The organism is Gardnerella sp. KA00771, assembly GCF_049244045.1.
Lineage (GTDB): Bacteria > Actinomycetota > Actinomycetes > Actinomycetales > Bifidobacteriaceae > Bifidobacterium > Bifidobacterium swidsinskii.
Genome location: NZ_CP058368.1, coordinates 403,699 through 461,369, shown reverse-complemented (window position 1 = coordinate 461,369; position 57,671 = coordinate 403,699). Strand labels below are relative to the sequence as shown.

The 57,671-nt window shown below is 43.4% G+C and carries 34 protein-coding genes, 6 tRNA genes and 2 pseudogenes (2 of these 42 only partly in view); 10 read left to right on the top strand and 32 right to left on the bottom strand.

The genetic code is table 11. The annotated features are described in order from the left end of the window. Both HXT57_RS02065 and HXT57_RS02060 read left to right on the top strand, forming a co-directional pair. Positions 1 to 432: the end of an aminopeptidase P family protein gene (locus HXT57_RS02065; RefSeq protein WP_076002692.1), read on the top strand. The gene continues 1,164 nt to the left of window position 1, outside the view; the window shows 432 of its 1,596 coding nt (coding positions 1,165-1,596); the start codon falls outside the window, past its left edge; its stop codon occupies positions 430 to 432. Positions 433 to 717: 285 nt separating this feature from the next. Then, entirely contained in the window at positions 718 to 1,620 is a 903-nt protein-coding gene (locus HXT57_RS02060) for a carbohydrate kinase family protein (protein ID WP_004110445.1), read from the top strand. A gap of 80 nt (positions 1,621 to 1,700) precedes the next feature. Here HXT57_RS02060 and HXT57_RS02055 read toward each other — a convergent pair. The 8 genes from HXT57_RS02055 to HXT57_RS02020 form a co-directional block, all read right to left on the bottom strand. Further along, positions 1,701 to 1,774: transfer RNA gene (locus tag HXT57_RS02055), tRNA-Ile, on the bottom strand. Between the two features lie 113 nt (positions 1,775 to 1,887). After that, the gene (locus HXT57_RS02050) at positions 1,888 to 2,568 is read right to left on the bottom strand and encodes an ECF transporter S component (RefSeq protein ID WP_041160559.1); all 681 of its coding nucleotides are present in this window, start codon (positions 2,566 to 2,568) and stop codon (positions 1,888 to 1,890) included. Positions 2,569 to 2,865: 297 nt separating this feature from the next. Further along, positions 2,866 to 2,937: transfer RNA gene (locus tag HXT57_RS02045), tRNA-Glu, on the bottom strand. A 107-nt stretch (positions 2,938 to 3,044) separates the two neighbouring features. Then, entirely contained in the window at positions 3,045 to 3,863 is an 819-nt protein-coding gene (gene trmB / locus HXT57_RS02040) for a tRNA (guanosine(46)-N7)-methyltransferase TrmB (protein WP_116994861.1), read from the bottom strand. Positions 3,864 to 4,022: 159 nt separating this feature from the next. Then, a complete protein-coding gene (locus HXT57_RS02035; protein WP_116431859.1) occupies positions 4,023 to 4,481 on the bottom strand; it encodes a cell division protein SepF in 459 nt (152 codons plus the stop codon). 24 nt (positions 4,482 to 4,505) lie between these two features. Beyond that, complete coding sequence (gene ftsZ, locus HXT57_RS02030) at positions 4,506 to 5,717, bottom strand: cell division protein FtsZ (RefSeq protein WP_116440542.1); 1,212 nt, start codon at positions 5,715 to 5,717, stop codon at positions 4,506 to 4,508. 202 nt (positions 5,718 to 5,919) lie between these two features. Further along, positions 5,920 to 7,074, bottom strand: coding sequence for a tRNA dihydrouridine synthase DusB (gene dusB, locus HXT57_RS02025; RefSeq protein ID WP_064621738.1), 1,155 nt, complete (start codon positions 7,072 to 7,074; stop codon positions 5,920 to 5,922). A gap of 69 nt (positions 7,075 to 7,143) precedes the next feature. Continuing rightward, positions 7,144 to 8,664: a glycine--tRNA ligase gene (locus tag HXT57_RS02020; protein ID WP_102703413.1), complete on the bottom strand. Its 1,521-nt coding sequence runs from the start codon at positions 8,662 to 8,664 to the stop codon at positions 7,144 to 7,146. 179 nt (positions 8,665 to 8,843) lie between these two features. Between HXT57_RS02020 and HXT57_RS02015 the strand changes: the two genes are divergently transcribed. After that, positions 8,844 to 9,209, top strand: coding sequence for an MTH1187 family thiamine-binding protein (locus tag HXT57_RS02015; RefSeq protein WP_033888601.1), 366 nt, complete (start codon positions 8,844 to 8,846; stop codon positions 9,207 to 9,209). A 64-nt stretch (positions 9,210 to 9,273) separates the two neighbouring features. Beyond that, complete coding sequence (locus tag HXT57_RS02010) at positions 9,274 to 10,506, top strand: M20 family metallopeptidase (RefSeq protein WP_033888600.1); 1,233 nt, start codon at positions 9,274 to 9,276, stop codon at positions 10,504 to 10,506. A gap of 17 nt (positions 10,507 to 10,523) precedes the next feature. Here the strand turns inward: HXT57_RS02010 and HXT57_RS02005 are convergent, their stop codons facing one another. The 3 genes from HXT57_RS02005 to HXT57_RS01995 are packed head-to-tail and all read right to left on the bottom strand — an operon-like array spanning position 10,524 to position 13,609. Then, positions 10,524 to 11,318 carry an isoprenyl transferase gene (locus tag HXT57_RS02005; RefSeq protein ID WP_004110536.1) on the bottom strand — a complete coding sequence of 265 codons (795 nt, stop codon included), beginning with the start codon at positions 11,316 to 11,318 and terminating at the stop codon, positions 10,524 to 10,526. 2 nt (positions 11,319 to 11,320) lie between these two features. After that, the gene (recO, locus tag HXT57_RS02000) at positions 11,321 to 12,067 is read right to left on the bottom strand and encodes a DNA repair protein RecO (RefSeq protein ID WP_004110538.1); all 747 of its coding nucleotides are present in this window, start codon (positions 12,065 to 12,067) and stop codon (positions 11,321 to 11,323) included. A 30-nt stretch (positions 12,068 to 12,097) separates the two neighbouring features. Beyond that, positions 12,098 to 13,609 (bottom strand): DivIVA domain-containing protein, encoded by a 1,512-nt coding sequence (locus HXT57_RS01995; protein WP_415705334.1) that lies wholly within the window; start codon positions 13,607 to 13,609, stop codon positions 12,098 to 12,100. A 118-nt stretch (positions 13,610 to 13,727) separates the two neighbouring features. Between HXT57_RS01995 and HXT57_RS01990 the strand changes: the two genes are divergently transcribed. Next, positions 13,728 to 13,801: transfer RNA gene (locus tag HXT57_RS01990), tRNA-Val, on the top strand. A 44-nt stretch (positions 13,802 to 13,845) separates the two neighbouring features. Here HXT57_RS01990 and HXT57_RS01985 read toward each other — a convergent pair. Then, a complete protein-coding gene (locus tag HXT57_RS01985; RefSeq protein WP_004110543.1) occupies positions 13,846 to 14,733 on the bottom strand; it encodes a YlbL family protein in 888 nt (295 codons plus the stop codon). 260 nt (positions 14,734 to 14,993) lie between these two features. Here HXT57_RS01985 and HXT57_RS01980 point away from each other — a divergent pair, with 260 nt between their 5' ends. After that, a complete protein-coding gene (locus tag HXT57_RS01980; RefSeq protein WP_102703410.1) occupies positions 14,994 to 16,733 on the top strand; it encodes a zinc-dependent metalloprotease in 1,740 nt (579 codons plus the stop codon). Positions 16,734 to 16,887: 154 nt separating this feature from the next. On the opposite strand, the gene HXT57_RS01975 is transcribed toward HXT57_RS01980, so the two are convergent. Continuing rightward, positions 16,888 to 18,435 carry an ATP-dependent helicase gene (locus HXT57_RS01975; RefSeq protein WP_004110548.1) on the bottom strand — a complete coding sequence of 516 codons (1,548 nt, stop codon included), beginning with the start codon at positions 18,433 to 18,435 and terminating at the stop codon, positions 16,888 to 16,890. 155 nt (positions 18,436 to 18,590) lie between these two features. Here HXT57_RS01975 and HXT57_RS01970 point away from each other — a divergent pair, with 155 nt between their 5' ends. Beyond that, positions 18,591 to 20,336 (top strand): phosphotransferase, encoded by a 1,746-nt coding sequence (locus tag HXT57_RS01970; protein ID WP_415705340.1) that lies wholly within the window; start codon positions 18,591 to 18,593, stop codon positions 20,334 to 20,336. 63 nt (positions 20,337 to 20,399) lie between these two features. After that, complete coding sequence (locus HXT57_RS01965) at positions 20,400 to 20,618, top strand: DUF3107 domain-containing protein (RefSeq protein ID WP_004105154.1); 219 nt, start codon at positions 20,400 to 20,402, stop codon at positions 20,616 to 20,618. A 478-nt stretch (positions 20,619 to 21,096) separates the two neighbouring features. On the opposite strand, the gene HXT57_RS01960 is transcribed toward HXT57_RS01965, so the two are convergent. Further along, positions 21,097 to 21,954: a PHP domain-containing protein gene (locus HXT57_RS01960; protein ID WP_102703408.1), complete on the bottom strand. Its 858-nt coding sequence runs from the start codon at positions 21,952 to 21,954 to the stop codon at positions 21,097 to 21,099. 175 nt (positions 21,955 to 22,129) lie between these two features. On the opposite strand from HXT57_RS01960, the gene HXT57_RS01955 reads away from it, so the two are divergent. Then, entirely contained in the window at positions 22,130 to 22,780 is a 651-nt protein-coding gene (locus HXT57_RS01955; RefSeq protein ID WP_119504664.1) for a vitamin K epoxide reductase family protein, read from the top strand. 40 nt (positions 22,781 to 22,820) lie between these two features. Here HXT57_RS01955 and murI read toward each other — a convergent pair whose 3' ends face one another. The 5 genes from murI to HXT57_RS01930 all read right to left on the bottom strand — a co-directional run bounded on the left by murI (position 22,821) and on the right by HXT57_RS01930 (position 29,327). Then, positions 22,821 to 23,591, bottom strand: coding sequence for a glutamate racemase (gene murI, locus HXT57_RS01950; RefSeq protein WP_119504663.1), 771 nt, complete (start codon positions 23,589 to 23,591; stop codon positions 22,821 to 22,823). Positions 23,592 to 23,653: 62 nt separating this feature from the next. After that, positions 23,654 to 25,315 carry a nickel ABC transporter ATP-binding protein NikE gene (nikE, locus tag HXT57_RS01945; protein ID WP_004110562.1) on the bottom strand — a complete coding sequence of 554 codons (1,662 nt, stop codon included), beginning with the start codon at positions 25,313 to 25,315 and terminating at the stop codon, positions 23,654 to 23,656. A gap of 6 nt (positions 25,316 to 25,321) precedes the next feature. Continuing rightward, complete coding sequence (locus HXT57_RS01940) at positions 25,322 to 27,031, bottom strand: ABC transporter substrate-binding protein (RefSeq protein ID WP_116773794.1); 1,710 nt, start codon at positions 27,029 to 27,031, stop codon at positions 25,322 to 25,324. A 173-nt stretch (positions 27,032 to 27,204) separates the two neighbouring features. Further along, entirely contained in the window at positions 27,205 to 28,401 is a 1,197-nt protein-coding gene (locus HXT57_RS01935) for an ABC transporter permease (protein ID WP_421783652.1), read from the bottom strand. Next, positions 28,398 to 29,327, bottom strand: a complete 930-nt coding sequence (locus HXT57_RS01930; protein WP_064622007.1) for an ABC transporter permease — start codon at positions 29,325 to 29,327, stop codon at positions 28,398 to 28,400. Before HXT57_RS01930 ends, HXT57_RS01935 begins: the two co-directional genes overlap by 4 nt. 509 nt (positions 29,328 to 29,836) lie before the next feature. Between HXT57_RS01930 and HXT57_RS01925 the strand changes: the two genes are divergently transcribed. Next, positions 29,837 to 30,112 (top strand): BrnT family toxin, encoded by a 276-nt coding sequence (locus tag HXT57_RS01925; protein ID WP_288231277.1) that lies wholly within the window; start codon positions 29,837 to 29,839, stop codon positions 30,110 to 30,112. Positions 30,113 to 30,383: 271 nt separating this feature from the next. On the opposite strand, the gene ileS is transcribed toward HXT57_RS01925, so the two are convergent. The 13 genes and pseudogenes from ileS to HXT57_RS01860 form a co-directional block, all read right to left on the bottom strand. Continuing rightward, the gene (gene ileS, locus HXT57_RS01920) at positions 30,384 to 33,794 is read right to left on the bottom strand and encodes a mupirocin-resistant isoleucine--tRNA ligase (RefSeq protein WP_421783650.1); all 3,411 of its coding nucleotides are present in this window, start codon (positions 33,792 to 33,794) and stop codon (positions 30,384 to 30,386) included. A gap of 346 nt (positions 33,795 to 34,140) precedes the next feature. Beyond that, positions 34,141 to 35,121: pseudogene (locus HXT57_RS01915) on the bottom strand (Abi family protein). Positions 35,122 to 35,413: 292 nt separating this feature from the next. Next, positions 35,414 to 35,486, bottom strand: a tRNA-Arg gene (locus tag HXT57_RS01910). 171 nt (positions 35,487 to 35,657) lie between these two features. Further along, positions 35,658 to 35,978 carry an exodeoxyribonuclease VII small subunit gene (locus HXT57_RS01905; RefSeq protein WP_004110585.1) on the bottom strand — a complete coding sequence of 107 codons (321 nt, stop codon included), beginning with the start codon at positions 35,976 to 35,978 and terminating at the stop codon, positions 35,658 to 35,660. Between the two features lie 48 nt (positions 35,979 to 36,026). Next, on the bottom strand, positions 36,027 to 37,442 hold the full coding sequence (xseA, locus tag HXT57_RS01900) for an exodeoxyribonuclease VII large subunit (RefSeq protein ID WP_415697964.1): 1,416 nt from the start codon (positions 37,440 to 37,442) through the stop codon (positions 36,027 to 36,029). A 120-nt stretch (positions 37,443 to 37,562) separates the two neighbouring features. Next, positions 37,563 to 37,636, bottom strand: a tRNA-Lys gene (locus HXT57_RS01895). A 336-nt stretch (positions 37,637 to 37,972) separates the two neighbouring features. Next, positions 37,973 to 39,076 (bottom strand): annotated as a pseudogene (locus tag HXT57_RS01890) (class C sortase). Positions 39,077 to 39,198: 122 nt separating this feature from the next. Next, positions 39,199 to 45,294: a S8 family serine peptidase gene (locus HXT57_RS01885; RefSeq protein WP_415697953.1), complete on the bottom strand. Its 6,096-nt coding sequence runs from the start codon at positions 45,292 to 45,294 to the stop codon at positions 39,199 to 39,201. 1,075 nt (positions 45,295 to 46,369) lie between these two features. Next, positions 46,370 to 47,530 carry a class C sortase gene (locus tag HXT57_RS01880; protein ID WP_415697952.1) on the bottom strand — a complete coding sequence of 387 codons (1,161 nt, stop codon included), beginning with the start codon at positions 47,528 to 47,530 and terminating at the stop codon, positions 46,370 to 46,372. Between the two features lie 208 nt (positions 47,531 to 47,738). Further along, on the bottom strand, positions 47,739 to 49,397 hold the full coding sequence (locus HXT57_RS01875) for a SpaH/EbpB family LPXTG-anchored major pilin (RefSeq protein WP_421783648.1): 1,659 nt from the start codon (positions 49,395 to 49,397) through the stop codon (positions 47,739 to 47,741). Between the two features lie 259 nt (positions 49,398 to 49,656). Next, positions 49,657 to 55,713 (bottom strand): Rib/alpha-like domain-containing protein, encoded by a 6,057-nt coding sequence (locus tag HXT57_RS01870; protein ID WP_421783646.1) that lies wholly within the window; start codon positions 55,711 to 55,713, stop codon positions 49,657 to 49,659. A gap of 736 nt (positions 55,714 to 56,449) precedes the next feature. Beyond that, positions 56,450 to 57,463 (bottom strand): Abi family protein, encoded by a 1,014-nt coding sequence (locus HXT57_RS01865; RefSeq protein ID WP_102703396.1) that lies wholly within the window; start codon positions 57,461 to 57,463, stop codon positions 56,450 to 56,452. Between the two features lie 173 nt (positions 57,464 to 57,636). Continuing rightward, positions 57,637 to 57,671: transfer RNA gene (locus HXT57_RS01860), tRNA-Arg, on the bottom strand (it continues 38 nt past the right edge of the window).

Here is a 57,671-nt window from a genome sequence, read left to right as displayed (position 1 = left end):
ACCTACTCCGATATTCACCATGCTTGCATGCGCGTTCTAGCTGAACACTTGCACGAATGGGGAATTTTGAAAGTAAGCGTTGAAGAATCACTTTCGCCAGAAGGTCAACAACATCGTCGTTGGCACGCTTGCGGCGTTGCTCATCATCTTGGTTTGGATGTGCACGATTGCGCACAAGCACGCTACGAGTCTTATCAGGGCGCAAAAATTACTCCAGGAATGATATTCACTATTGAGCCAGGATTATACTTTGCAGCTAACGATTTGATGCTACCGGAAGAAATGCGCGGAATTGGAATTCGTATTGAAGATGATGTACTAATGACTGAAAACGGTCCAGAGTGGCTTTCTATTGACATTCCAAAGCAAATCGATGATGTAGAAGCATGGATGGCTGAACAAGCTCACAAAAGTGATATTTTTCAGCATTAAGCAATAAATCAAAATAATAGAAAAATATAATAAAAAAGAATAATAATAATATAGTACGCCAGCATAAGCTAAGTTAAACGTACACAATATAGCACTTATGGTGCGCTCTATAGAAACGTAACACGCATTGCGCATATTACTTATCGAAAGGGCGCACCATAATTGTTTGTATAGCATTTTTACAAGCAAAATTTGCATCAAAATGCTTTTGAAGAAGCGAGAAGATATTTAGTAAAAAGTATAGCTCTACAAACTTGCTGCACTGACGCGTGCGAAAGGAATATTATGACTAAGCCAATTGTTCTTTCACTCGGCGAACTTTTATGGGATTTGCTTCCACACGGAAAACGTGTTGGCGGAGCACCAGCAAATTTTGCATATCATGCACAGTGTCACGGAGCGCAAAGTTGCATGATTAGCGCTGTTGGTCAAGACCAACTCGGCGATGAGCTGATTGACAAAGTGAACAAAGCTGGCATCGCTTCAATTATTCAACGCAACGCTTGGCCAACAAGCACTGTAGAAGTAACACTAAAAAATGGAATACCAGAGTACACTATTCTGCGAAATATAGCATGGGATCATATTCTTTACACTCGAGAACTCATTGATTTAGTAGAACGAGCAGATGCAGTATGCTTTGGCACTCTAAGCTTACGTTCTCAAGAAACTCACGACACAATTTTGCAATTGTTAAAGCATACTAAGCCTGGAGCAATGAAGTTCTTCGATATTAACATTAGAAGCGATCACTACTCTAAGGATCTTATTGACACATTACTTCAAGAAGCAACAGTATTTAAGCTTAACGATTCGGAACTATTCTTATTACGCGATATGTTCAATATTCGCGACACTTCAGACGAGGAAGCTTGCAAGTGGTTCCAAGCTCGTTACGGACTAGATTATGTGATTCTTACAGGCGGCTCTACTTTTAGCACGATTACTACTAGCACTGGAGAAAGCTCAACTATCCCAACTCCACACGTTGAAGTTCTTGACACAGTTGGTGCTGGAGACTCGTTCTCAGGAACATTTGCAGCGCATATTCTTAAGGGAGAAAGCTTGCAAGAGGCGCATCGCGCAGCTGTTAATACTGCAGCATTTGTGTGCACTCAAGAAGGAGCATGGCCTAAGTATCCAAAACAAATACCAGATTACTTGTCAATGGCAGAAAATAACAAATAAAACAAAAAATAAAATTTAAATTATAAGATGCAAAAATGCCACTTCATAAATCATAATGAAGTGGCATTATTAATATCTTGTGGGGCCTCAGGGGCTTGAACCCTGGACCGACGGATTATGAGTCCGCTGCTCTAACCGACTGAGCTAAAGCCCCACGCTAACAAAGTTAGCAACGACTAGATTAGCACATACCCATAAACGTCGCCAACTCAGTGAGTCGAATTTTTGACCTTGCTTAGGATTACTGAGCTTGAAATCCCGATGATTTCAAGCTCGGTCAGAGCGTCCAGATGCGAAGTTATCAAGAGCACCAGTTTTACGCAAAGCCAAATACACAAACCACACAAGCACTCCAGAAAGCAACAATCCACTAATAAGCTCTGTAATCATATGAATCGTAATATAAGTAGAAGCTTTGGCCTGATACTTAGTGAAGCTTAAGAACACACCATACTCAAAAGCCACAAGCAAACCAGAAAGAGCACTCAAAGTCAAATTAAACTTTCGCAAACGGAAAATTAAGAACGGAATCTCCGCAAACACACCCTGTAAAAGTGCGGAAATAAGCGTATCTCGCATATTAAACGGAGTTCCAAGTAGCACCTGTACAAATGCTGCAACAACATTTACATACACTGCAGAACCTGGCTTACGAATAAGCAAAACTGCAAGAGTTCCAGACAAATACCAAACACCATGCGTGATGCTTGCAAAACCAGGAAGAACAGCTGCATTCAAAGTACGAATCAAAGGAATAAACACCAAGCCATAGCCATACAAGATAACGCCAAAAACAGCAGCAAGAGCAGCACCTAATGCGATATCTGCAACACGCCAACGCATGCTCACAACCCTATTAATACTAGAAGCAGCATTACTATCCACTTGATCCGTTACACAATTAGATGATTCTAACCCATTATTATTTGTATTGAAAATATCGCTCATAGGAAATCCTTTTTTAAGCTGCTGCGCATTGTAAATTACTGAATTGAATACTTCCTGACCTACGCAGCCCGGGCAGAAGTACCAATGAGAAAGTGTATCACCTCTAAAAAGCACAACATACCTTTTGTGATATTTAATACATTGTCAGATCTTATATCGATTTATAGAAAAAATATATGAAAAACTAATTGCTGCGCAAAATACGAAAAATAGGGTAAGCAGCAAAAATAGAAATACGAATATCAGAAATACAAAAAACGAAAAACGCCGCTGAAAACCCAGCGGCGTTGTAATTTGTACCCCCTAAGAGAGTCGAACTCTTGTTGTCAGATTGAAAGTCTGGTGTCCTAACCGTTAGACGAAGGGGGCTTCGAACCAAACCATATGATATTAACACTCAAAAAAGCAGTACGCAACTCACGGCGTGTTGAGGCTAAGTACAACTGCAAAGCTACGAGAACAGCGGCGGCAGAGCATTATTGTGCTATGTAGGTGAAGTCGTGAATCGTGCGACCAGCCTCCAAGCCTTTGCGTTCAAAATTCGTAAGAACTCGACCAGCAAAACGCTCAGATTCGCTAAAATCTGCGTGTGGAAGAGTTGCAGCGGTGCCAGCTGTACCTTTTCCTACGTGCTCAACTGGAAGACTTACGCTTAATTCGCCAATATTTGCAAAATCTTCGCGAGAATCCATAATCTCATGCACATGCAAAGCATAGTCCTCAATATCTGTAGCAATGCGCCAAACGCCCTCTTTACGCAACGCCTGATGGATTGTAGAGGCAAGCTCTGGTTGCACAATACGACGCTTATGGTGACGCATTTTAGGCCATGGATCCGGGAAGAAAGTCCAAACTTCTTCTAAAACTCCACAGTCGCACGCAGCGAAGAAATCAGGAGCGTTAATTTGCGCAATACGAAGATTAGTCAAACCTTGCTTTCCAGCAAGAAGCATTGTGTGAGCAACGCCTGGATCATAAACTTCAAGCGCTAAAAAGTTAGTTTCCGGCAAACGTTCAGCTGCGGCAACAATGTTTTCGCCTTGCCCGGAACCAATTTCAACAATAAGCGGATTATCATTCCCCCACTTATCGCTAATCCAATCATGCGTAATGTTCAAATTTCCGCGCAATCTAAATGAGCCAGGTGCTTCAGTAACGTCTAGCAGGTACTGACTTGCATAACGCTCCTGAGCGTGCTGTAAACGCGCATCTAAGCGCCCAGAACGACGCACAAACGACAATACAGTGCGTTGCTTGGCTTGCATAGTGTTTTCGTTTTCATTTTCAGTGCTCATGAGATTACTTTCGTTATTTGGGTTACATGCCTTTAGTTTAAATTCGCATGATTTTAGTCATGCTCGTACGCATCGCTTTTATGCTACCAAAAAGTATAAAAAAGCAGCGAAAGTTGTTAAACAAACGCTGCTTAATTAATTCTTTAGCAAATACAATTTTTAGGAGAACAAGTCACGCGCAGTATTGTCGTTCGGAGCATCCTCTACTTTGATATTCACTTGTGCTGGGCTTAGCAAAAATACCCTAGGAGTCACACGCTCAATAGAGCCACGAACACCAAACACAACTCCAGCAGAAAAATCAACAATACGATACGCAACTGATTCAGTTACACCAGTAAGGTTTAAAACCACTGGAACACCGTCACGCAAAGCACGACCTACCATTTGCGCATCATCGTAAGACTTAGGATGAATTGTAGTAATACGACTCATACGACTAGCATTCGCACGGGCAGAACTGCCACGCAAATCATTACCATGTTGCGACACAGCAGGAGTTACCGAGCGATCATTATCGAATGACGTTTCTTGAACATCAGATTCAGCATAATCATCATCCTCAGGCACATCTGCCATACCAACGTATGACATCACGTTCTTCATAAAGCCAGCCATGAAGCAACCCTCCTCTCGTTACGCTTAACGCAGAAAATCAGGAATATCTAATTCGTCAGGTTCAGCAGTCTGCTGTACAGGAGCTGCAGAAGGAGAATATTGCTGATTCATTGCAGGCTCAAACATAGAAGGCATAGAAGCAGGTTGTTCTACTTGTGGAGCAGCTTGAGCTTCCTCTTTGAAAGATGACGTAGACTGTGCAGGAGCTACAGGCTTAACATCTGCTTGCATATCAACAAACTGACCAGCTTTAGCTGAGGACTCCTCCGCCTTAGGATGGGCATCAAATCCAGCAGCAATAACCGTAACTCGAACCTCATCGCCGTAAGAATCATCCAAAGAAAGACCCCAAATAATTTGAGCTTCTGGATGAATAGCTTTACGAACAAGTTCAGTTGCAGCAGAAGCTTCCTGAAGCTTCAAATCACTTGGACCTGCGATATTAATCAAAGCACCGTGAGCACCCTCAATGCTTTCTTCCAGCAATGGGGAGCTAATAGCGATTTCAGCTGCCTGAGTTGCACGATCCTCGCCCTTTGCAGCACCAATACCGAACAATGCGGTACCTGCTCCGCGAAGAACAGCTGTAACATCAGAGAAATCAACATGAATGTAAGAATTCATGGTAATTAAATCAGTAATGCCTTGCACACCTGCGAGCAATGCAGTATCTGCAGTCTTAAATGCTTCAATAATTCCAATAGTACGATCAGAAATCTCCAAAAGACGATCATTTGGAATAACAATCAACGCGTCAACTTCTTTGCGAAGATTTTCGATACCAAGTTTTGCAGATGCAGCACGTTGCGGTCCTTCAAAACCGAATGGACGTGTAACAACAGCAATAGTCAAAGCACCTTGCTGATGAGCTGCACGAGCTACAATCGGGCTTGCACCAGTACCCGTACCACCGCCTTCACCGCAGGTAACAAACACCATGTCAGCACCCTTAAGTGCCTCTTCAATGTCTGATTGATGATCCTGCGCAGCCTTAGCACCCTTTTCAGGGTCAGCACCAGCGCCCAAGCCTCGGCTCGAAGCATCAGATAATGAAATCTTTACATCAGCATCAGAACGCAGTAAATCTTTAGCGTCAGTATTAATGGCCACAAACTCTACATTCTGTAGACCCTCGCTGATCATCCGATTGACGGCGTTACCGCCGGCACCACCGACGCCGACTACCTTGATGATGGTTTTGTCGTTGAAATTGTCAGTCTGGGCAATCTCGCTCACCGTTATCTCCTGTCACTCACGCACGTTTACACAATATTTTAGCGCAAAACGCTCGATACTGACGACGTTTTCACAATAAACTGAAAAAATGTCACTGTTTTGATAATACACCGTGCTATATGCAAATATGAGCACAAGGTGATTTTAATAGAACATTATCGAAATAATCAGTGCAAAAAAATGACGAAAGCCCTAGAAAACACTAGTAACTTGCATCCATTGGATCATCACCAAATAACGCCTCTCGCTCTTCGTGACTAGTTGTACGAGAATCTAACCACCCATACGGCAAATGAACTTTTTTAGCAAATCTAACTCGCCCACGCGGCGTGTCTAACACTTTTTCTGGCAAACGAAGAGAACCGTCAAGCATATCGAGATTACGTTGAACATCCTCAATCGACTCGCACTCCATAAACGCTTTACGAGTGCCACCACCAACAGGAAAGCCCTTTAAATACCAAGCGACATGCTTACGCAAGTCGTGAACAGCCATACGCTCGTCACCATCATAAAACTCAACTAAAAGCTTCAAGTGACGCAAAATAACGGAACCAACTTCTGTCAAAGTAGGATTCACACGATTATCGCTACCTTCGCAAGCATTGCGAATATCAGCAAACAACCATGGGCGACCTTGACATCCTCGACCGATAGCAACGCCAGCGCAGCCAGTTTCCTTAAACATTGCGAGCGCATCTTCCGCACCCCAAATATCACCATTGCCAAAAACTGGAATATCGAGTGCTTCTACAAGCTCGCCAATACGCGTCCAGTCTGAATGACCACCATAATATTCTGCAGTTGTACGAGCATGCAAAGTTACAGCAGCGCATCCTTCTTCTTGCGCAATATGACCAGCTTGAATAAAAGTTTCATGATTCTCGTCAATTCCAACGCGGAATTTAGCCGTAACAGGGATTCCTGCTGGTTCGCAAACAGAAACAACGCGATGCAAAATTTCTTGCAACAAATCAGTTTTCCAAGGAAGAGCAGAACCACCGCCGCGTCGCGTCACTTTTGGAACTGGGCAGCCGAAGTTTAAGTCAACGTGATCAGCCATGTTTTCGTCGACAACAATTCGAGCTGCTTGCTCTACAATAGAAGGATTTACACCATAAAGTTGCAGCGAGCGCACTTTTTCGCTAGGCGCAAAACGGCATAAACGCAATGCTTTTGGATTTCGTGCAACTAAAGCTCGAGCTGTAATCATTTCTGCTACGTAAAGCCCGTCCGGACCAAATTCGCGGCAGATTACGCGAAATGGCCAGTTAGTGATCCCCGCCATTGGAGATAAAACAACAGGAGTTGCAATATGAACTTTCCCTAAATCCACTGGTTTTATAGAAAAATTCATATTGCTTTAACTCCGTTCACTATAATAATAATTTTGCTTATTAATGCTTAAGCACTACTCAAACGCGTATTAGTATAATCCGCCAGCAGTAGCGATTTGTACAGGCTTAGACTCGTCTTCGCCAGCTTCTTTAGCAATATCCGTAGTACCGTCGGCTGCACGAGTACCAACGATTTCAACAGGGCCTTGCGGATACTTAACACGTTTTTCGTTAATTCGGCTAGCGACGTAATCTGCAACCTTGTCCAAGGAAACACGCTCTTGTTGCATAGTGTCGCGCTCGCGAATTGTAACAGCATGATCTTCTAAAGTATCGAAGTCAACTGTTACGCACAAAGGAGTACCAATTTCGTCCTCACGACGGTAGCGGCGACCAATAGCACCAGCTTCGTCGTAATCGATAACCCAATCATGCTGACGCAAATCTGCAGCCAAATCTTGAGCAACAGCTTGTAATTCTGGCTTCTTACTCAAAGGCAAAACTGCAGCTTTAACAGGAGCCAAACGAGGATCAAGTCGAAGAACAGTGCGCTTGTCAACTCCGCCCTTAGTGTTTGGAGCTTCGTCCACGTCATAAGCATCAACCAAAAATGCCATAAGCGAGCGCGTAAGACCAGCAGCAGGCTCAATAACGTAAGGCACATACTTTTCGCCAGTAGCCTGGTTGAAGTAGCTCAAATCCTCGCCGGAATGCTTAGCATGAGCAGACAAATCGTAGTCAGTACGGTTTGCAATACCCTCAAGCTCTCCCCAATCCGAACCTTGGAAGCCAAATTTGTATTCAATATCGACAGTGCGCTTGGAATAGTGGCTGAGCTTCTCCTTAGGATGCTCATACATGCGCAAGTTTTCTGGCTTAACACCCAAATCCACATACCAACGCACACGAGTGTCAATCCAATACTGGTGCCAAGCTTCGTCGGTTCCAGGCTCTACGAAAAATTCCATTTCCATCTGCTCAAACTCGCGAGTGCGGAAGATGAAGTTTCCAGGCGTAATTTCGTTGCGGAAAGACTTACCAATATTCGCAATGCCAAAAGGCGGCTTTTGACGAGCAGAAGTCATGACGTTCTTAAAATCAACGAAAATGCCCTGAGCTGTTTCTGGACGCAAATAATGCAAGCTATTTTCGTCTTCAACCGGTCCTAAATGAGTGCGAAGCATCATGTTGAAGTCACGTGGCTCAGTCCAGTTTCCGCGAGTACCACAATCTGGGCAAGCAATGTCTTTTAATCCATTTTCTGGCATCTTGTCGCCATGCTTTTCAGCATAAGACTCTTCCAACTTATCTGCACGATGACGCTTATGGCAATTCAAGCACTCAATCAAAGGATCGTTAAACACGGAAACGTGACCGGAAGCAACCCACACCTGTGAAGGCAGAATAACGGAAGTATCCACTCCAACAACATCTCCACGCGTGGTCACCATGTAGCGCCACCATTCGCGCTTGATATTATCTTTTAACGCAACACCGAGCGGGCCGTAATCCCACGCAGAACGCGTGCCACCGTAAATTTCGCCGGCTGGGAACACAAATCCTCGACGCTTAGCCAAGGAGACGACTTCATCAAGCTTTGAAACAGCCACAATACACCTTTTCGTAAAACTAGAAAATTCGGGTGAAAACGTTGCTATTATAGAAAAACCCTGTGACGCTTGTAAAATTGTTAAAGTAATGCAAATTTATAAGTTTGTTGACGCATTATTTGGCGTTGTCTTGTTTTGCTAGATTTGCATAAGATTACGATTTTAAAGGGATTGTTACTATGAGTGAAAATAATAACGAGAATACAAACGACCACGCGAACGAGCACAGAACTAACACGGTCGCGGCGTTGTGCATTGCTCCAAGCGGAGTCGGAGACGAGTTGAGCGAGTACGTGGCGGATGCTGTACAAGTAATTCGCGATTCTGGATTAAAGAACGAAACTAACGCAATGTTCACGAATATTGAGGGCGAATTTGATGACGTTATGCGCGTTGTGAAAGATGCTACGATGACTTTAGTTAGTAAAGGATACCGTACTGGAGTAATACTAAAATTAGATATTCGCCCTGGTTTTAGCAATCAAATTGACGCAAAAAGTGCGCTTGTAGATAAGATTCTCGACAAACGAAATAAAGAAGAATAAAACTAAAATCAAATAATCTCAAAACTCAAAAAAGTTATAATAAAACAAAAGAAAGCAGGAATTTATGCTGCAACTTACGGCAGTTCAGAAAATATTATCCGATTTAGATGAAACCCAAAGAGAACGAGAAAAACAATACAAATACTTTCATCAACATCCTGAACTGTCAATGAAAGAAGATCATACAGCTCAAACAATTATTGATATTCTTAGCGAAGCTGGGATTGAAACAAAGCGAGTTGGAAAAATAGGCGTTGTGGCAGAGATTAAAAACGGCGAAGGTCCTGTTGTTGCTATGAGAGCGGATATCGATGCGCTTCCAATTAAAGAAAATTCAGGAAAAGATTACACTTCAACAGTTAGTGCGCAAGACGAAAATGGCAAAACGGTTGGAGTTTCACACGCTTGCGGTCACGATTTTCATATTTCCAGCCTACTTGGTGCCTTGAAGGCTTTTAATGAGCATAAAGATGCTTGGAAAGGAACGTATATTGGCGTTTTTCAGCCTGGAGAAGAAACAGCTCAAGGCGCAAAAGACTTGGTGAAAAATGGCATTATGAGCATGATTGCAAAGCCTGACGTTTACCTTGGTCAGCATGTGTTGGGCACTATTCCTGCAGGAACAGTCGGTATTCGTTCGGGCGCGTTCTTAACTACTGCAGCTTCGATTCGCGTGCACATTTTTGGTAAAGGTTCGCATGGTTCTATGCCTGAGTTGAGCGTTGACCCGGTGGTTGTTGCTTCGTCAATTGTGCTTAAATTGCAGACGATTGTTTCTCGCGAACTTGCAGCTAAAGATTACGCAATTGTTACAGTTGGCGCGCTTAATGCAGGAAGTAAGTCGAATATTATTCCTGATGATGCCGAGCTTTTAATTAACACAAGAACTTATAGCGAAGATACTCAAAAATTTGTGCACAATGCTATTGAACGAATTGTGCGTGGAGAGTGCGAGCTTGCAAGATGTCCTAAAGAACCAGAGTTTACGTATTATGATTGCTATCCGCTTACAAATAATGATCAGAATGCATCTTTGCGCGTGCGTAAAGCTTTTGATGAATACTTTGGAGAAGATTCTGTAGATATTTCGCGCGCTTCTGCTTCGGAAGATTTTTCTATAGTCGCGAACGCTTTTAAAACTCCTTACGCTTACTGGGGCTTAGGTGGTTTTGCGGATATGCAGAATGCTCCTGGAAATCACAATCCGGCATTCGCCCCAGATTTGCAGCCCACTCTTAATCGCGGATTAGAAGCTGCAGTTGTGGCAGCTTGCGCTTGGCTCACTAGCGAAAAGTAACAAATCTTAGTGAGATACTAGGCGTTTTTTACGCCACCAAACCTGCGGTCGCGATGCGCATAGCGGTCAATCGACCTCCACAGCACTTCGCGGCCGTAATCCGGGAATAGTTCCGGCACAAAATCAAGTTCCGCGTAGGATGCTTGCCAAGGCAAAAAGTTGCTAGTGCGCTGCTCGCCGGAAGTGCGAATCACCAAATCGCAATCTGGAATATCCGGATTATACAAGTGCTCAGCAATCATTTTTTCACTTACACGATCGCCTTTAATTTTGCCATTTTGAATTTCTTTCGCGATTTGCGCGCAAGCATCCGCAATTTCTGCACGACCGCCGTAATTTATGCAAAAAACAACGTCAATAGTTTTATTATTTTTGGTGATTTCTTGCGCTTTTTCCAACTCGTCAATAACAGACTTCCACAATCTAGGGCGCCTTCCTGCCCAACGAACGCGCACTCCCCACTCGTTCATTTGCGCAACTCTGCGGTGAATAATATCCCTAGAAAATCCCATTAAAAAGCGCACTTCTTGTGGAGATCGCTTCCAATTTTCGGTAGAAAAAGTGTACAAGCTTAAGTAACGAACTCCTGCTTCTATAGCTCCTGCAATAACGTCAAAAACTACCGGTTCTGCAGCTTTGTGACCTTCGGTTCGAATCATTCCGCGCTCTTTTGCCCAGCGTCCGTTTCCGTCCATAATCACACCGACATGACGAGGCACTTTGCCCTTAGGAAAATCTGGTATGTGAGAAGGGTCACTAAAAGGAGCCGCTGGAATATCGAGCGACTTATAATCCACGTTTTCAAAAGCCATACTTACGAATGTAACAACCCCATCGAACGAATAGGTCGCTCAAGATAATATTCAGCCCATTGCTGAACGCATCGCATAGTAGAAGAATCAACCGACACTCCGTCAAGAACAGACCAGTTTCCTTGCGCAAGAGCACACAATTGCAAACGCGTCGAATTAGCACAAACTATTGAATCCGGAGTGTGATCACTTGCACACATCATTCCACCTGCGCAAGGCGAAAAATAGCATAAATCTTCATTTTTCCCACATACAACACAAGCTTGTAGTCGCGGAGACCACCCAGCTAATGACAATGCTCGCAATATATACGACACGCCAATAGCATCAGGAGAATGCTTATGCTTGGACAATGAAAGTAAAGCCGCAGTAAGTAGACGATACTGCCCTAGCGTATCTTGATATTCACGCCTGTATTCATCTGTATATTCGTTAGAAACAAGCAAATCCACAACTTCAAGCATGACGTTTGCATACTCATAGGACGTATAATCTGCACAAATTTCACCAGCATAAGCAGCAATAGAAACAGCCTGCGAGACTACATCCAAAGATTTACCTTGTGCAAGAAGCAAATCAACACGCATAAGCGGCTCAAGACGACCACCAAAACGTGATTTAAGCCTACGAACTCCCTTTGCAACAGCACGAACTTTGCCATGCCGCTTAGTAAGAAGCACAACAATCCTATCCGCTTCACCTAAAGGAAAAGTACGAAGCACAACAGCTTCATCGCGATACAATGGCATAAATCAAACTATATCTTTTTAATAGTTAGATTAATTACGATCGTTATTTTCCGAATCATCGTCGCCTTGAGAAGAGCTACCGAAATTAGTAGATTCATCAATATGACCAATAATTGGGAATGACAAATCTGGAATATCTAAACTCAATGGCTTACTCGGCTGCAAATTAGAAACATGCAACTCCGGAATATTAAGCGAAGAATGCTGCGAGGAATGCTGTGCAGAATCTTGAGGAGCAAATGATGGAATTGATTCATCAGGAGCAGGAGCCGCAACAGGCTTAGGCGCAGATGAATTATTGCGATTACGAGCTGCAGGAGTGAAAGAAGGAGGTAGCACAGAAGATTCAGAAGAGTTTCGCATTACTGTAGCGCTTTGCAAAAGCTCGTCATTGCTATCAGTATCGTTAAGAACATTAGAAGGCTTACTTGCAGCAGCATGAGGTGTAAATATTGCGCGCTCAGACTTATTTAACGCTTCAAACGAATCATTAGAATCTTGATTAGCATAATCTACAGGAGCAAAAATGCTTTGTTTATCATGATTTGGCACGCTAGGTATTGAGCGAGGTGCAATCTTAGACAATCTATCCGCAGTGTCTTCATCATCCACAGCATCCTCAACAGGTTTGAATATTGAAGAAGCAGAAGGTGCAGTGGCAGAAGCGGAAGAAGCTGCAGAAGCAGCACTGAAATCAGATGCAGGCTTTATTGAAAGAGCAAATGATGGAACAGGCTCTTCAGAATGGTTATAAGATTCCGTAGATTCTGAAGATTTAGCAGGCTCTTCAGCTTTAGTTACAGGAATAACAGAAGGAGGAACAGAAGCAGGAACAGAAGCAGGAGCAGAATAAGATTCAGATGCTGCTCGAGAGTATGAGGAACTACTATTATCCGCATCAACATACTGTTCTACACGCTCAAAAGATTCCAAGCTGCTAAGCAAACGCACACAAGCGTTTAAATAATAATCAACTTGACGCTCATCATAACCGTGCTTACCGTTTTTTTGCGTAAAAATCACATTAGAAACATAAGCAGAATCAATATCTTGTAATGTTTCTTTGTCCGTTTCCCACTCAAGCTCATGACCAAGCATAAGAGCAATCTTATCTAATGCTTGATCGACCATAATATCCACTTGTTTACGCGCATAAGACGGGTGATGCGAAGAACCACGATCAAAACGATCGCGATAATCTCTTTGAGCATGTTGCAAAAGTTTACGATAAAGCGCTTCTACACGAGCTTTCCATGCAACTCGTCCGCATTGCGCCAATTCTTGCTCAGTGCACTTATCTACTACCGCACGTTCCAAACGCGATAACGCAGCATCAACTTGACCAATAATGTAACCATTACGCTCCAAGTCAAAAGAAACCTCTTGAATATCTTTCTGCGTAAGTCGAGCTTCATCGCTTTCGTACAAAGTGTGAGCACGCTCTAGAAAAGCATTCACCTGTGCGACGTTATATCCTAACTTACGCTTACCCACACGCTCCATTGCTGAAGCATTACGAGCGGTATCAGGTTTCTGAGCCATCGAATATCGACCTCCTGAGCACATGTTCTTATTCAGTATACTGTACGCGATTGTTACGACGCGCGCCACACGTTGCATTCGTACACACCATCATGTATGTTTTTAATTTGTTGCAAACGGGCGATTAGCTCAGCTGGCTAGAGCGCCACCTTTACACGGTGGATGTCGGGGGTTCGAGTCCCTCATCGCCCACTTTCTGCTCTTTATTTGGTTTCTGCTTTATTTGGTTTATTGTTTTATTTCACATTGCAGCTTGGCAATTTATTTGCACCACGACCAGAACCAATAGCTTTTAACGCTTTGTAAGCATCATCCAATGTTTTTACACTTACAACGCGCAAACCTTGTGGCACATGCCCAACAACTTCATTGCAATTATCGTAAGGCGCTAAGAACCAAGTAGCCCCATCTCTTTTAGCTGCAATCATCTTTAACCGAATACCACCAATTGCACCAATTTTTTGCGATTTTTCAATAGTTCCAGTTCCGGCTATCGTCTTACCACCAGTTTCTTGTTCAGGAGTAAGCTTGTCAAGAATTCCTAGAGTGTACATCATTCCGGCAGACGGTCCACCAATATCTTCAATATGTAAACGAACTTTTACATCTTCTTTTTTAATTCCAAGATGCTTAGACGCGTACTGTAACGCAACATTTTGAGCAAGGCTTTGCGAATCATTCATCTCGTTTGTGGATTCCTTCTCATACTCGTCAGCACTCTGCCCTACTGGCACAATAGCTTCACGAGGCAACAAACTTTTATGAGGATCCATCCACGAAATCAATGAATAAAATGTTGAAACCTCATATCCAGGAACACCAGAAACATTGACAGTAATCAACAATAATTTACCAGTATCATGATTTTCTTTTACTCGAGAACCAGACATATCAATCACAGGAGTATTTGATAGGGATCCTAAAACATCCTGCGTTGGACCAGGCTCTTCTACGACGTATGCACTTGGAAGCGACAACGCAAAAATCGCAACAATTACTGTAAAGAATCCTGCAAAATATCGCAAAGAATGCGAAGTAATGTACAAAACTAAAGCATGAGACAGCGAGCGCAAGGATCTAAAACACGCACGGAATACACTAGCACCTGTAGAAAAGCGAAACATGCTTGTATCATGACACAAGCCCTATATAGTTTTGCTTTAAAATATATTTGCACGCAAGTTATAGCACATAAAACCATATTATCGAGTAGAATATTTGTATTAAAAAATATTTTTATTAAGAAGATGCGCTAAACTCGCATATAAAGACGTGTAAAATACGTATAAATACTTATAAAATACGTACAAATACGTGCAGATACGAAACGTATAAAAATAAAAACTGTAAATTATGCAACACGTGGCACGAGAAGGATACGCTCATGAATGACGATGCAATTCACCAATGGCTCATTGAATGCTTTGGGCCAATACAGGGAGAAGAAGCATGGAAACAACTTGATCAGCTTCCGTTTGAGCTACGCGAACAACTCTTAAATCAGAATCCTGATAAGCTTCCTAAACCAGACGAAGTTCGCGGAATGATGCAAGCTTTTAGTGCAGGCGGTCTTAATAATCCATACGAAATGGAAGCAACACTTGAAGAAGGGCCAATTAATCGCAAGTTAGCGCAATCTATTGCTTTACAGCACGCTAATGGCGATCAAGGAAATGTAAATGCAGACGTAGCAGATGCCACACGAAGAGCTTTAAGCCAAGCGAACTTGTGGCTAGATATAACGTGCAATTTCAATCCTGCTCCTGGAACGCCAGAAGTATTGTCTAGAGCTGATTGGGTAGAAAAAACGCTTGAAGCTTGGGTTAAATTCGCTAATCCTGTTGCAAAATCAGTAAATGAAGCACTCACTTCTGTTATTGAAGAGCGATTCCGAGATGTGGATGATGCTGAAGTAAAAGGATTATTTGCAGGAGTTGTGCCGATTCCGTTGCCTGAAGGAATGAATAATCCAGCGCAACTCATGAAACTGCTTGGAAACACTTCGTTTGCTATGCAACTGGGTCAAGCAGCTGGAGCACTTTCACACGAAGTACACGGCAGTTTTGATCAAGGTCTTGCGCTGTTGCAAAATCCTGCAGGCGGATTAATTCCATACAACTGCATTGAGTATGCAAAAGTGTGGGAGTTGGATATTACAGAAGTCATGAATTATTTGGCTTTGCGAGAAGCTGCACACGCAAGATTATTTGCATCCGTGCCATGGCTTATGCCACGATTTGAAGCACTGATTATTAAGTACGCAAACGGAATAAGTATTGATTTAGAGGCTATGGAAGAACAGCTTCGCGACGTGGAAACAATGAATCCGGAAGCAATTTCAGGAGCTGTTAATTTGCAAAATATTGGCAGCAATGATTCTGAGGAGCAGCGTCAAGCTTTGCACAGTTTGGAAACTTTGCTTGCACTTGTTGAAGGTTGGGTTGATTGCGTTACATGGCAGTCTGGAATGGCTCATATTGTGCACATTGAGCAGTTGCGAGAGATGATGCGTCGCGAGCGAGCTGCAGGAGGACCTGCAGAAGTGACGTTTGAATCGTTACTTGGTTTGCATTTGCGCCCTCGCCGTATGCGCGAGGCATCGCAATTGTGGGAAAAGTTGACTCGCGAGCGCGGTATTGAAGAGCGAGATAGCTTGTGGAGTCATCCAGATTTGTTGCCAACTTTGCCGGAAGCTAGCGAAGTTACGAAAGACGCTAGTAATGAAGGTAAAGCTGGTAACGCAGGTGACGAAGTTACGAAAGAAATCGATGCGGAGGATGCAACGAAAACTGCTGCAAAAAATGCAATAGAAACTCAGTCTAATCAAACTAATGAAGCAACTGAAAAAACTAGCGAAAGTCACGAAAGTGCAGACAGTTACGAAAGTAACAAAAATACTGATAACGCTATCGAAAATGCGCCTATCGAAAAATCTTTTGAAAAATTAACAGAAGACGATTTAGGCACAAATGATTGGGATGCTGAACTTAGCAAGCTTTTGGAAGAGGATGCACGCCAAAAGAAGCAAAACAGCGAAACCGGTAACGAAACTGACGACGAATCCGGTAACGAAGCTGGCAACGAATCCGGCAATTCCGACGAAACTGATGCTGACGGCGAATAAAACTCTTGTAAAACTCCTGATTCAATAACAATCCAGCTGAATAATCGACATCAACGCTCAAAACGGCATAAACTGTGCAACTGTGTAAAGAAAAGGTCGGTCTCAACCAAAAACGACCAAAACTTTACACGAGCGTAAAATTTATGCCGCGAGATTAAGCCAGAAAGCGGCTAGGCACGCGATTCATGCCAGTTCCACTGTCTTTTCTAGAAGCGTAAGAAAGATGCAAAGTCTTTTCTGCGCGAGTTATTGCAACGTACATAAGTCTGCGCTCTTCTTCCAAAGCACTGTCATCAGTCGTAGAGCCAAAAGGAATAAGCCCTTCAGAGCAGCCAATTACGTAAACATGCGCAAACTCTAAACCTTTAACAGCATGAATAGTTGAAACAGTAACAGTTGAAATATTAGAAGATGCAAAAATGTCAGAAATACCTTGAGAACCGTAGCTTTGCGCATCCTCTAAAACATTTCGCTGCCACCCCACGTCTTTTCTCACGCGATACGGAAGTTTTGCTGCTTTTAACGCTTTACAAACTACTTGCTGTTGAGCATTGGTTCTCGTTAGTATTGCGCACTCCCCAAGATGCGCAACGCCGCTTTTTACAAGTTTTGCAATTTGCTCAACTACACCCAAAGCTTCTTCAACATCGGTTGCAAAAACTTGCTGGCTAACACGAACGCCGCCTTTTGTTGCCGCCTTAACTTTTACGTAATCCTTTTTATGCGCAGAAGCCGCAAGCACTCTATTAGCAAGACCTACTATGCGTTCTGTGGAGCGGTAGTCGGTATTCAAACTAATATCTGCTCCAAGAGGAGCAAATTCTTGCGGAAATGAAAGCAAATAGTAACTATTCGCACCTGCAAACGAGTAGATTGTTTGCGCAGGATCGCCCACTACGCAAATATCGCGGTTCTGCCCCATCCATAATCGCAACAATTCGTGCTGTAAAGGAGACACATCCTGATATTCGTCAACTGTGATCCATCCGATTGATTGCTTAATACGGTTTGCAGCTTCCGGAAAATTTCGTAAAATATGGCAGCAAAGTAGAAGAATATCGTTAAAATCGATGCAATTATGCGCATTTTTTTCGGTTTCGTAAGCTTCATATATATCGACAAATTGCTGCGGCTCTAAACCTGCAGGAGGCAAACGGTGCGTAGAAGCGCACACACGCAAGTAATCGTCAGGCGCAATAAGCGAAACTTTCGCCCAATTAATTTCTGCCAAAATATCGCGAGTTTGCAACAAAGTCATATCCGCAAAATCCGGATAACGCTTAAGCGCAGAAGCTATGATTTGCTGAGAATCATTCATAATTGATGGAAATTGTGCTGAACAGACGTCGTTCCACACGCTGCGAATGTGTTGCAAAGCCGCAGAATGAAATGTTGAGACGCATCCAACATTACTTACACCAAGAGCCTCAATACGCGATCTCATTTCCGCAGCTGCTTTTACAGAAAAAGTAACTGCCAAAACTCTTTCAGGATCCCACTTACCAGTAGCGCAAGCATACGCAATTCTGCGCGTAATAGTGCGCGTTTTACCAGCTCCTGCACAAGCTATAATGCGCACTGGCCCTTCTAGTGCGGTAGCAGCTTCGCGTTGCGAATTATCCAACCCGTCTAAAAGTGCTTCTGGAGAAGTCACTTGAGAAGTTTTAGAAGTCACTTGCGAAGGTTCTGGTGAAGAATTCATAATTCTATTGTTGCAGCAATAACAACACTTACGCAACAAGAATAAAAATATGTGTATAACTTACAAAAAATTGGCAAAATTTCGGTGCTTTGTATTACTGTGGGAGTGTGACACAACTCAGTAGATTCAAGTTGGCAGCACTGGCATCTGCAGCCATGCCCGAAGTACAGTTTGCAGGAACGCGCCAAAGTGAGCAAGTTAATGCCACTGATACCGCGGCTGGAATTTCTCACGCCGTTGTGCAAGATATTTCCGGTAAGCTTTACGACGTTTTTATCAGTGCGGATAGTAAAGGTCGCAAGCGTTTGCATGACCGGGCTCGTGCAGCATGGACTCTTGAGCACAGTAAAGATTTGGCAGCTTTGGGATTCGCTTACGACACTATGCTCACGTTTATGCCAGGAAAACGCGAAGATGCTAATAATAACGCTGGAAATGTTGCAAATAATGTAACCGATGAAAATTCTACAGTTGTTGGCACTCAGCAATACACACAACAGCAATCTACACAACAGCAATCTACACAACAGCAATCTATACGAATGTCAAGCATTATTGCCAACAACAACGATGAAGACACTGTGCTTATTTGCGAACATCTTGAAGGTAGCGCTCGCGACTTGCGTCTTCTTACTACTGACGATTGCGCAAATGTTGGAACTGCAATCGGCGCTATTCATCGCCTGCGCCCTACTTTCGTAACGCGCGGAAAATACTCTGCTTTTACTACTGGTCAAATTCGCGCACAGTTAACCGGTTGGATTAAAAGACTTCGTCAAGCCGGTCATATTCCAACCGAAATTACTGACAGTTGGTCAAGAGTGTTGGAAACTGAAGGATTGTGGTCATTTGAAACTTGCCCAGTACACGGCGGTTTTATGGATGGCGACATTTTGTTTGCTGGCTCAACAATTACTGCTGTAACAAATTGGCAAAGAATGCAAATTAACGATCCTGCGCGCGATTTGGCTTGGATTTTTGCAAAACTTAACGAGCAGCGCCGAAACGCAGTGCTTTCTGCATACGGTAGAATTATGGGTTCTCGTTTAGATAGTTTGATTATGCTTCGCGCAAACTTGTGGCTGCAAATGGAACAAGTTGGCGATTTTGTTCAAGCTTTGCAACGTGCAGATAACACCAGTATTATGCGTTTTAAGGCTCAAGTTGAGCGTTTAGCGCACGAGCTTAGTCGTATTAGCAATGCACAAACTGCTAAAACTGGTCGTGCTGCAGGAAATCCCGTCTCGACTATTACAGTTGGAACGCTTCTTGAAAATGACAATACGCAAAGTCGCCAAATTTCTAAGAATAATTCTACTGAAAACCAACTAAACACTGGAAATAGCGACGAAACTCATGAGCGAGACATTACTTCAGAAAGAAATACTGAGTTAAATAACACTCAAGACGAGACTTACGATAGCAACAAAACTATAAGCGACGATACTCATGAGCGCAAAGTTCAATATGCTGGCACACACGCAGCTAACGCTGAGGAGGCTGAAAAAGCAGCACAACTCGCTGACGACACAGCAACTCAAGTAATTACTCATGTAAAAACTCAAACAGTACACGAAACCGCAGAAACTATTGTGCAAACTGCAATGAGTAAATCTGCCGATAGCAATGCTAGTGCTGAGCATGAAAACGTTAGTAACGCTGGTAGCAATGAGGAAGCTAAGGACGCCAAGAACAACAATGATTCTGAGGTTAAGGATGAAGTTATAGTTGAGCGTGACAGTAAGGTTGATAGCGCAAACGAGACTTCTTCGGACTCAAAACTTTCTGAAGATACAGAAAGAAATACGCAAAAAAATGACGATAAACCAGAAACCGTAATCATCCCTCTGCTAGAGCGTGAAGAACGAGCAATGCGCGACGCACAAGCAGACTTAGACTAAGATAAATAAAATACTAAATACTAATTAAAACGATAAATAGCGTAAAAAGCAAAAGGAGCATGTATGCGAGTTGTTTTAGGAGTAAAAAACGTTTCTGATTCCATCGATTTTGAAACCAACCAAAGTGCAGAAGAAGTGCGCAAAGTGATTAACGATTCCAAGGATATGCTTGAGTTTACGGACGTAAATGGGCGCACTATTATGGTCTCAGCTTCGTCGCTGTCTTACGCGCTCATCGGCGATACACCAAAGCATTCAGTAGGTTTCGGAGCACTCAACTAAAATAACGAACTCTAGCCAAACCTTCTGAAGCTTTGCAGTATTGCTCTGCAGAAGCTAATTACTTATTGCTTAGTGAGCACTAGCATCTGTGCTACCGCATACGCTACTCTGGATGTACCTACAACGCACACAACATAGCCTATTGCGCGGCTCTAGTTGCATGGAATGTTCGCGTGGGTAGAGATTTGAGATTTTTCGCACTGAGCGCGGCGAACGTCAGAGCCTCAGGCTGCTGATTCGCCAAGCGAAGAAGAAAAATCGAAAAATCTCTGCGATAGACACGGTTATTAACGATTAAACACGCAGAGTTTGGGGGATTTCTTTACGAGCGCTAAAAGAGGACTGAGAAGCTACATTCTTTAAAGAAAGGCGAACACAATAAGCACTTTTAGCAGCCAGAGCGCACGAAGGACGGGACGCGCGAGGAAAGAAATCCCCCAAAACTCGTGCCACATTAAACAAATAGTAAATAAGGAATTTAGAGCTTATAGCCGCGCAAGAGTATTTCCGATACTACTTCGCGGCTTGTTGTTTCTTCGCCCAAACGATTTGGCTTACCGTAGCCATGCCAATCCGAGCCGCCCGTCACAAGCAAATCGCACTTACTCGCTAAAGAAAGCAGTCTTTCACGCTGTGCTTTAGAATTTCCGCGATGATACACTTCTAAACCGTCAAGACCAGCTTTAGCAAACGATATAATTTGATTATCCGAAAGAAGCACGCGGTTACGCGTAGGGTCGGCAGGATGCGCAATAACAACAACCCCTCCAGCATCTTTAACAGCCTCAATAACTTCACGAACATTTGGAGAAGGAGTTGGTATATAGTACGGGCTGCACGGAGAAATAGGCCCAGCAAAAGCTTCAGAACGCGTTTTATACACGCCAGCTTTTACTAAAGCATCAGCGATATGCGGCCGCCCGATCGTAGTTAAGTCACCGAGCTTCGCTTGAGCCAAAACGTCATTCCAAGTAATTGGAAAATCGCGCGACATACATTCAACCATACGCTTTGTGCGATCAAAACGACGCTTCCTAGTAAGCTCAAACATGCTCACAATCATGCTATTTTTCGGATTGTACTGGTATGCGAGCATGTGCACAAACACGCCTGAGTCTTGCGCAGTAATCTCCGAACCAAATAATACTGGCATATTCGAAGCTTTAGCAGCCTCTTGAAAATCATGCCATCCTGCAGTTGTGTCGTGATCAGTAATAGCAACACCTTGCAAACCAACGATTTTAGCTTGCGTAATTAAATCTTCTGGAGTTGCAGTACCGTCTGAATAAACAGTATGACAGTGCAAATCCCAGCGTTCGCGCGCAAAACTCATCATGCTGGAGTTGCTATCGCTAGCATGATTTGATGCGTCACGTTGGTTGTTGCTTATTGCGGTCATATAATCATCGTAAACTGTGCCATGTAACGAGAAATGAATATGCACACATAATTATTTGCTATTATTTATTATTATTCACATCATTCGCAATTAGTAACTTTTAGGAGCAGCAATGGAGCAAACTGACGTCGCTAAAGAAAACTATGAAACAACACTTAGCGGATGGAGGCACTCTGCAGCATGGACGTATGGCATTATGCTATTTTTCTCTGCAGTAGCACTCGTAACTTCGCTTATACTTTCTGCTGAAACCCTTGCTTTAGCGCGCGCACCTAAAAAACTGCTCAGCTGCGATTTTAACAGCGTTGTGTCCTGCTCTAGAGTTGCACAAACTTGGCAGGCAGAAATTGTGAAATTTGGCGAATTAAGCTTCCCAAACGCATTCTTTGGAATTGCTGCAGAAAGCGTATTCGTAACGCTCGCAGTTATTGGAATGATTCGCGTACGCGTGCCGCGATGGTTCGCAATCTGCACTTGGCTTGGTGGGTTATGCGCTCTTGTCTATGCTTACTGGCTGTTTTCGCAATCTATGTTCGTAATTCACGCGTTGTGCCCGTGGTGCATTGTGCTTATGTTCTCCACAACAATGCAATTTATATCTTTGACTCACGCAAGCGTAAGTTCGCAAAAGTTGCTTGTTAAGCGTTTTAGCTTGGTTGAAAGCTATTACCGTTTGCGATACGACTTGCTCATAGACGTGCTTTGGATTGCGGCATTGCTTACTTTGATTTTGTGCCAATATTCTAAAGTATTTTTTGGCTGAATAAGAGCGATTTTTAACGCAAAATCTTAACGCAAGTCTTTCAGCACAAGCTCTTCGCAAGTTGCTGCATGCGCAAGCTTGTATCCGAATTAGTAAGAGTTATGCTGCCTTCTTGAGAATCGCTTGCAAGCTCATTATTAAGTTCCAATATTTTGCGCAAATGATTAATAGTTCCTTCGTTGCCGTCAACAATATTCGTGCGCGCAGGCAAAAACTCGCGGAAATAATCCCTATAAAACACAAAATGAGTGCAGCCCAGCACAACCGAATCGATACTGTCTAAATCATACTCGTCGAAATACTTGTGAAGAGCAGCAAAAACTACATCACGATTACTAAGCTCCCCACGCTCAACAATACGCACTAAATCAGGACAAGGCTGCGAAAAAATCGTGTTATTTTGCGAAAAACGTTGCAGCAAATCCGCAAACTTGCGCTCGCGAAGAGTAAGCGGAGTTGCAGCTACGATTACGCGCTGAGGCTCACCTTTACCTAAATCACAAGCTAATTTAAGCGCCGGCTCCATACCTATGGTAGGTATATTGTAATGCGCGCGCAAATCGTTCACAGCTGCGGAAGTGGCAGTATTACAAGCAATTACAACAGCTTTTACATTTAAACGAACAAAATGCTCGACGATTGCAAAGCTTAACTTTTTAACTTCTTCAGGCGTTTTAATGCCGTATGGCGCGTTTGCAGAGTCGCCGAAATAAATAATTCGCTCATGCGGCAGAGCAGCATGCAACTGACGAGCTACGGAAATGCCTCCAAGCCCAGAATCAAAAACGCCAATTGCTGCCGACGATGCCATAAACTACCTCCTAAAAACGCTTACTATCGTAATGGCGAGTGTCAACATACTAGGAAAACATACTACGAAATATATTGAACGCTGCCATTTCTAATTATGGCAACTTCGCTAGCAACTTCTTGCACAACGCCAACATCATGAGTAATAAACAAGCATGCGTAACGGTATTTTTGTTGCAAATCATGCAATAAGTTAAGTACACAACGTTGCACTGTTACGTCAAGCGCAGAAGTTGGCTCATCCACAATAAGCAGAGAAGGCTGCAAAATCAACGCTCGCGCAATACCTACGCGCTGTCTTTGACCTCCGGAAAGCTCGTGAGGAAAACGGCTTGCGAATTCAACTGGCAGTTGTACTTGATTAAGCATTTCTTCAACGCGCTCTAAACGCTCATTGGCATCAAGATTCGTGTGTAAAAGTAATGGTTCTGCAATACTCCAGCCAATGGTTTTACGCGGATTTAGTGCGGAACCTGAATCTTGAAAAACGTATCCAATTCGCGATAATGCTTGGCGGCGAGCTTTATTGTTTAATCTGTTTAAGTTTTCTCCATTAAGTAGCACTAATCCTGAATTTGGTTTGATTTGCCCAGAAATAAGCTTTGCAATAGTGGTTTTCCCAGCTCCAGACTCCCCGACTAAAGCTAGTGTAGAGCCAGAGTTAATGCGCAAGTTTGCATTAGCGAGAGCAAGCTTATTTGAATTTTTGCTAAAACGAGCATGCGAATACTTCACACTTACGCCTTGAACTTCAACTACTGGAGATTCAGATCCTGGAGATTCAGAAATATTCTTAGCAATATTCTTAGCAATTGCTTTTGCTACTTCTTCTATACTTTCATAAGAATCACCACTTGAAGCATATTGCATATCAAATTTAGGAACAGAATCTAGCAAAGTGCGCGTATATTCGTGCTTAGGATTCGCAAAAATATGCTGAACTTCGCCAGATTCCACAATATTCCCGCCTTGCATTACATACATTTCATCTGCGAGCGCGCGCACAACACTCATATCGTGCGTAATAATTAATACAGCAAGCTGTAATTTCTCCGACAAATTACGTATAAGACGTAAAATATCTCGTTGCGTGGTGATGTCGAGTGCTGTTGTAGGCTCGTCTGCAATCAAAACTTGTGGACGATTTATTAAAGCCATAGCAATCATCGCACGCTGGAGTTGGCCGCCAGAAAGCTCATGCGGATAAGAACGATACACGCGCTCAGCATCACTCAACTCAACCTCGAGAAGCTGCGAAATCACACGCTTCTTACGCTCTCTTTGGCTAAGCTTTCCTGCTTTTTCAGGATGATATATTAGCGCTTCTTCTATTTGCTTGCCAATTGTTTTCACAGGATTAAACGCACTGGACGGCTCCTGAAAAATCATGCCAATCATGCCACCGCGAATATGCTCATAAGAGACATCTTCGCTAAGCAAATTTATAAAAGATTCGTTAGCATCTGAAGCGTTAAGAAGCGCCGCATTCCCTTCAACACGCGCATTATTATCGAGCAATCCCATAAGAGCCAACGCAGTAAGTGACTTTCCAGAACCGGACTCGCCTACTAACGCAGAAACCATTCCATCACGCAATCGCATAGAAACATTGCGTGTAATTTGCCTACCGTCAATCGAAACTGACAAATCTTCAACGCTTATAACAATTCTTTTACGCGCATCCAAATCTTTATTATCCAAAGCTTGCGCATCCAAATTCGTCATCTTCAATCACCTATTCAAAGACACAGCTGCATAATTAGGGTAAGCAGGAAAACTTCCGATGTAGAAATTCTCAACACCGCTTCCATGAATAAACGTATTATGCGAGTAAATAAGCGGAACAACAGGAGAATCTTCCATAATAGCGTGATCCGCCTTTTGCCACAGTTTATGAGCCGAATTCTCGTCAACAGTTTGCACAGCTTCGCGAATTAAAGCATCTACTTTAGGATTCGAATAACGAGAAATATTCCAGTTACCGCCGCCAATTTGCGAAGAATCAAAAAGCGGTCCCAAATTCGCAAAAGCAGAAGGAAAATCAGGCTGCCACGAAGCCAAAGCCAAATCGTAATCTCCGGAATTTGACGTAATTGCATCCGTAAAGTTTACTGCGTCAACAGTTTTAATCGTCACTTTAATACCAGCTCGCTTTAAACTTGATTGCACAGAAGATGCCACTTGCGTTTGATCCGGACGAGCAATCAGAATCAACTTAATATCGGTTTTACCTGATTTTTTCAACAGTTGTTTAGCTTTCTCAACGTTCCCTCGAGGATCTTCAGAATACAAATTAAACTGCTTTCGACCAGAAATACCAGGCGTAATAAGCGTAGTAGCAAAACCTCCAGCAATTTCGCCGCCCTTCGCAGTTCGATACGACTGCTTATCAACAGCATACTGAATCGCTTTTCGAACATTGATATCCGTTATTCTGCGCGTATTCATAGCCAAATATTCAAGAGCACCATCACTACTAGTAGTTAGCAACTTGCGAGATTGAGGATGCGCTTGAGCTTGTGCAAGCTGAGCAGGCGGCACAAAATCAGCCAAAAATGCGGCTTTTGTATCCGTATTTCCTTGAATCATAGACTGAGCTGAAACAGTAGTGTCTGAACCAAGTTTCCACACAATTTCATCTGCAGAAGCTGTGCGAGTACTGTCAAGCTTGGAATCCCAATACTTATTGCGTTGCATTACAACTTGCTTTCCAACTTCGTTCTGCACAATCCTGTATGGTCCTGAAGATTTCGGCCTTTTACTATATGTCTGAGCATCGCCTGAACTAGTTGGAACTGGCACAAATGCAGCCAAAGATGTCACCCACGGCCAATCTGCAAAAGGTGCTTTCAAATGGAAAATAATCGTTTGATTATCTGGAGTTTCAATCGAATCAAGCGACTTTCCGTCGAATGGTCCTCTATAGTTTTCAGCTCCAACAAGAAGAGTTTTGTGATATCCAAAACCACCGCTTAACGAATCTGCAAACGAGCGCTCAATACCAAATTTAATATCGTGCGAAGTGATTTCGGTTCCATCTTCATACTTAACACCCTTTTTAAGAGTGTATTTCCAAGTTTTTCCGCCGTCACTTGTTGTGCCAGTATCCGTTGCCAAATCTGGAACTACGCGCGTTTGCTCGCTTGAATCCGGACTTACTTTCCACGTAGTAAGTGCGCGGAAGATGAAATTATTTGACGTAATTGGCAAACCCTGACTGCGCGCTGGATCGAAATTCATATTCGTATTTGACGTAAATATTGTAAAAGTTCCGCCTTTTTTAGGATTAGAATTTAGCACGGAAGTGTTCGTAATACTGGTTTTCCCAGAGTTGTAATTTGTGCAAGCTGAAAGCGAAAGTAGTGAAATTGTAAGTAGTGAAAAAGCTGCTGTTGAAGCAAGAATTTTCTTTGAAGCCGTATTATTTTTGAAAATGAACATAATAATCCCCTTATTTCTTTAATCTTTTCTATTTAAAATTTAATTCTTTAAAACTCGCGCATAAGCTATTTAACATTTTTGAACTTGAGAAAAAGTGAGCGAGCTGACACGAGCAGCATCAAGCAAACGCAAGCGCTTAGTCCTCGCCCACTAACAATTTCACTCGAAAGGCACTAACAGACTGCGGCACGAGGATCGATGAAACGATAACAGATGTCAACAATAAGATTCGCAACAATCACAAGCGCAGCCGCAAAAAGCGTCACACCAACCAGCACTTGCAAATCAAGATTTTTAACAGAATCAAGAAGTAGCGAACCCAAACCTTGCATAGAGAAAACTCTCTCAGTAATCACAGCACCGCCAAGCAAACCGCCTAGATCCAAGCCAAACATTGTTAGCACAGGAAGCATTACGTTAGGCAGAGCGTGACGAGTTATAACTTTCGTTCGCGGCATACCCTTAGCCAAGGCAGTGCGCATATAATCCTGTTGCAACTCGTCAAGCATATGAGCACGAGTAAGTCGCGTATAATAAGCAGCGTTAAGAAGTGCCAAAACAATCCACGGAAGTAGCAAATGCTGCAGCCAACCTAAAGGATCATCCGAAAAATTCACATAACCGCCTATAGGGAAAATTGGCAGATACACTGCAAAAGCAAGTATTGCAAGCATACCAATCAGGTAAGCAGGAGACGAAATCCCCACTGAAGAAAGCGCTCTAAATGCACGATCAAAAAGCGATCCTTCTTTAGAAGCAGAAATCACTCCGGTTACTACACCAATAATTACCCAAAGTAATGCAGCGCCAATCGCCAAAGAAGCTGTCACAGCAAAACGGCTCATAATAAGATCTGTGACTGGTTCGTTAAGCGTGAAGGACCAGCCTAAGCATGGAGACGAGCAGATAATTGCGGCACCAGCGGCTGAAATTCCTGAGGATGCAGAATTAGTTCCAAATTCTCGTCCAAAAAATATCCCACGAATATAGTTTCCAAGCTGCTCATACCACGGCGCGTCCGTGCCCATAAATGCGGAAACTCGCGCCAAACGTTCAGGAGTGCAAGGCTTTCCGCAAGCAAGTTGCGCAGGATTCGCTGGGAGCATAAAGAAAATAAGGAATAATACAACTGCAATCAGTGTTAAAACAAGTACCGCGCTTGCTGAACGCTTTATTAAAAACGTAAGAAAATCTACGGTTTTGCTAATAATTCGCGAGTTTTTTGCGGATTCATTATTGCTGTTATTACTAATATTTTGTTGCATATTTTTCTTCTGCGTATTATTTACATTCTGCTTATTGCTGATATTTTTCGTACTGCTATTACTATTTTTTGTATCGCTATTACTAATATTTTCCTTATATCTCATGCCGTCGCCGCCTTTTTAGCGCGAGGCTGAAGAGCACTAGCCAAACCGTCACCAACAAGATTAAAACCGAAAGTTAGCAAGAACAGTGCAGTTCCAGGGAAAAGTAAATACCATGGGTCAACTAAAACCCACTGCACAGCTTCCGCAATAGCGCGACCCCACGAAGGCGAAGGCGGATTCATACCAACGCCAAGGAAAGACAACGCAGCTTCAGCTCCAATTCGTCCAGGAATAAGGAACGTTACATTCACAAGCAACAACGGCATCATATTTGGCATTATTTGTTCACGAAGAACATGCCACGTACCGGCTCCCATTACGCGAGATGCAACTGCAAAATTGCGAGATTTAAGCGTAAGAGTTTGAGCGCGAACTAAACGCGCAATACTTGGCCAACCAAAAAATCCTAAAACAAGTATTAGTAGAAGCGGACGCGGAAAATCTTGCGGCACAACAGCAGACAAAGCAATCGCAAAAATCAGGAACGGGAAACCGAAGAACACGTCCATTGTGCGCGAAAGCAAAGCATCTGCAAAACCACTGAAATACCCTGCAATCATGCCGATTACGATGCCAAGAAATAGCGATATTATGGTAGAAGCGACGCCAATTCCAAGAGATACGCGCGCGCCATGAGCCACAATTGCAAAAATATCAAGACCACGAAGTGGCGTAACACCAAACCAATGCTGGAAATTAATGCCACCAAAACCTGTTGGAACAGAATTAAAATCTAAATATTCTGGATGCTCATCATAAGGATTATTGCCAGTGATTGCAGTAAAAGCATCGGCAAAAATTGCCAAAATCACAAAAATTGCAATAATTATACTTCCGATAATAATGCCAGAATTATTTCCAGTAGGAACGGTGACGCTAGATGAATCACGCTTATAGCGTGAACGAAATACACCGACCCTTCTCATCTTTACTCATTTCGTCACCTGCACTTTCTTTTTGAATATCATGCAATATAAATTAACGCAAAACACAAATCGAGTAAAAATTTGTATTGTTGTCTTATCGACACTATAGGAACCCATAGAAAACGGGGTGTCACATTGACTCGCTTTTCGATTAAGCGTAGCGCGAAAAGCGACCCAATGCGGTAGCGCCGACTCAATGCTGAAAGCACAGTGTGCTTTCAGCGTCGGCGCGCACTCGATTACGCTTTCTTTATTCTCTTAAGAAAGCGTAATCTGACGACCAACAATCCAAAAAATGTTAATTAATTGCCCTTGCTTGAAGCTGCATTGTGCGCTTCAAGCAAGCTCAATGCGGTAGCGCGCTTTTATAAATAGCCTTTAACCACAATGCGTAAAAAATCTAGGAAAGCCGACTTAAAGCATTTACGATACTTAATACAAAACAACAATCATTAAAAATAGTTTCAATTGATGCTATTTTACGTTAAAATAGACGATAGAAGGTGAGTATGAATTTTGAATACGATCCTGCAAAGAGCTTAAAAAATTTAGCTAAACATGGTATCAGTTTCAAAAAAGCTCAAATACTTTGGAATAATGAAATAACTGAAATCGAATCCAAAAATTCAGGAAATGACGACGCTCGCTACTTAGTTTTTGGAAAGATAGACAGCAAACATTGGACCGCAGTAATAACAAAAAGAAATAATCGAATTCGTATTATTTCTGTAAGAAGATCACGAAAGAAAGAGGAACAATATTATGAAAAACACCACAAAGAGTAAAGAAATAAGCGGAAAAGAAATTGATAAAAAATTCGATAACGGTGAAGACGTACTTGAGTACTTTGATTTGGAACATCCAACTATACAAAACCACTCGAATGAACAAAAGCACGTCACATTTATTATGCCTGAATGGATATTGAGAATAATGAAATTCTTTAGAATAGCTACAACGCGGTAGTCAATAAAAGAAATAAATAAAAACAAAACGTGCCGACGTATTGAAATACACCGGCACGCTTTGTTTAGTTAATTAGCTGTTAGTTGTGTTTTACGCACGCTTAAGAGTTACGCTAAGCTCAGTTGCGCTAGAATCAGCCTCAACAATCTCGAAGCTCGTAGCCAAAGTCTCCTCAGCAATCAAATCGCGGAACTGCTCAACTTTAGCAACGTCCGAAGCTGGCACGCTCAAAGTCAAAGCGATTCGGTCACTAATATCCAAACCGTTCTCCTTACGAGCATCCTGAACAGCGCGAATAGCGTCGCGAGCGTAACCTTCAGCAAGCAAATCGCTAGTCAAAGCAGTGTCGAGCATAACGAAACCGCCAGTTGGCATTGCAGCAGAAGCCGTATTCGCAGCCGCTTGAGCATCCGAAGATTCAACGCGATTTACAAGCTCATATTCGCCCTCAACAAGCGCAACTTCGCCGTTTGGAGTCTGAACAACAGGAGCGCCAGACTCGTCAACTCGCCAATCGCCACTCTTAGAAGACTTAATAGCAAACTGCACTTGCTTGCCCAAACGAGGGCCAGCAGCGCGCGCATTCACCTTAAGCTCGTGAACAATCTTCAAGCCGTGAGAGCTTGCGTCTTCCAAAGTGCAGAATGTAACATTCTTCACGTTAAGCTCGCGCTCAAGAACCTGCTCGTAAGGCTCAACAGCAGCAGTATTTTCTGCAACAACCGTCAAGTTTGCCAATGGCTGGCGTACGCGCAACTGTTCCGCCTTACGCAACGAAAGCGCAGAAGACACAACCTCGCGAACCTTATCCATAGCAGCAACCAAAGCATCGTCATGAGCAAGAACAGCACCAAGCTCAGTGACTGTTCCAGCCTTAGGGTTCTTCTCACCGTCTGAAAGAGTTTCAGGCTCCACCAAATAAGGCCAATCAGCCAAATGCACGGATTCGCCACCGGTAAGACCGCGCCAAACAGCCTCAGCTTCCATAGGAGCAAGAGGAGCAATCGTGCGCATGAACACTTCCAACACAGTGTAAAGCGTGTTGAAAGCAGTCTCGTCTTCATTCCAGAAGCGGTCACGACTGCCGCGAATATACCAATTCGTAAGCACGTCAATAAAATCGCCAACTGCTGCGCAAGCATCGCTAATCGCAAACTCGTTCAAGCACTTTTCTACGCGCTCAACAAGCAAACGCGTGCGAGCAAGCAAATAACGATCCATGTTGCAAAGTCCTGCAACCTCATCCGCGCGAAGACGACGAGCGTCATAACCCTTACCACCGTTTGCAGCATTCGCATACAAAGTGAAGAAGTAGTACGAGCTCCAAACTGGAAGCATAACCTGACGAACAGTATCCCTAATGCCGTCTGCAGTCACAATCAAATTGCCACCGCGCAAAATTGGCGAAGACATGAGGAACCAGCGCATTGCGTCCGAACCGTATTCGTTGAAAACGCCGTTCACATCTGGGTAATTGCGCAAATGCTTACTCATCTTCTGACCGTCGGAACCAAGCACAATGCCGTGGCAAATCACGTTCTTATAAGCCGGGCGGTCGAATAGAGCCGTAGCCATAATGTGAAGCGTGTAGAACCAGCCACGAGTCTGACCAATATATTCAACGATGTAGTCACATGGGAAGTGCTCTTCGAAGAATTCCTTATTTTCAAACGGATAATGGAACTGCGCGAAAGGCATGGAACCAGACTCAAACCAGCAGTCGAGAACATCCGTAATACGATGCATTTGCGACTTTCCAGTAGGATCGTCTGGATTTGGACGAGTAAGGCGATCGATATACGGGCGGTGCATATTCACATTGCCGTCGTCATCGCGCGGATAGTCGCCAAAATCAGCCTTAAGCTCTTCCAAAGAACCGTATACATCTACGCGAGGATACTTTGGATCGTCACTCACCCACACTGGAATTGGCGAACCCCAGAAGCGGTTACGGCTAATCGACCAGTCGCGCGCGTTAGAAAGCCACTTACCAAACTGGCCGTCCTTAACGTTTCCAGGAATCCAATTAATCTCCTGATTAAGCTCAAGCAAACGCTTCTTAATCTTCGTAACAGACACAAACCAACTAGAAACAGGCTTATAAATAAGCGGAGTTGCGCAACGCCAGCAGTGAGGATAGCTGTGCACGTAGCTTTTTTCTTGGAATAGCAACGCGCGCTGATCTTCCGGCATTTGAGCAAGCGGACCGTCTCCTGCACGCAAGTTACGCAAAATAGGCAAGTTCGCGTCGAAAACGTACAAGCCTTCGTAATCTGGGCAGTCGCTTGTAAACTTGCAGCCTGCGTCGAGCACGTCAACGCTGCGAATTTCGTGCGCGTTAAGCGTGTTCATATCGTCCTCGCCGTAAGGAGCCTGGTGAACGAGACCAGTACCTTCAGCGGTGTCAACATAATCTGCGGTGAAAATCGTAAAAGCGTTAGAACCAGGAGTGCCACCCTCTGCGAGCGCAGATTCGCTTGCAAAGTATGGGAACACTGGGTAGTAGCGCCAACCAGCCATCTCAGCGCCCTTAAGTTCGCGCACAACTTCGTAATTTTCGCCAAGTTCCTTAGTGTAGGAGCCGAGCAAAGGCTTACCGATGTAGAACTTTTTACCTGCGAACTTGCCTTCAGTTGGGCGAACTTCCACGTAGTCGATGTCTGCGCCAACTACGATTGCGAAATTGGTTGGCACAGTCCAAGGAGTAGTGGTCCAGAATACTGCGTAAGCGTCGGCTTCGTCGCGAAGCTTAACGGCAACGGAAACGGTAGTATCCTGACGATTCTGGTACACATCCGCGTCCATGCGAAGCTCGTGGGCTGAAAGTGGAGTTTGGTCCTTCGGGCAGTACGGAAGCACGCGGTAACCCTTGTAAGCCAAGCCCTTATCGTAAAGCTGCTTAAATGCCCACATAACGGATTCCATGTATGGAATGTTCAGCGTTTTGTAACCGCGCTCGAAATCAACCCAACGAGCCTGACGATGCACGTAGTTTTGCCACTCGTTTGTGTACTTTAAAACGCTGGCGCGGCAAGCATCGTTAAACTTTGCGATGCCCATTTTTTCGATTTGCTCAACCGACTCGATGCCGAGCTCCTTCTGCGCTTCCAGCTCTGCAGGAAGACCGTGAGTATCCCAACCAAAAACGCGGTTTACTTTGCGGCCGCGCATAGTCTGATAGCGCGGAACGACGTCTTTTGCGTAGCCTGTGAGCAGGTGGCCGTAGTGAGGAAGACCGTTTGCGAATGGAGGTCCGTCGAAGAACACGAACTCGTTTTGACTACCCTTGCCGGACGGACGGTATTCGATTGACTTGCGGAAAGTGTTGTTTGCATCCCAGTATTGGAGAACTGATTCTTCAAGCTTTGGGAAGGAAGGATTTGGTGCAACTTGCGCGCCGGAGTTTTCTTGCGTTGATGCTGAAACACTTACCTTTGGGTATACGTGATTTGCGGACGTATTTTCGGACGCGTTTGCTGCTGGATTAGTGGATTCGCTCACTGTGCTCTCCTCGCTCAACAGGGTGAATATTTCCCTGCGAGGACGACAGTTACTGCCGCGGTACCACCTCGCTTGCTATAAGATGATTACGTAACGTGTATCGCAATGCATAACGCAAGTGCGTAACACAAATATGCAACGCAATCGAACTATTCCCATAGCCTCTCGTGTTTGGCTGTGCGGGCCAACCCCGTCGGTTCTAATAAGCGAAAACCTTACGAATCCTCGCCGTTCTTCCGAAAACTCCCCGCCGATAACGGATCATCGCTTAAGTTAGAAATAATCTAACACTATCCCCTAACATTAGGAATAATTTCGCGACTCGCGAATAATTTTCATGACATTTTCATGACATATTATCCAAAAATGCCTTAGCTTCATTAGCATTGCTAAAAGCAATGCCATCGTCAGAAATTTTGCCATTCATAATTTGATTAGCGTGATTCATAGCCTTAAGCGTTGCCTCGTTTGGAACAGACAAGTTACTATTCTCTTTAATTTTATTTTTCCAATCATAAAATTCATAAATACTAGACATTCCAATGCATTCAATAACATTTTTAGAGCAATTTGGCACTTCAACACAAAGCGCACTTAATAATTTCTCAATCTTCTCTAAAAACTCTAGATAATAGCTAGTTTCTAATAATATGTCGAAATCTTTAATAAGTTGAAAGACTGTTGCATTATCACTATGCGGTCTAGCACAATACAAACGTTCATCGTGCGCACAAATATTTCTGAACTCTTTAATTCTTCTATAAATAGAATCAATTTTTATTGACGTAATATCTTTTTGAGAACAGTGTGAAGAATTATAAAGTTCAGTATATTTTTTAGCAACCAAACCTCTCACGCATTTAGTTTGCGCTTTGTAAAACCAGAACATCTGTCCGAAAGTCAAATCATTAGATAAAACCCATAATGGAACTTGCCCATCGTGATTATTGATACAATGTCGTATCTACTCTTTTCCTATATTTAATTTTTGATTATTTGACTTATTATTTTCTATAATTCGATTAAATGCTTTAATTAAACCACCTGATTCCTTTGGATCTTCATAGTTAGTTTCATTAAGGTAAGCATTAACTTCATTACCGTGCATTTGGCTAAAGCAATATGAACATGATGACCTTAACAATGCTTCTGCTCTAGTTGTAGCTGCAAAGATAACACTGCGAAGTTCACGATCAAATTTAAAAAGATAATAAATGTGTTCAAACTTTGTTCCTTGAACATATTTATTCGAATTTTTTGACTCAAGAAATGGATTTTTATATCCATTTACAACGCTATAGTAACCTTCTCTTTCAAGTATTTCCATAGCTTTAATCTCATCAGGAAACACTACTCCTCTAGACTTAAGTAATTCTATTTGTTGTCTGATAGTAGTAAAAGGTTTATAAATCACCATCATCCCCACCAATCCCCCGCTATTAGATGCACAAAGAGCCAATCAATCGCTTGATTGGCTCTTCGCGAACCAGACACTGCCTGGCTTCACCACTACTCAATTATACGAAAGAAACTAATATTTGTCAACAAAAAATAGGCGAATTATACAGCACACAACACCATTGCACAAATATAAACTGCACAACGTCCACACATAAAAGTGCCCCGGATCAGAATCGAACTGACGACACCCACTTTAGGAGAGTGGTGCTCTATCCACTGAGCTACCGAGGCAACAAATGGCAATTATACACTATGGCGTGTCACTGCGGCGCGCAGCAGAAACGGCAGAAACGGCAGAAACAGTGCAAGGGTGAGTAGTTTATGCCGCTTTTTCGCAAGAATCCGACCAAAACGACTCAGTCGCGAGTAGTTTATGCCGCCTGAGCGCATAATCAGCGAGTGCTAATCCTCAAGATTCGATTGCGTGCCAGCCGTAGCTGCCGTCGCCGATTGTTCCGCTTGTGCCGCGTCCAACTTAGCGCGAACCGTGGCAAGCAAACCCTGCGCGCGCTTTGCCAGCGCCTCGCCAATCTCCCACTGACGCATGGACTGATCTAGTGTCAAACCGCCAGCTTCCAACGCTTGAACCGCCTGAACCAGCTTTTCGCGAGCCTCTTCGTACGGCATCGTCTCAATCGCAGCGCGCTCTTCTTTCGTAAGTGTGCTTGCAAATTCTGTGTTTTCTGCTGATTCTTCCGCTTTTTTCGTTACTTTCTCACTCATATCTAACCTTTCGTTGTATCTAAATAAATATCTAAAATATCTAAAAAATTACTTACTTGACTTTTTACTTGACTTTATGAAAGCAGACTTAGTAACAGCCGACTTTGTTCCAGTCACCTTGCCAAGAACCACGCCACTTTTAAGCGTAACCGTCATATCGTCGCCAACTTGCGCTAAAGCCGCGTCGTCAAGCACTCGCCCACCGCTAAGCTGCACAACCGCGTATCCGCGATTCAAAGTCGATTGCGGACTTAACGCAGTCAAGCTTGCGTGAGCCTTCTCAACAGTCAAACTCGCGTCGTCAAGAAGTCGCACCAAACCGTGACGCATTCGCTCAACAGCCTGCTCAACCAAGCGCTCGTGCGGCTCAAGCATAGTGCTCGGGCGCGTAAGACTCGGGCGATTCGCATAACCTTCAACGAGGCGAATCTCATTGTCGACGCGCGCAGAAATTCGCATGCGCATAGTTTGCAACGCGTTATCAATAAGCTGCCACTGCTCGCGCACGTCCGGAACCACGCGCTTTGCAGCATCCGTAGGAGTTGAAGCGCGCATGTCTGCAGCCAAATCGATAAGCGTCCAATCGTCCTCGTGGCCAATTGCAGACACAATCGGCGTCGCGCACGCGGCCGTAGCGCGAACCACGCCTTCGTCTGAAAAACCAATCAAATCCTCAAAGCTGCCGCCACCGCGAGCAACGATAATAACGTCAACCTCCGGGTCCGCGTCGAGGTGCTTGATTGCGGCAATAATATCCGACGGGCACTGCACGCCCTGCACGTGCGCGTGAATAACTTTGAAGCGCGTAACAGGCCAGCGCAAATTCACGTTCGTAATAACATCGCCCTCCGCGCGAGCTTGAGGAGCGCACACAAGTCCGATGCACTTAGGAAATTCCGGCAGCGGAACCTTATTTTCAGCGTCAAATAAGCCCTCGCCCTTAAGCTTTTTTCGCAACTCGTCAATTTGCGCTTTTAAGTCACCGGCACCGACGCGGCGGATTTCGTCTGCAACGAAGCTCAAACGCGTGGCTTTTACCCAAATATCCGCCTTGCCGTGAACGACTACGCGGTCGCCCTGGCGAAGTTCGCGCGCCTGCTGCACGAAATTGCTGAAGCCCATTACTGAAATCGACACTTCTTCATTACTGTCGCGAAGGGTGATGTAACCGGAAGAAGCGCGGCGCATGTTAATTTCGACGATTTGACCCTCAATCCACGCTGCTGGCCATCGTTCTACGGCGCTGTGGAACTTTTGACTTAAAACGGCAACAGGCCATGGATTTTCGGCAGTCGTGTCGGCGGCTTTTAGAGGGAGCTGTCGCGGCTGAGCTTGCTGCGGCGTAAGTAGTTGCGGCGACGACTGAACTTGTTGCGACTGCGACTGTGCTAAATTTAGCAGCGGTTGTTGCGACGGTTGCGGCTGTTCAAGCTGGGCATCATCCTGGAATAATTGCGGCATCATATTTGACGAGGTCATGTTTCCAGCTTGACCGCAAAGAAGGACAAACGCGCGCTGCTGCATATGCGTGACGGAGAGATTAGATACGAAAAAACCCAAGCAGTGAAGCTTGGGTTTTGCTTGTGCCCCCTCAGGGATTCGAACCCTGGACACGCTGATTAAGAGTCAGCTGCTCTAACCAACTGAGCTAAAGGGGCGTTGGTTATCTTGGCTCGTTTCGCGAACCGAGTAACTACTATACTCAGAATGCGCTTGCGCGCAAGCCGGCGTGTCGCATTAGTGTATCGAGAAGCAGCACAGCGCGCTTCTCGATACACTAATGCGGTAGCGCTTGCTCAATGTGGAAAGCCCAGTGCTCTTTCCACGCAAGCGCGCACACGATTACGCTTTCTTTATATTCCTAAGAAAGCGTAATCTGACGACCAATAATCCAATAAGACACAAATATAATTGCCTCGCTTTTCGCTTAATGCGTAGCGCGAAAAGCGAGGCAATGCGGTAGCGACGACTCAATGCTGAAAGCACAGTGTGCTTTACGCGCGCGACGACCTGCTTGAGCGCAGCATTTTGCGCGAAACCGCCAGCAAATGCCCGCCTTGCACACTACTCACACCATTCTTCTTTCGCAACGACGCAATCAGCATCATCGCCATCAACACCGCAGACATCACCATCGATATCACAAACAACGTCATCCACAACGACCACTGCATATGGTCGCCCGGCACGTTAGCAGGATCCGGCAACACACGATACCCCGTCACGAGCAGCCTGTGCGTGTTAATTCCATACGGGGTACACGTAATCAGCGTCGCCAAGTCGCGCCCCTTTTCGCGCCGCAACAAACGAATATCGTTCGGCTCCACCACATTTATGCGAAACACTCTGTATCGAAGAGTCTTGCCTTGCACGTCAAAGTAGAAGTAATCACCTTTTTTCAGCGTGTTTAAATCGTCGAACATTGTGGCATCCGGCATACCCGTATGCGCCGTCACAACCGTGTGCCTGCTTTTGCCGCCCACCGGCAAATCCGTGCCGTACAAATGCCCCGCTCCCATCGCGAGAGTATCTTGAGTAGTTCCATGGTAAATCGGCAGCCTCACGTCAATTTTCGGTATTTTCACAATGCCCATAATCCCCATCGGCTCACTAAGCACTTTTTCGTACTCTTTATATTCGGGAGTGTCCATGTAGTCGTTATTGCCGTTATACGGGTCCGCGCTAATAATCGCCTTGTGGCGAGCGTTGTATTCACGCGCTTTTCACAAAATTTCCGCGCGATTTTCTTTAGGCTTTTCCTTATTTAATTTATCGTACTCGATTGAGAGTTCTTTGGCAGCATGGTTGTTGACCAAAGTAGAAACCACAGGATAGCTGAAACACAAAATGCCAATAGTAACAAGCGCAATCGGCTCAGCCAGCTTGCGAAGTGTGGACATTGGTTTTGGGGAAGATTGCTCTTGTGATGATGAAGATTGCGAAGACTGCGTAGACTGCGCAGATTCAGTATTTTCGGAAGATGCAGCGATTCCAGAGCTTGCGGAAGATTCCGCACTTTTGGAGGACTTATTAGCGCGCATACGAGCCAGCCGCTTAAATAGCGCGCGAGCAGACTCTGCAAAATCAGCTAGCTTCATGATTCCTCCAATAAATAAACAGGGAGCAAAGAGCACTCCCACCTTACTAGAAGCTGAAAGTGCTCTTTGTTTATTTACTTCTGTTATTTATTTTTGTTTATTTATTTACTTATTTTGTTTATTTACTTGCTTACGTGCGCATGATGGCGGCGAGTTTTAAACGTTACAGCACCGCTTGCAAACAACACCATAAACGTCACAACCATGCCAATCACACTGCTGCCAGTCATCGCCAAGTCAGAAGTCATCTTCTTGGCGGCAGACTTAGCGTCAGCCTGCTCCTTTTCAGCAGCCTTCTGCTTTGCAGCAGCGTTGCCAGATGCAGCACCTGCGTTGCCATTGGAAGAACTTGCGTTGCCATTGGCAGCGGCATCGCCGGATCCAGCGGATGCGCCCGCATTAGTAGAATCCGCATCATCCTTTGAGGACGACTCCGAATTATTACTGGAATTACCTCCAGTAGTAAAGGATTTTCCACCATGATTACCGCCGTGGTTAGAGCTGTGGCTACCGCCATGATTACCACCGCGGCTATTATTGTTGGTATCACCGCTGGCATTACCGCTAGTATTACCGCTAGTATTACCGCTTGCATTACCGCTAGTGCTGCCACCGTTGTTGCCACTACCGTTACCGTGACCCGTGCTTCCACCTTCGCTATTACCAGTATTACCAGAGTTACCAGTATTACCAGCATTACCGCTACCATTCTGGTTCTGATTATTCTTATTATCAGAACCAGTTTGGCTGCCACTATCAGAAGAAGCAGAGGAAGATACAGATACCTCTCCAGAAGCAATCTGGTTACCATTTGCATCCATAAGTAAGATTGTGTGCTTACCTGAATATCCGCTAGGAATCAAAGCCTTGAAATAGTACTTACCGTTTTCATCAGTATGCACTGTCACATATTCATGACCATCTTCACCCTTAAGATCCTTAGGATCAGAGTAAATGAACGCATACATGCGATCACCGGATTTGGCTTTCTTCACAGCTTCAGGCTGTCCAGAAACATAAATCTTTACTTCCTTTCCAGCTGTGACATTCTTGGTTTCTAATCCAGCAAGAGACTTTTGGATCTTTTTTGTAGAAGCAGGAGGAATTGGTGCAGAATCAGTTTGAGTTGACTCATCCTTGGTTCCTGAATTACTTGGCTTCGTTGGATTCTCACCAGGCTTCACACCATTCTTCACCGTGAATGTATATGCAGTAGCTCCATTTGCATTATTACTTGCGTCACTTGCTGTATTACCAGCAAAATCGGTCGCCTCAATAGTGATAGTGTGAGTACCATCAACCAACTTCTTAGTAGGAATCTTCAACGTTAATGTTGTAGAACTTGGCTTATCTGGAGTTGGATTATCGTTAACCTTAGAAACATCCACTAATGTGTCCTCTACTGCTGTAGTTGGAAGATAATTTTCCGTATACGCTACTGGATGACCATCAACCATAACGCGCAAAGACTTCAAATTATCATCTTCTGCTTTAACAGTAATTTCGTGACCATCAGTGATTTCTTCGCCTTCAACCAAACCTGCTTTAACAGTAGGATCAACTTCATCAAGAACAACTGGAATCACACCAAGTAAATGAGATTCAACCTGATCACTTAAGTGCAGCAGCAACTTATCACCATTGTCTACTTGAATGTCAGTTGAGAATTGGCGACGAGTTGTTTCTTTACCATTCGTGTCCAAAGTGTAGAAATCACCTACAGAATCATTATTAATTCGCAAACTTTGACCGAAAGCATCATCTGATACATTTCCACTGAAAGTCACTGTGTCACGATTAGTGAACAACGTGTGACCATACAGTTTTGGAGTATCGAAATGTGCTGTTGGAGGCGTAATGTCGAAGTAGAATGCTGCAGGAGTATCGATTACATTCGTTTCATCGTCTTCATCAGCATCTTCGTCAGTTGATTTAGTGTTCACCTGCAAGCGGAAATCATTTATACCCGGATGCATTGGAAGCTTTACACTAAACTTTCCGTTCTTAATTTCAGCACGCAATGGGTTTGGAGTTACAAGATTCTTAGTTGTAGCATCAAAACGCGAAGCTGGAGTAAACACCACGCTAGTCACTTTGGAACTCACATCACCTTGAGCAACAAAGTAATCAGTGCCAATAACGTCTGGACCATTATTCTTCTTATGAATTAACCACGCATAAGAACCCATAGAGCCAGCATTAGTAAGCATGAAATCTTTTGTTGCAGCTGCAGGTTTAGGCGTAGGAGTTGAACGACCAGCGAGAGCCAAACCTATAGTTGTAGTGTTTTCAGCAGAATCAGTAGCTACAAGAGTTACCATAACAGCTTTAGCGGCAGGAGTAATAACTGTTTTGAAGCTACCGTCTTTACCAACAGTTACTACTTCTTCAGTTTCTTTACTAGCTGCAGCTGTATCTGCTTGCTTCACATTTGCATTAATATTCGCTGCTGAAGTTGTATTAGCACCAGAAACAGCTTTAGTAGTAGATTCAGAGGCAGAACCAGAAGCATGATTGTTCACAGAACCAGCAACTGCATTAGCTGCAGTAGTGTTGTCAGCAGCCTTTTGATAATTAAGCGTTAGCTTTACAGTATCTCCAGGAGTATCAGTTACTTTACCAGCAACAGTTACTTTACCATCTGCAGCTACAGGCAAATTACCCTTGTTGTCAAGACCATCAACAGTAATCTTAGGTGTTTGTGCATTAAACTTTAAAACAAGTTTCTTATTGCCAATACGGTCACCCTTACTATCAAAAGCTTTAAGCATCACAGTATTTTCACCATTTTTCAGTGGCACAAACGCATAGAAAGTATTCTCACCCTTGCGCTTTTTAGCTAATTTGACTTCCTGCTTTTTACCGCCTTCAGGAGTCACATAAGCTTTTATAGAAGCAACATCTTTAGTGAGATATCCCTCAAGATAGAACTTACCATTAATATCTGGGTCGGTCTTACTTTCTTCTAGAGCATTAGCTTTAATTTGTTGAGAAGTAAGTTTTTGTTCATTTGGAATAATAAACTTCTTGTTCTTCTTAGATTCTTCTGAACCATCCGGTTTCTTCACAGCATATGTGTCGAATACCTTTTTAACCTCAGTTGAATTCATAGCATTGTCTCGAACAAGCACATCTATGTATTGAGCTTCATTACCAATGTGAATAGTCTTGCACACTCGCGTACGAGTTGCTTCATTCAACGGGCATTGAGTGTCTTCATCACCATAGTTCAAGGCATCCTTTACACCAGGAAGATGAATAGTTGGTACGCCAGGATCAGGGCTTAACTCATCACTAATAACAATCTTCACATTGCCGTTAGCATCACGATCAGATACTGTGACTTTAGGTCCATGATTATCGATTGCTACCTTCATGTCATAAGTTTGCCAATCAAACTTATCTCCTAAGCGAGCTTGAATACGATACGTGTACCATCCGTCAGGAAGAATTTCAAATCTACTTGTTTTTGGATTCCACACAGACCCGTCAAAATTTCCGGCTAAGCCATCGGTTGCTCCAACATTAGAAATAGTAGAACGATTCACGTTGTGTTCTGTTCCAAGAACAATCTTAGTTTTATTATGTGAATCCAACACAGAATATTTTACTTCAGATGCACCGCGGAATATAGCCATAGATGGAACAACATAATCCATCCAGCCATCTCTATTTGCAGGTGAAAATTCGCCAAGTACATAAGGCTTCGTTTCATTATTAACCGGAAGTTTACCCATAAAACCAGCTACAGAAAGCAATGATGTCGTAAGATCACTATGGCTTGCACTATAGCTTTCTCCCGGTTTTACCATTATAGGTTCATCGTTCCAATCGCCAACAAAGCCAAGATATGGCACAGAAACATCTGGCTGAGTATCAGTAAGGGATTCAAATCGCACCCAACCTTCAATATAATGATTGCCTTTAGAACGATTTGGGCTTAACGTAAACTTAACATCAGCGGTTTTGCCAGGCTTTACCGTAACTTCACGCGTTTTTGATTGCAAGGTTTCAGTATTACTAATAGAGGTTACTGTATCTTTATTTGCCTCATTAGACTCATTTACCACATCCTGATCTGGGACAGCAAATTTTACTGGAGTCTTACCATAATTATGCAAAGTAACTGTAAAGTTGCGATTAGAATTCACGTTTTTAAGAGCAACGTACGAATTGCCGTTGACTGTTGCAATCACGTCAGTAGCAACAGCTTTATCTACCTGAGCTAAGCCAGCACCGATTTGACGAGGAGCATAAGGAATTTTCTTACTATTTGCAGAATCTTTATGTCCAATAATACTTGCTGTATTCATTAATGCTTGGCTTACACGGGTAGCCATTTCAGACTTTTTAAGATCAGGGAAACGCTTCTTATAGCTTTCCATCACCAACGCTGAAAGACCGGAAACGTTTGGAGCAGCCATGGAAGTACCAGACATGCTGGTGTACTTATTTCCATTCTGCGTAGACCAAACATTACCACCGATACCAGCAATCTGAGGTTTAAAATCAAATTCTGGAGTTGGACCCCAAGAAGTAAAGCTAGAAGGCTTCCCATCATCCGGATTGGCGATAGTAACGAATTGTTCAGTGAAAGCTATCTTTACTTTCTCACCTTTATCTAATGCTGCTTTAATTTCCAATGCATAAGAACGAGGAATAGATGCACCAAAGCAATTTTTGATTTTCTCCAATCCGCCCATTCCTATGAATAAGGATGAATCTTTGTCGTGATTGTAAACAATCACACCTTTAGCACCTTTAGAAATCGCATTATTAAACTTTTCAGTAAAACTGATATCGCCACGTTCTACGAGAGCATATTTACCTGTAAGATCAAGATCCTTAACATCAGCTTTAGTAGCTTTTTTAGCATCCACAAGTTCATGCTGAGATAGTGCATCCGTTAAAGAACCAATAGAATAGCTGTACGGCAAAGTATGTGACTTGCCATCTTTTCCAACCCAATTTGCAGACTGCTGAGTAATATTTGAATTTTCTACAGAAGCAACGCTGAAAGCAGAAGGATAAGAAGATGGTGAACCAAGAGTTGCATCATCCCACTTACCTAGAACATCGTCTATGCCACCACTTTCAGAGAAGTTCAAGCCGGAGTTTCCTGCAGAAATAACTGGAAGCACACCAGCTTCGTGAGCCTTCTTTAAAGCGAGAGATGTAGCATTAGAAGTTCCACCAAAACCGTTATCTGATCCGAGAGACATGTTAATAACATCAGCACCAAGCTTTACAGAATCCTCGATTGCAGCAACAATATCAACATCACGAGCACCATGCGAACCCGGCACGTTTGAGAATACTTTCATAGCAAGCAGCTGAGCGTTTGGAGCTATGCCATCAACACGATTATGTTCAGATGCAGGAGCACCAGTCTCATCGCCGTTAGCAGCCACAATACCAGCAACGTGCATACCGTGCTGTTCCGCACCCGAGTCTGTGAAATTAGTATTTTCATCAGCGTAATTGAAACCTGCAGGCACTTTGTCGGTAGTGTTGCCTTTACCTGTTGGTTGTAATCGAAGATGCGTCTTAGCTGAAGCGTCAAGCTTCATATCTTGGTGAGTTGGATCTATGCCCGTATCGATGATGGAAACCAACATACCAGTGCCATCAAGATGATATTTTTTAAACGCAGCTTGCACACCTTGCAAATTACGTGCAGTATTTTCCATTGGATGATATAAACGTTCTTTTGCGACAGAAACTACACCTGGCTCACGTTTCAAATCTTGAACGTGTTTTTCAGGGAGAGTAGCTTCAAAAGCACTCATTAAATAACCAACTTGGCGACGAACCGTCATATTGTACTTTGACTTTACGCGGTTAATTAAAACATTCTGCTCATGAATGTTGGCTTTTTCGTCATAATTCGTGAGTTTCGGATGATTATTTTTCAACGTAACAACAACAGTCACTTGAGCATTTGAATTTTTATTAAATTGATCTTTTTTACTGTAATTCTCAAAAGCTTTAGCAAGAGTTGGATTAACATGGCGTAAATCTTCTATAGACTTAATCTCACTATTATCTTTTAAAGATGAATCAAGCATCTTAGAGACAAGTGCATTCCCATCTTTTTTAGTTTCATTATCATTTTTTGCAAATGCCGCAGGAACTGTACCAAGCGGTACCATAAGCGTCGCCGCAGCCACGCCTAATGCTGCTAAACGAGTCAGATATGACGTTCGTTTGAACTTCATAAACATACTCTCCTTCAAAATGGTGGTTGTTATCCCGGAAAAATTTCGGTTCTAGCTATCACAAACTCATGCCAGCTGCCAAAATCTTTCATACTGGCTGCCAAAATTTTTCATGCGGGTGTAAATATTTTTGTTACGCTAGTTTGAATCATTTCCGCTAAATATCGCATAAGAGATATACCCCCCCCCATGCAAACAGCAAATAATGGTGTATTTTTGCAAGTGCAACAAAATATTTTTCATATACTCTAGCACTTGTTTAAAGAGAAAAAATTTTTTTAACTTGTTAATTTAGCAAATAAAATTTGAAAAATTTGTATTTAGGATAGAAAAAATGGCTAAATTACGCCATTTCCTCGCAAACACTTTTCCACAAGTAACATGTAAAAAATCTGTAGTTAACATATAATTTACAGAATTTTTCAACAACCTTGCATTGTGTCAATATTTTTTTAAAAAATATTGCTGATTTACCAACTAATGTTGGTTCGTTGCGCAATATAAACCGTAAATTTTTCAGCCAACCAACGATATGTGCAAACGAGCTAAATTTTATGCTCGCGCGAACGTTATCTCACGTTTGGAGCAACAAACCCACAAAAACCCTCCAAACACGAAACAACCATCCCACATTTGGAGGATTATCTGTTGCAAATCGCTCCATTTACGAGGAACTTGTCTCACGTTTGGAGGATTTGCGCTACTTTGGCACTCCAAACGCGAGGAAAGTTTCTCACATTTGGAGGGATTAAGGCTGCGTAGCACTCCAAACGCGCGCAGTCACAACGCTCACTTACGAAACTCGCGTTGGAAGTCCACTGGACTTCCAACCCAAGCGAGTTTCCGCTCCGAATTGCCTTCGCGCGCGCAATGCTGCGCTCAGGCAGGTCGTCAGCGCACACAAAACACAACCTAGTTCCTAAAACACAGCCACACGAACCTACCCTGCCTTCGTCTTTACTGACGAAGGCAGACCTCGCTTGCGTTGAAAGCCCACTGGGCTTTCAACTTGAGCAAGCTCGGCGCTCCGAATTGCCTTCGCGCGCGCAATGCTGCGCTCAGGCAGGTCGTCGCGCTACTCACGACGCAATTTACGCAGCATCTTACGCGAAAGAATCAGCAAATGCTTGCCGCGAATGTCGAGCTGTCGCCCTCGCTTAGACGTTGCAACAGCAATCATCATGGACAAAACAATCAATGAGAACGCCATTGCAATCACGAATAGCGTCATCCAAAGCGGCCATTGCACGTGGTCATCCGGCGCCTTCACAGGGTCCGGCAGCACACGATACCCCGTCACCAAAAGCCTATGCGAATTCACGCCATACGGGGTACACGTTAGCAGAGTCGCCAAGTCGCGCCCCTTTTCGCGCTGCAATAAACTAATATCGTGTGGCTCAACAACGCTGATGCGGAACACTTTGTATCGTAAAGTTTCGCCTTGCACGTCGAGGTAGAAATAGTCGCCCTTCTTTAAATTCACCAAATCATCAAACATGGTGGCGTCAGCAAGACCCGTGTGCGCGGTAATAACTGTGTGGCGGTTCTTGCCACCAACCGGCAAATCCGTGCCGTACAAATGACCAGCGCCGTGCGCTAAAACTTCCTGCGAACTGCCGTGATAAATAGGAAGCTTTACGCCAATCTTCGGAATTTTTACAATGCCGATAATGCCCATAGGCTCCTCAAGCGCCTTAAGATAACGCTTGTATTCAGGTGTGTTAGTTATGTCTTTTTGCCCATCCGGACCATACGGATCCGTGGTAAGCATATTCTTGCGAGTTTTATTGTAAAGCTTCGCTGCACGAATGTGAGCGCGACGCACGTCACCAGCCTGATCGTGGTTATACTTGTCGTACGCGTTAGAAATCTCCTTCGACACGCGATTATTCCAAAGCGTTGAAACAACAGGGTAACTGAAGCACAAAATGCCTGCCAACACGAATGCGATTGGCTCGACGATGCGGCGGAGCTTGGATTTTTGCTTAGATTCTTGCTTGGATTTTTGCGCACTTGCGGTAGGATGTGCGCTTACGGAAGGTTGCGCGGAAGAGTTTGGGTCTGCAGGATTAGTTTCGGATGCAGTAGTTTCGGATATAGCAGTTTCGGAAGAGCTAGTTTCAGCAGTACTAGTTTCAGCAGTGCGATTCTTGAAAAGCTTACTTACGATGGGGATATTCAGAGCGATTTTGTTGAGGAAAGCATATACTTTAGCAACAGCATCGTTTAATTTCATGCTTCCTCGTTTCGTGAGTTTTTTGTTGGATTTAGATTTGATTTACGATTTATTGATTTTGCGCTCGCTAGTTAGTTCAATTAAAGCGCACAAATATAGAGCCGGGAGCAACAAGTCGCACCCAGCTCCAATATTTATGCCATGCAAACAGATATTTACATTCATGCAGCAGTGACTGCTGATTTTTCTCAGCAGTCATCAACTACAATCAGGCAGCCTGCTGCTCTTCATCCTTCTTGCGGTTGCGCAAGAAGATGAACATACCAACAGCAACCAAGCACATGCCAGCAAGAGCGAAGATGATTACGCCTGCGGCACCGGTCTTTGGAAGGTTGAACCAGTTGTGATCTCCATCCTTAGTAGGAACGTTAGCAATCTTAACAACTTGAGCCCCATCCTTCGAAGGAGCAGAAGTCAAAGTTACTTCATAAACCTTGGTAGAGCGAGTAAAGTTCTCAGGAGCAGAAGTCTCAACAATGTAGAACTTCTGACCAACCTTAGCAGAGTAATCTTCCGTTACACCATTCTTAGTAGATTTCTCACCAAAACCGCTAAGAGAAGTCTTGCAATTATCTGCATTAGTAGGATCATCAGCACACTTCTGTGCTACTTTCAGAGCATTGGAATCAGTAGCAGAATCACCGTTAGCGCCAGCAAACACCTTGAACTTTGCAGCATCAAGCTTGGTTGTTTCACCTTTTTTAGCATCATACTTAAGAATGTGGAACTTACGGAACTCAGTATCTGTAGTTGTATCAGGCACAACTGGCTCATGGTTTTCACCAGTTTTTCCACCTGGGATGAAGCCATACTTGTTAGAAAGCTTATGATCACTACCCGTAGTTACTGTAGAGGCAATCTTGAAGTTAAAAGTCACATGAATCTGTGGCTGCTGCTGAGCATTAGTAACCGCATTCAACTTTGTGATAATCTTCTCAAGACCAGCATCCTTAAACACGACAGAAATACGAGTTCGAGTATTATCATCAGGAGTTGCAGCTTTCGTTACTTCATAATCAGTGCCTTTTATTAACACATCAGTCTCACCGTCAAGTTTAACTTCAGCAACTGCATTTTCATTAGCATTCTCATATGCTGTAGTTAACGCATCATCAAAGATTGCATACTGGCTAAGATCTTCTTTAGTAAGATTCTTAGCTTTACCGTCTTTATCAAGGTTGGTTGCCTTAGTCTTGTTTGGTGTAGCGTTAATTGTATATGGCAAAACATCACCAACACCAACCATGTTCTTGGTATCAGCCGCCTTAGAAATAGCGTCCTTCACGTTGTGGTTCTTAGGAGTTACGCTTACATCGTAAGTGTACTTGTTGTTAGTAGAGCTCTTATCACGAGTAATCTCTGGAACTGTCATGAAGAATGGAATAACATCAGATGTGTAACCCTTAGGCGGATTCTTTTCTTCAATACGATAGATACCAATGGAAAGATCAGCAAACTTTGCCTCACCCTTAGAATTAGTTGTTTGATCTGGCAATGGAGTTTCATATGCAATAGTGTTATCAGCAACAGTAGCACTCTTGTTAAGTTTATCTACTTTTTGTGCTAAGGTCTCCCAGTCATCTCGACTAGTTAAATTAATGGCAGTACCATCAATTGTCTTAACTTTCTTAGCAGAAAATACAGCGCCAGGAACACCTGCCTTAGTAGTATCATCCTGTTTGTGAATGGTAATGGAACCCTTCTTAGTGGTAGCTTCATTGCCAAGATCCCATGGGGCTTTTTCAGCTGCTGTAGGACCCGTAGCAAATGCCACGTTGTTTGCCACCACGGCGCCGGCGACGCACAGCGTACCAGCCATTGCGAGCGAGGCGAATGCCGCCACGCATTGTTTAGTGAATTTATTCACTTTCTTCTCCTTTATATCAGTGCCCTTGTGGGCAGGTTTTGAGGAAAATACGTTTATTGTTTTATTTTGTGTTGCGCACGGTCGGCGGAGTCATCGCAAAGCCGCATAAACTCTGTCGGCGGCTACGATTTGCGCCGCGCGCAGCAAGATTAAATCCGAACCATGCTCCGGCATAAGTACCATCACTACGTAACGCGTAATGCCATTGCCAGCACATGGAACTTTGATACTGCAGTTTTTAAGCTGCAGAAAATTTTCATCAGCATCGCCACCTTTCGCTACGTCGCCTTAAAGCGCGAAGCTTTTTGGCAGTTTTGCAAATAAAATCTCTAAGCAGTGTCTTACGCAGCAACGTCTCGAGCATCGCGCGCCCCCACTTGGTTTGTTCAAGGAAGAACCCAGCCGCCATCACGCCCGTGCCAATCACAGCAAACGTACCAAGCAGCACATTCCAGTTCATTCCGCCGGTCTTTGGCAGCGCGAATTTAGGCGGATCGATCACGGTCACATTAACAGCAATTCTGTTCCAGTCTTTTCCAACGGTTACGCCGGTAAGCTGAGTTGTTTGCATATTTGTAGACGAATACTTTTTATCAGTACTAAGCCCAGCATTAACAGTGTCATTAAACACCGTCAGCGCATTCGGCTTCAACGCAAACACAGCGCACGTGTAATTTCCAGCCTTTTGAGGTACGCCAGCAATATCGTCTTCACTGCGAGACACAGCGTTTTCTATGCTGTTCGGATCTTTATCATTCTTCGTAAAGCCATACAGCAAGTTAGCCATGCAATTCTTACTGTCTTGACTGCAAGACTTTCGCTGCTCAGCACTTGCAAAAGCCCACGGCTTTACATCTTCGCCATAATTCTGGTTCAGATGCATATTGAGCGTATCGTCAAGCCCGCGACTCCACTTTTGCTCGCCTTGCTTAGCACACATCATACGCAATGAAATATCGCGACGATCCTTCAAGCTCCACGCGAGCACATACGGATTTTTAGTAAGGCTCGTGCCGCTCATGACGGTAAGAGAATTGGCACCACCAAGCTTGTCATGTTCAGGATCAGCATCTTGAGATCTGAGCAATGTCATCTTAAGATCCTTGTCAGCTCCACTGAGGCCTCCAACTGTAACTTTCGCATACACAGGCTTGCCGTTGTTACCAGAATCCGGGTCGTCCGAAGTGGAGCCATCCGGGTAATGGATGACAATCTCTTTCAAGTACGCTTTAGGAGTAACAGCTTGATCTGGGTGGAAGGTCACTTTGCCGTAACGCGTGCCGTCATCCTTGGAACTGTGCTTGCCATTCTTTTGCTTGGAAGGATTGTCAGGCTTATTGCTCTGCTCACCGGTGTTATCTGCGGCGTTGCCAGAAGCCCAATACGACCAGTCTAAAGACACCTTGTTTCCAGCAGTGCCGTCATTATTTACTTCAAATCCGTGAGTAGCATCCTTAAACTCAAACCAAGTTCCGTCCGGAAGCGCACCAGCCTTCACAGCATCCTGGTATTTATCCGCACCGTTAGCACTCTTAACGCTTTGCGGCACAGCATTCTCAACCTTTTGACCAGCCGTAACGCTCACATCAACATACTTCGGGTTGTAGAAGTGGTTGTCGTTGTGAATGTGGATTGGTATTGCGCGATACTCGTAGTCAACACCTTTAACCGCGTTTTTGTTGCCGTTATTACCATCAAGCTTCCACTTGAAGTCTTTCAAAGGATCAGTGTTATTCTTACTTGCATCTTTGTTAAGTGCACCAACAGCTGCATCGAATCTAGCAAGCAAATCGTTATTGTCTGTCTTAAACTGTTTTGCTTTAATCGCGTAAACTACGCATTCGTAGTCGCCGGATTCGTTAGCCTTGCCTTTAATCCACCCACGAGTACGCTCAGTGGTATCTTTTGAGTTACCATTTGCAATGTAATCGTCGTATAGCTGCCTATCAGGGTGGCACTGACTTGCATCCTTCTCGCAAGCTTTCTGCGCTGACGCATCTTCAGTATGATCCCAAATCTTTACATCTTGCATCTTAATACCAGCAATACCGCCCGACTGGTAGTGAGACTTAGTGCCGTCTGAATTGATCTTATTGCAAATTGTGCGCAAATTGATTTTTCCAGGCTTATACTTGGACCATGAATCAAGCCAACGGGTCGTCTTTTTAGAAGTACTAAGTTCCTCGCCCTTAGTGAGTTTGATGGTAGTATCATTCCAGTCGCCGCTACCTTCACGATCGCCAACATTCAGCCGTAAATTACCAGCATCCTCATCATGCGATCGCGTAATGTCTACCTTCGCATAAATAGGTTTACCAAGATTACCAGAGTCCTTATCTTCAGAAGTGGAACCGTCCGGATAGTGCACAATAACCTGCACTTTGTCAGAACCAACAGGGAACCACTTGTGCGGTCGGAACGTCACCTTGCCAAACTGACCCGTGCCATTCTTAGCTGAATCACCAGAGTCAGCTTTATTATCTTGATCATCCTCAAAGAATGTGTAGCTTAAAGATTTCTTAAACTTAAACCAAGTTCCGTCCGGTAGATCACCTTCGCGCACATCGTCTTGCAACGTATTAGCATCGTTGGCATTCTTCTTGCTCTTAGGCACCTCAGTGGCTTGTTTGGTACCAGCCTCCATGCTAATAGTCTTATACTCTGGGTTGTAGTAGTGAGCATCACTATGCACATGAATTGGGAAGGTTACCGAATCCCAATCGATATGCCTTTGAGTGGCTTCTTGAGGACTATCTTCACTACCCGGCTTATCTGTTAAGACTGATTTAATAACCTCTTCAAACTTGCGATCAGCAGGTTTCTTTACAAAGTCATTTACAGCTTTATCAAACTTATTTTGTAAATCACCATGCTTACCATCTTTATTTTCAAGGTCTTTAATAGCGTACACAGTGCACACAAAGTCGCCATTTTCCTTAACCTTGCCATGTAACCAACCCCAAGTGCGCTCTACGGTATCATGCTCATCACCGTATAAGTAAAGGTTACGGTTGCAGTTTTTACCATGAACCGTACATTCATACTTATTCTTTTCAGTAGCTCTTGTCCATTGTGATGGTTGTTTATCAATAAATTCACCGCTTGTAGTATTACCTTTTCGACCGGCAAGTGTCAGACCATTAATACCATCAATCTCATAGCTTTCAGGTTTACCAGTTTGTGGATTCTTTTTATAGCAAAGCATGCGCTGATAAATTTTTCCTTGCTTAGCACTTGACCATGAGTCAAAGAACATTGGCTTAGTGTTACCAGTAGCGTCGCCTAACACTTCATCTTTACGGAAACGCATACCATTTTTATCATTGTTTTCAATTCGTCTTCCGCCATATTGCGAATAAACATTGAGCTTTAAATCATTTTTTTGGATCGGTTGACTAGTTACCTCTACAGGCGCATATACAGGCTTGCCAAGATTACCAGAATCCGGATCTTCAGAAGTGGAACCATCTGGATAATGCACAATTACAGGAGCAAAATATTCACCAAGCATTACAGTTTTTTCTGGAGAAAAAGTAACTTTGCCATATCTAGCGTCAGTAGTACTATCTTCAGGCTCATCCTTGCCTGATTTCTTGTTACTTTGCTTATTGACAAATTTATACCATGTAAGAACATGTTCATTATCTTTAGGATAGGTTCTTAGCTCAAACCAAGTGCCTTTTGGCAACCTAGTACCATTCTGCACAAGCTCCTGTTGACTCTTGTCATTACCTTTCACGCCGTTAGCACCAGAATGGCTTACTGGAGCAGCCGATTCTTTAGACTTACCACCAGCCTGCACATATACCTTATCGTATTGAGGATTATAATAATGCGCGTCGGAGTGAACCTTAATTGGCACAGTTCTAGATGTATAATCAACATCTTCTCTTAACCCACTGAAGGTATCAGAATCAATGATATTAGTAGAAGAACCGTCTTTCTTTCCAATATCCTTATTCTTCTTTTCAGCATCCTCAAATTTCTTCAAAGCCTTAGGCTTCAAAGCATACACAGTGCACTGGTAATTGCCAACCTTTAGTGGCTTTCCTGTGATGCTACCACGCGTACGCTCCATGGTTCTGTCTGTGCTATCAAATAATTTGTTTGCTGCACAGCCCTGACCATTTCGGCACTTTTCTTGTTCCTCATCAGTAGCATGAGGCCACGGTTTTTCACCATTTATTGTTATTCCATTAATACCGTTAAGATAAAACTTAAGATTCAGAAGATTTGTAGTATCAGCACACACAGAGCGAATAGTAATATCGCCAGGTTCCTGCACTGACCAAGAATCTATCCATGGGTGTGGAGTAACATCACGATTCTTGCGGAATACGAATCCATTGGTATAGTTAATCTCTTGACCATTTTGGTTCTTATGAATATGGAGCTGCAAGTCACCAGTGCCAGGGTTATCTCTTGTTACATACACTTGAGCATTAACTGGATCACCATGATTACCAGAATCTTTATCCTTCGAAGTTGAACCATCAGGATAATGCACAACTACAGGTCTCTTCTCAGGCTGACCAGTTTTAGAAGCAGGAACCCACTTATTTGGGTGGAAAGTGACAACACCAGTGGACTCGTTATTAATCTTTGCCCAAGTTGGTGGATTTTGATACTTATTATAAATTTCTGCCTTAAACTTAGTGCCAGATGGGAATTGTTTCCCTCCCCTGTCTTTTGGATTTGGAGAATTCTTTTCTTCACCAGCTTTTACTGTAGTATCGTCATAGTAAGGGTTATACCGGGACGCCTGCGAAACAACGTGTATATCAACGCCTTTTACCTTCACAATTGAATTGTTCATTTTACAATTGTTTGGCTTAGGGTCAGGATAGTTTATTTGAACTTCAAAATGTATAGTTTTGTTTCTATCAGAAGCCTTAGGACTATACTTAACTTCGCCTGTTTTTGGGTTAATATATGCTTGACCAGGCTGCATATTATTAGGATTATTAGTCTTAGTAACACCGGGCGGAAGTATCTCACTATTTCCAATTCCATTCTTTTTAAACGTAAATTCTATTCCAGCATCAGTTGGAATCATCTCAGTCGTAGTTCTGCCCCCATGATTTGGCATGTCCTTATAATATTTAAAATCGCCGTTATAAGAATCACCAACCCACTCACCAGTATTTATATACGGTTTCACGGAAGTAACTTCACCGTAAACAGCGTCCTCTTTAGACCTCTTTGGGAATTGGATGTCATCATCATTTTTAGGATTTAAACCATACTTAAACTCTTCCAAGTCTGGTATGCCGTCGCCATCATGATCATACGGACCAAAAACTGTAAACTTATGCTTATCTCCATAGTAGGAAATCCAACCTGCCATAAAAGGTAACTTATAAGGGTCACTGCCTTCTTCAACTTCTGCAGTAACAATCCAGCGAATAGAATCTACAGCGTTATCTTGTTCCCAAGATTTAAATAACCTACCAAAATTACCAGCTCGACGCCATGTATCTACTTCACATGTTGCATCTGTACCTAAACCACATTTTTCAATAGATGCTTTCCAGAAATTCTCATAATCACTATCACCTGGTAAGCGCGTAGCATTAGTATAACCATTAAAATCGCTTGGTATTTGATCTTTGCCTCGTTCTTCCCAAACAAACCTTTTGCCTCTACCACTGTAACCAGCAAATTTTGTACGATACCTTGTAATTCTTATGCTATTATCCTTGATGTTTTTTGGAAGAATAAGATAAAAATCAGGTCTACCATCATACGCATGTAGAGCAGTATTTTCATCACAATCTACATTTGGATTTTCTATTTTTTTAATTCTGCATCCATTTGCGTTAAAAAGAACATTCCAAGTGATGGTTGTTTTTTTCTTTCCATTAACGGTTACTGTATTTATATCTGGAGACTGAACATCGAAATCTCTATATACATCATAACTCGCAATAGAGTTAGGAGAAATATACCCATTACCAATGTAATCCCAACTAACATTAGCTGCATTAGCTTCTTTCATCGGCGGCACTATGAGCATGGTTACTATGGTGGCGGCGGCTACGAACATTGCGAAGAGCGCGCGACGAAGAGTGTGGGCTGGGTGAGCGGTGCGAGCGATGGTGGTAACGTTGTCGGAATTGGCTGCGCTGTCGGAAATGACTGCTTTGTCGAAAGAAGTGCTGGCGGTGCCGAAAGTACTGGCATTGCTGGAAGAAATAACTGTGGTGCTGGAAGTACGAACGGCGGCATCACGCTCGCTGGTCTTATGCCAGACCAAAGCGCGCGACGCAAGACGACCCACGCGTGATGCGAATCCACGGAACTTTGCTGGTAACATTTTCTCGCCTTCCTAGTCCTCCACTGCTGCACAAGCCGCAGTATATCTCAAATTCCAACTCTCTAATCTTTAAGACTTCACGCACTCAACCTGCATGCGATGCCAATGCTCGGTGCACTAAAACCTTGTACGCACACTACTGCAAATGCCACAGACAGAGCCAACCACAGGTAGTCCAGTATAACATACCTGCATGCCCTATATACAAGCATGGTTGCTGAAAAGCCCCTAATATTTATACCCCCCCCCCATGAAGGATTTCAAGCAAAACACGTATTATAATTGTGCATATAAAAAATTTCTATAATTCGCGAATATCGCTAAAAAATCTACTGTAAAACGCATTTATAATGAATAATTTCCGACGCCAAAACGCAAAAATCGCGTCTTCGGCGTGTCTAAAAACCGACCACTTTCCCACACAAAGTACTACATGTTGTTATAACGCACGCATCGCACCACTATATGCTGTGCTGGTATATGCTCTGTGTGTTGTGTGCTGCGCTGCTGTATTCTGTGTGCTTCGTCGCTATATACTGTGTGAGATTCGTCACTATATGCCATGCTATATATACTGTGCAACGCGAAAGCAGGTCGTCGCGTCAGCAAGAAAATCCGACAGAAACTGTGCAGCTGTGTAAAGGAAAGGTCGTTTGCGCGCAAAAAAAAAATCGGGGCAGATGCACTCTCGCACTTCCGCCCCCCAAAACCCTAAGGTTTTCAAGCATTTTCAATTTTATCTTTCACATATCCAACTGTCAATAACAGTACAAATAAAAGCAAGCAATGAGTTAAATTTACTCGCTTTATCATACTCTTTTGTGTACTCAGATGCCTTTTTTATAAATCCTCCTGCAATGTATCTAATAATGCTTTTTTGATCATTCACGCATTCATCACATTGATAATTCCTAGACAAAAATCTCTTATACATATATGCAGTTATCACTATTTCTTTCATCTTCGCATTACACATATTCGATCGCCTCGCACGCTTATTGAACCCTACAGCTTCAATAGCTTTACTTACTTCTTCAAGCAAAAGCACGTTGTCAAAACTCTTTTCAGTAATTCCATCCAATATTGAATTAGAATGAGCACAAGCATTACGCACGGATTTTACCCTGCACAATAAGTGATGCTCCTTCTGCATCTCTCTACTACCCCATCTTTTTGCGCAAAAACGATAAAATCTTAACAATGTTCCAAATGTAATACCTTCAACAAATACCCAAATTGGCATTCCACCTGCATACTTTGCCGCCGGTTCTCTGCTATATTTCCCATCTTTAAGTCGTTCTAATTCAGCAATTAGTATTTTGCGGTCATCGTTATAAAGACTAGACATGTAATCTTCAACAATGGAGTATCCATCTTCTTCAGGATTTTCAGTAAACATTTTCATTAACTTAACTTTTGCCTCATGCTCTATAGCTAAAGTTATTAGAAGCAAAAGTATTTGAAACATCCTATTAAGCTGCTCTATTTTGCATAATTGATCAAAATCCAAGTCAATATACTGGCCATCCCTAGATCCACCAACTCTCTTGCTAAACAATTTTTTATATGAACAAGTCTCAAAATAATATGAGAAGATTGAAAGGTAGGAAATTGCAGAATCTTCAGATTGTTTGTTAAAAGTTATACCTTGCTTCTTAAGATGTTTTATCTGATCTATTGACGAAAGCTTCACAGGCAATTTACTAATTGCACATGTTTTCTTTATATCCGAATCGCATTGATTGTCCATACTATGTATTCCCCTTTTCCAAACTATGGATAAATATCTTTTATTTTTGCGAATACTACCCCAATAGCATTCGATGACTCTTTAAATGCACCAGCGCATATGCAAATATTCTACAAAACACTACACGAAAAGCAACGAATAGACAGGCACGACCAAAAGTAGAAAATCAAAAGTGGGCCTAATGGGATTCGAACCCACGACCTTCTGC

Bases quoted from the DNA above. Each gene is read 5' to 3' on its own strand.
- murI (WP_119504663.1), bottom strand. From the start codon at position 23,591: ATGGCATCGTCGGCAGCAATTGGCGTTTTTGATTCTGGGCTTGGAGGC.
- HXT57_RS02050 (WP_041160559.1), bottom strand. From the start codon at position 2,568: ATGAGCGATATTTTCAATACAAATAATAATGGGTTAGAATCATCTAAT.
- HXT57_RS01970 (WP_415705340.1), top strand. From the start codon at position 18,591: ATGCCCGAAGTACAGTTTGCAGGAACGCGCCAAAGTGAGCAAGTTAAT.
- HXT57_RS01955 (WP_119504664.1), top strand. From the start codon at position 22,130: ATGGAGCAAACTGACGTCGCTAAAGAAAACTATGAAACAACACTTAGC.
- dusB (WP_064621738.1), bottom strand. From the start codon at position 7,074: ATGAATTTTTCTATAAAACCAGTGGATTTAGGGAAAGTTCATATTGCA.
- HXT57_RS01975 (WP_004110548.1), bottom strand. From the start codon at position 18,435: ATGAATTCTTCACCAGAACCTTCGCAAGTGACTTCTAAAACTTCTCAA.
- HXT57_RS01885 (WP_415697953.1), bottom strand. From the start codon at position 45,294: ATGAAGTTCAAACGAACGTCATATCTGACTCGTTTAGCAGCATTAGGC.
- recO (WP_004110538.1), bottom strand. From the start codon at position 12,067: ATGCCATTGTATCGCGATGAAGCTGTTGTGCTTCGTACTTTTCCTTTA.
- HXT57_RS02060 (WP_004110445.1), top strand. From the start codon at position 718: ATGACTAAGCCAATTGTTCTTTCACTCGGCGAACTTTTATGGGATTTG.
- HXT57_RS01935 (WP_421783652.1), bottom strand. From the start codon at position 28,401: ATGAGATATAAGGAAAATATTAGTAATAGCGATACAAAAAATAGTAAT.
- xseA (WP_415697964.1), bottom strand. From the start codon at position 37,442: ATGATGCCGCAATTATTCCAGGATGATGCCCAGCTTGAACAGCCGCAA.
- HXT57_RS01995 (WP_415705334.1), bottom strand. From the start codon at position 13,609: ATGGCTCAGAAACCTGATACCGCTCGTAATGCTTCAGCAATGGAGCGT.
- HXT57_RS01880 (WP_415697952.1), bottom strand. From the start codon at position 47,530: ATGAAATTAAACGATGCTGTTGCTAAAGTATATGCTTTCCTCAACAAA.
- trmB (WP_116994861.1), bottom strand. From the start codon at position 3,863: ATGAGCACTGAAAATGAAAACGAAAACACTATGCAAGCCAAGCAACGC.
- HXT57_RS01865 (WP_102703396.1), bottom strand. From the start codon at position 57,463: ATGGACAATCAATGCGATTCGGATATAAAGAAAACATGTGCAATTAGT.
- HXT57_RS02010 (WP_033888600.1), top strand. From the start codon at position 9,274: ATGCTGCAACTTACGGCAGTTCAGAAAATATTATCCGATTTAGATGAA.
- nikE (WP_004110562.1), bottom strand. From the start codon at position 25,315: ATGACGAATTTGGATGCGCAAGCTTTGGATAATAAAGATTTGGATGCG.
- HXT57_RS01870 (WP_421783646.1), bottom strand. From the start codon at position 55,713: ATGTTACCAGCAAAGTTCCGTGGATTCGCATCACGCGTGGGTCGTCTT.
- HXT57_RS01985 (WP_004110543.1), bottom strand. From the start codon at position 14,733: ATGTTTCGCTTTTCTACAGGTGCTAGTGTATTCCGTGCGTGTTTTAGA.
- HXT57_RS02005 (WP_004110536.1), bottom strand. From the start codon at position 11,318: ATGGCTTTTGAAAACGTGGATTATAAGTCGCTCGATATTCCAGCGGCT.
- HXT57_RS01905 (WP_004110585.1), bottom strand. From the start codon at position 35,978: ATGAGTGAGAAAGTAACGAAAAAAGCGGAAGAATCAGCAGAAAACACA.
- HXT57_RS01925 (WP_288231277.1), top strand. From the start codon at position 29,837: ATGAATTTTGAATACGATCCTGCAAAGAGCTTAAAAAATTTAGCTAAA.
- HXT57_RS01940 (WP_116773794.1), bottom strand. From the start codon at position 27,031: ATGTTCATTTTCAAAAATAATACGGCTTCAAAGAAAATTCTTGCTTCA.
- HXT57_RS01965 (WP_004105154.1), top strand. From the start codon at position 20,400: ATGCGAGTTGTTTTAGGAGTAAAAAACGTTTCTGATTCCATCGATTTT.
- HXT57_RS01930 (WP_064622007.1), bottom strand. From the start codon at position 29,327: ATGAGAAGGGTCGGTGTATTTCGTTCACGCTATAAGCGTGATTCATCT.
- HXT57_RS01980 (WP_102703410.1), top strand. From the start codon at position 14,994: ATGAATGACGATGCAATTCACCAATGGCTCATTGAATGCTTTGGGCCA.
- HXT57_RS01960 (WP_102703408.1), bottom strand. From the start codon at position 21,954: ATGATGAGTTTTGCGCGCGAACGCTGGGATTTGCACTGTCATACTGTT.
- HXT57_RS02015 (WP_033888601.1), top strand. From the start codon at position 8,844: ATGAGTGAAAATAATAACGAGAATACAAACGACCACGCGAACGAGCAC.
- HXT57_RS02035 (WP_116431859.1), bottom strand. From the start codon at position 4,481: ATGGCTGGCTTTATGAAGAACGTGATGTCATACGTTGGTATGGCAGAT.